Source organism: Paenibacillus sp. FSL R7-0026 (assembly GCF_038004485.1).
GTDB classification, from domain to species: Bacteria; Bacillota; Bacilli; order Paenibacillales; family Paenibacillaceae; genus Paenibacillus; species Paenibacillus xylanexedens_A.
In genome coordinates, this window is record NZ_JBBORG010000002.1 from 1 (window position 1) to 57,671 (window position 57,671).

A 57,671-nucleotide genomic window follows, 5' to 3' on the forward strand; every position below is an offset into this window, starting at 1 on the left:
CCTTACACTCTATTTCCAATCAACCTTTATTTTCACTGATCCGCCCTATCGCATGCTACCAGCAACGGATTAGTTTTTGTTGTTATTTCACTTCTACTTCAATCTATTTCCCCTTTTTCCTAATCCCGCTTCAAACCCTTCTGTCCTCATCTGTCCCAGTTCGTCTCTCTACTTACGCGGTGACACTTCACCACGTTCTTCCCGCTCCTTCATCTCCTTGCGTACCACAACTTCGAGCTTCTGCCGATTGGCAAGCAACCCGGGATCGTTGGGCAAATACTCACGGGCTTTGGTGTTATGCATGAGTGCCTGCTCCCAGTTGCCCAGATGGGCATAACAAAGGGATAAACGGGCATGTGGCAGCCAGGTGCGGCAGGCCACAGGCACCGGGCGCAGACCCGGATCGCGGCTGCTCACGTCCACCGCCTGCATATACCAGTAGATCGCCGAGACAGGTTCCTGCCGCTCATGGAAACAGGCCGCAATGGCACAGCAGAAGTCGGCATGTGGCAGATCATACTGGAATGACTGCAGCAATGCGCCGAGCTTACGGCCCGGCTCACCCAGTCGTTCATAACATTCTGCTAACCGCGCGCAGGCAATCAGGCGATCCTCGCGGTAACCGCTTGGCTGCTCCAGCAGCTTCGCGTACCCGCGTGCCGCCGCCGCATAACGCTGGCGGTCATAACATTCGCCTGCATAATAAAACAGCAGGCGACCTTGGGCTACTCCCTCTTCGGCGATCCATTTGCGCAGAATGCGCACGTTTCGCGCCGAATGATGTCCCGCTTCGCGGCGATGCGTGACGGCAATGTCTGCCGTAATGACTTCGCCTCGCGGGAAGCTGAGCTGCTCGTGCAGCCGGCCATGCCAGCGGCACCCGGCATCCCGCTTGACCAGGCGAAGGCGTCGGTCCGTCACAAGTGGACTTCCCTCCGCCCCCTCGGCCAGCGTGTAGCTCAAGATCACAGCTTCCGTCTTCCCCCCGGACGGAAGCTGCTGCTTCAACACCTCCAGCTTCGCCCGTTCCGCGGGCAGCAGCACATCATCCGCATCCAGCCACAGGATATACTCCTGAGTGGCCTTGGCGAATGACTCATTCCGCGCTGCGGCAAAGTCATCCTTCCATTCATACGTATAGACCTGGTCGGTATACTGCGCAGCGATATCCATCGTGCGATCCGATGAACCGGTATCCACAATGATGATCTCTTCCGCGATGCCGGCAACCGAATCCAGACAGCGCGCCAGCGTGCGTTCCTCGTTCTTCACTATCATGCACAGACTGATGGTGATCACGTTTTGAGCCCCTTCCTGTCGTACGCGTATTGCGAAATTTCATAACGGATTTGTTCTTTCGTTGGTTAAATACTTCGAACAAAGTACTATCGTAAGTTGAACTAAAAGATATTTATACTGGACACTCCGATGACAGAAACTTTCCGATCGTTGTTATCCCCATTTTTTTTAATTCCTTTTATAAAGGGTAAATCCGGGGATAAAGGCGAAGCATATGCTTCCGATACAGCTTTCATTCAGAACGCTTTTAGCTCCGCTTCTTGAGATTCTTTTTCTCTTCTCCGTTTCGTGTAAATGTTTATTCCAATTTGTTTGGTATGTGGTATTGGTCACGGAATTCATTTCATTTTCACCGTGGCTAACGAACTGAGGTGAAGCTATTTGGTGCATTTCAGCCAATTGGAAAATGTAACGAATCTGAGGCGCGCTATTCTCGCATTTTAAGCAACCATTCGTCGTTTATCGCAGCTTTCGGATGAAATAGCGTCGCTGAGATTCGTTACATTTTTTCCCTCTCCCAAATCACCAACATAAGACGTGTGAGATTCGTTAGAACATAGAATAGCTCTGTCGTCACACTAAACAACACCGCTACACTTCCCCACTCTCCTGTCGGCGAAGCCGTTTCACCTGCTCCACCGCACTGTCCAATGCCTTCTTCCGCTGCTTCATTACACGGAGGTGCTGATGTTCCACCTCGGCAAAATGCACATGATCCAGCTCCATCCACTCCATCAGTTGATCTAAAGTTGGCGACATATGCAGTTGTGTACTCCGCCGTTTGCGGGCCACGCAACATAGATATTTATGATGAACTTCGAGTTTCAAGACTTCAAAATACGGCATCAGGGTCATGGCCAGGCTTCCCGCATAGAAGGTCTGCTTGTGGTCATAGAACGGGTGATACCCATACGGCACAGTCACAACCAACGTCCCATCTTCTTGCAACAGCCGATAAATCTGGATCAACAACGTCTCCGGATGAGCAAAATGCTCCAGCACTTCTCCAAGCAGCACAGTATCAAAGGTAGACCTTACTTTCCATTGCGTAATATCCAGCATTCGAAAATCCACATTGTTCCTAACTGGCCGGGATTCTTTGGCAAGCTCAGCTTGCGCATACCGGACACTTTCTTCTTCCAAATCAATGCCTGTTACACGAAATCCTTCACGTGCCAGCAGAATGGACGTAATGCCCTGACTGCACCCGACATCCAGGATGCGTTTGCCTGTTGCCTCACGGCACATCCAGTGGATACGCGTTCTCGTCGCTTCATGAGAATCTTCCGAATTAATCTCGCCGTAATAGCGTTCGCTTACACGATCATGATTTGCCATGGGCATCTCCCTGATCCTCGTCGGGATCGATCGTAGCTTCACGACGAGTTACGGCGCCCTCGACTGCCACCTTGACTTCCTCTTTTTGCCCGGACCCTTCTACTCGTTCCTGTTGCTCGTAAACTCTCTTGGCCTCATGCCGTACAGGCTGACCCAGTACCACAATATTTCCCCCGTGGCATCCGGCCGTTGCATTGCGTGTATCAAAAATTAGCTTTGCATGATCTGCCATCTCTTGATAATCAAATCCCGAATGATCCGTGGTGATGATCACCAGATCAGCTCCTGTCCACAATTCTGGCACTGCTGGACTAGAATGCAGCACTGTACCATCATCCTTGCGGAAGACAGGCACCATTGGATCGGTGAAAACCACATCTGCACCTGCTGCGCTCAGCAGCCGAAAAACGTCCAATGCTGGCGATTCACGCAGGTCATCAATGTCTTTTTTATAAGCCATACCCGCCAGTACAACACGTGCTCCTCGCACAGATACACCATTCTGCTCCAGCAGCTCCGCGGCACGCTTCACCACTCTCTCTGGCATTTGCCGATTGGTTGCATCCGCCAGCTGGATGAACTGCAGTTCCGATCCCTGACGGTTTGCAGCCCAGGACAGATAGATCGGATCGATTGGGATACAGTGCCCGCCGATGCCGGGACCGGGATAGAATGGCATATAACCAAATGGCTTGGTTGCCGCCGCATTCAGTACTTCCCAGATGTTTACCCCCATCTGTTCACAGGCCGGGGTCAGCTCATTCACGAGTGCAATATTGACACTGCGAAATGTATTTTCGAACAGCTTTGCTGTCTCCGCTACCGTTGTTGAACTTACCGGAACAACTTCGTTGAGGAACGAGCTGTAGAACTGTTTACCATAATTCAGACAAGCGGGTGTGGAGCCACCAATAATCTTCGGGGTATTTTTCACACCATAATGCACACTGCCCGGATCTACCCGCTCTGGAGAATAACAGACGTAGAACTGTTCTCCAGCTCGCCAACCGTTTGACGCTTCAATCGGTTGTTTCACGCGTTCCTCCGTTGTGCCCGGATAGGTCGTGCTTTCCAATATAACCAGGCTGCCTTCCTGCAAATACGGAGTCATGCCATCCACCGCCGCCGAGATATATGAGATATCCGGTTGATGCTCAGGGGTCAGTGGGGTGGGCACACAGATTACAATGACATTGGCCTGTGCCACCGCAGCATAATCGGTGCTTGCCGTGAATAATCCAGCCTGCATAAGCGACTGCACAACATCATCTTCTATACCTATGACATACGAATTCCCGGCGTTCAGCTTGGCTACCTTCGAAGTATCGATATCAATCCCGTGGACTTGATAACCGGCCTGTGCCATCTCTACGGCCATGGGTAAACCAACATAACCGAGACCGATGACAACAGCTTTCAGGGAGCGGTCATTAATATGTTGTATTAGGGTACGTTGCTGTAACTCTTCATTTCCTTCGTGCTGCTCATGCTGATGATTCTCTTCCATTCCTTCCAACTCCAAATGCTCCGCCTCCCTTCGGCGGGCGTATCTGAAAACTCCGAAAAGAAGCTTTGAGACACACCCTAATCGATATAACCGCCTGCACGCAAAAAACGGGCAATCGCTGGTTTGTTCATCATGGCACTGTCCGAGCGATACTCGGAGAAGTTCACACGTGGCAGACTGCTGTACTGATCCGTCAGGCTCTTGTCCTTGTGCTCCGGCAGGATGACATAATACTGCGCATCGTATTGGTACGTACGCGGCGCTTCAAAGGGCGAGATTAACACTTCATGTAATTTCTCGCCTGGACGTATTCCCGTCACCTTATAATCGAAGGATGGACGACCTGCCTGTTCCAACATGACGGATGCAAGTTCCGTCATCTTGCAAGCTTTCATTTTCATCACAAAAGTCTCTCCGCCCACGGCCGCCTCAGCCGCTTTAAGCAGTAAATGTATAGCTTCGGTACGCGTCAGGAAAAAACGGGTCATGCCTTTGTCCGTAATGGTTGGGCTCTTGCCTTCATTAATCTGACGACGGAACAAGGGAACGACACTACCGCTGGTTCCAAGCACATTGCCGCCGCGGATGCAGACAAACCGGGTGCTTTCACTCAGCCAGTTGGCACGGATCATCATTTTTTCACCCAAAGCCTTTGTCATGCCATATACGTTAATCGGATCTACCGCCTTATCTGTGGACACATCGATGACTTTGGCAACCTGCATGCGTATCGCAGCCCGAATAATATTTTGGGTACCGATTACATTGGTCTTGAACGCTTCATCCGGCTGGTCCTCGCAGACCGGAACATGCTTCAGCGCAGCCAGATGGAAGAGCACATCCACACCTCTGCATGCATCTTCCACTGCCCGATAATCGCGGATATCCCCAATGATGAATCGCAGACGCGGATCATGGTTGAACTCTCGCTGCATCGCAATCTGGGCGTATTCATTACGTGACAGAAGGCGAATCTCAGCCGGGTCCTGCTCCAGCAGTACCTCAGTCAGCTTTTGACCCCAGGAGCCTGTTCCTCCGGTGATCAGAATCGTTTGTCCTTGAATCATGGATGAATCCCTCCCTGATCAGATCATGAATTCGCGTAGTACCTGTGCCATCTCATCCCGGCTTAACCGGTCTTTGGGCGGTACCTTTTTGGTTGAAGTATTGCTCGAATGCACGATGTTGACATAATTGCGCGGAGCAAGCAGCTCGTGCGGAAGTTCAATGACATTGCCATGTGTACCTCTGCCCGGAAGCTTGACCCGGTATCCTGCTGCGTATTCGGCTGTCTTATATAAGTAGACATAGAACTGTGGAGAACGGTGAAACGCTGGGGCCATCTCGTTATTCACACTGTCCCACAGATATCCGTTCTGGTTAATCAATGCCATCGTCTGCTGCTGTGGTTGAATATCGTAGAGCTGTTGAACAAAGGTTTTATGGTATAAATCATCCGAATCCAGACGGGCAATATAGAGTTGCTCCGAACCATTGGCAAACGCCAAAATGGCACGCACACTCTCGATATTGGTTCCAAAACGAATATTGGAAGGAAGCGGCTCCTGCCCCGCTAGAATCTCCTGCATTAATTCCCCGGATTCCTTGGACAACTTCATCACTGTGAGGAAATCCTGATTCGTCTGCGCCTTCAGGCAATGCAATGTGAACGTGCGGAAGATGCTCATCCGACGCTCCAGCCATTCCCGCGTTAATCGCTGCGGGTCCATCCCATAATTGTTGAAGTTAATCTCAATCACAACTTTCCTGGACATAACATTCCTCCTCATGAACGCTGCAAGTTCCGTTTGTCGGATACAGACTGTTTTCATAGTTTTGATGCCGTCTTCCTACGAAGACCATCCTCTATCTATCTGATCGCTTTCAAGCCACATCTCGCTTGTGAATCCAGCACTCTATATCGTATGAAACGTTGATAGAAGCGGTACCGACAGATGTACTAACTTTCATATAAATAGATTGATATACAACCAAAGATGGTGCCCTTTGGGTCGAACGTACATATCGTTACGGTAGTCGCAACATAGAATAGAACAGTTCAATTTTCAAAGGAGGCAACCCATCATATGAATTCGATCTATCTTGAAATGGAAGGTGTGCTTGATCAGCTCGAAGCGGCACTTCTGGAACACCGACCGCTGTCTCTTGTAAGAGTCGGTGATGGCGAGAATATCGTCATGTCTCAAGAAACCGTATGGCCCACGGAACAGGTCCTTCAGGAGCGTTGGGCCAAGAAAGCCAACTTAGGGCAAAAGGGACTTCGTCTTCCCAACCCGAAACTACGGGATGAAGTCGCCGCTTCCTTGCAACGTGCCGATATCGTGGGCATTCTTCCTCGTGGTGACAGCACCATTAATGCTCCCGATTATCTCAAAAGACCCCTGACCGACATGGTATTTGCACACTTTGGCATCTCTCCTCCGATGACTTGTCATGCCTGTGTCAATCGGGAACTGGCGCAGAATCCGCGTTTCTGGCAGATGCTTGCAGGCAAGCGTGTGTTACTCGTTACTCGTGAGATTGAGGCTCTGCGTGTCATGCTTGAACGTGAGCCGTATAATCTAAACATTGTGACTGCCCTGCCCTTCGACAGCTATGATCAAATGGATGAAACGCTGCATTGGATTCAGAATAATCAACATACCTTCGATGTCGCTCTCTTCTCCTGTGGCGTCAACGCGGTTATCCTTGCGGAGCGAACAGCTGCACTCGCAGGCAAAGTTGCCATCGACTTTGGCAAAGCCAACAACATCATTCTGAAAGGCCGTGCCAACTGATCCTCACGGGCACTTCCTTCAGATGAGTGAGCTACATTGAAATGTACAGATGCTTGTACGGCAAAAACCCCCGACTTCTTAAGCCGGGGGTTTCTTGCTGAGCGCTAGTCGTTACCTATCGCTGCATTGTCTTGCGTTTCTGGGGTATGAAGCGAACTCTGCCGTCAACAGAAGTGATGCCGAAGCACTCTGCCTGTTATATTTCGCCTTTCACTACTAACCGGTGGCTGCAATACCGTATAACATCTCCGGCCCGGTTCTTACTGCTGTGGACACGCCCGAGATGAACGAAGTATACACACTTTCCAATGCTGGTGGTGCAGACAGATCCTGAGCAGTGAACGAATGAAATTCGGCACCGCCATTCTGTCCAATTGTACCTTCAGCACGGTAGATCACATAGAAAGGATCATATAGGAATCCCCGTACCAGCTCTACAACAAAGGTATCTCCCAGTTCTCCCGTAACACCTACTGTCCCGTTCAAAGTAATAATGGGGTTCACCACACCTTGGGTCTGAAGACCAATTGCGCCGAATGCTTCCGGGGATGGACTTAGAGATAAACCGGGCTGTCCTACGGTTGCCGAGTTCATCGAAGTTCTCATATCGAGAAACACGCCCATGAGTAACACCTCCAATGCTATGGGATAACATATCCTATGAATCTCACAACTCTTCGGATTGGATGTATAGCAGATTCCATGAACCTATTTTTATTTGTCGACTGTTAGTGGTATATTGAACTGCATAACGAAATGAACGGATCGTATGCACACAAGCGGTACAGGCTGTTCAGAAGGAGATTATTATTCATGAATAAACGCAAACGTCCAACAGGCAAAACATCGGCATCGGCCAAGGGAAAAACATACGCAGGTTCATCTACAGCACGTTCCGGCAAGTCCAACTTCTCATCTGCCAAAACATCAGGTGTTTCCGCATCACGCAATACGGAGGAGAATAAGAAGCCAATAGCCGCGAAATCATCGGGTGCACCCAAGAAAGCTGGAGGTAACAAACCCAAAAATGCCAGCGCATCCAAACGACCAGGCAATTCCTACTATCGCAAGCAGGAACCACCACGCCAGTACAAAGTAACCGAACCGGACGAACTGTTGAACTTCCTGTTGCAGCATCTGAAATCAGGACGGAACGCGGTGAAGTCCATTCTGGGTCGTGGACAGGTATCCGTGGATCAGAAGGTCGTAACCAAGTTTAATGAAGCGCTGACGCCAGGTCAGATTGTATATATTAGAAAAGAAGGTGCAGTCGCTGCTCCGTCCTTGACGGGTATTAACATTTTGCATGAAGACGATGATATCATTGTGATCCGTAAGGAAGCCGGACTGTTGTCCATCGCCGCTGACAAGACGGATGACCTGACAGCTTATCGCCAACTGACAGAGCATGTACGCCGCACGAATCCGCTCAACCGGATCTTTGTTGTACATCGTCTGGATCGGGATACGTCAGGTGTCATGATGTTTGCCAAAAGTGAAGAGGTACAGCAGAAGCTGCAAAACAACTGGAAAGAAAATGTGCAGGACCGTGTCTACGTTGCCCTTGTTGAAGGTACAGTAGCCAAAGAAGAAGGCACCATCTCTTCCTGGTTGAAGGAAACCAAAACGCTGAAAATGTATTCCAGCTCTCGTCCGAATGATGGACAACATGCCATCACACATTACAAACGTCTGAAGTCGAACCGTGAGTTCTCCTTGCTGGAAGTGCGTCTGGAGACAGGGCGTAAAAATCAGATTCGTGTGCATATGGAAGATCTCGGACATCCGATTGCCGGTGACAGAAAATACGGCGCACGCACAAGAGACCTTGGCCGTCTCGGACTTCATGCACGTATACTCTCGTTTATCCATCCCACAACGGATGAGTTAATGTCATTCGAAACGGATATTCCAAAGCCATTCCTGTATCCGTTCCGTGCAGAAACTCCACCTGCGAAATAACTGCACCTCTAATGTGTGCATATATAGAAAATTCACTAATTGATTGATCATGCCTGAAAGGAGGAACGGACACTGAAAAACCTGTTAATCACCGGTTACCGGGCACATGAATTGCAGATTTTTGGACAGAAGCATGAAGGTATTCCTTTTATCAAAAAAGCCATCTCCTCCCGCCTCACTCCCCTTGTCGAAGAAGGTCTGGAATGGGTGCTGACGCCCGGACAATACGGTGTGGATCTGTGGGCCTGCGAAGTAGTGATTGATCTGAAGAAGACGTATCCACATCTGAAACTGTCGATCATCACTGCCTTTCAGAACCCGGAGGAGCAATGGAAAGAAGACAAGCAGGAGTATTACCGTTCCATCCTCTCGGGTGTGGACTATTACGGTGCGATTAGCAATCAACCTTATATCGGGCCGTGGCAGTTCACTGCACGGGATGACCTGTTGCTGCGTAAAAGCGACGGTCTTCTGCTCGTCTATGACGAAGATGCCGGAGAAGGCAGTCCCCGTTTTGTGAAGGAAAAAGCCGTGAAGAAACAGCAGAACGAGGACTATACAATCATCAGTGTCACTTCAGAGGATATCCAATCTGTAGCTGAGGATGAGCGCATGAATGATATTGCAGATTTCGACGATTCTTCATTCTGAAAAAATGTAGATCATCTGAAGTCCATTCATGCATAGCTGTCATCAGAGGGGAATCGTATTTTGAATGACGTACATATGTTTTTTTTCGTGGCAGGTTGGGTATAAGTAGTATTATAACTGCGATGATATGTCGTATGGGATAAGGGGAACTGCAACCATGACAATTACGCCAGAGCAGCGCATTCAACTGCATGGATTTAACAACCTGACCAAGTCGCTCAGCTTTAATATGTATGATATTTGTTATACCAAAACCAAAGACGAACGTGAAGCTTACATTGAATATATTGATGAACAGTATAACGCCGCCCGGTTGAGTAAAATTCTGAACAACGTCTCCGATATCATCGGAGCCCACGTGCTGAATGTTGCCCAGCAGGATTACGTGCCTCAAGGTGCGAGTGTTACGATGCTTGTCTCGGAAGGTCCAATTGTGGAGATCCCCGAAGAATCACTCGATGAATCTCCCGGCCCTCTGCCCGATAACGTTGTCATGCAGCTGGATAAAAGCCATATCACTGTGCACACCTACCCGGAGTTTCATCCTAGTGAAGGTATCAGTACCTTCCGTGCGGACATTGATGTCTCCACCTGTGGTGAGATCTCACCGCTTAAGGCACTGAATTATCTGATCCACTCATTTGATACGGACATTATGACGATGGATTACAGGGTACGTGGTTTTACACGGGATACGAGCGGACGCAAGCTGTTCATTGACCATGAGATCGGCTCGATTCAGAATTATATTCCGGATGAGATCAAGAGTAGCTTTGACATGATTGACGTGAACGTCTATCAGGAGAATATTTTTCACACCAAATGTAAACTGAGAGAATTTGATCTCGACAATTATCTGTTTGGGTACACCAAAGATAAGCTCAGCAAAAAGGAACAACAGGAGATTACAGAATGGCTGAAGCTGGAGATGGACGAGATCTATTACGGCAAAAATATTAATCGTCCCTCTTAAAGAGGTTGTTCAACGCTGATCCCATAAGGGCAAGGTCTAAGACAAGATTTCATGAAGGCAGGGTTCTTCTTTATGGGGGACCTCCGGCATGTGCTTGTCTTTTTCTTTGTTTTGTTGACAGTGTGCAACTTAATTTCTTATTATAGAAGTAACTGTACAATCTACAGTGAAGGAGACTGAGCCCGTGATCGAAACGAATACGACAAGACGTAACGAATCACTGTTACAAGCGCTTACTGCACAGCACAATGCCATTACCAATAACATTGCCAATGCAGACACGCCCAACTACAAAAAGAAAACGGTAGAGTTTCAGGAAGAGCTGAGACGTATCGTTGAAAATGGCAAAACAGATCAGCTCGCCATGAAGCGGACTCATGACAAACACTTTCCTATCAGTGATCCCAATTCTTCCATCGTACAGTACCGAATTGTCGAAAACAACGAAACAGCCATGAACAATAACAACAATAACGTTGACATTGACAAGGAAATGGCGAATCTTTCGGAGAATCAGCTCATGTATAACTACATGGTTGATCGGGTCAGTGGACATTACAAAAAAATGAAGAATTTATTGAATGATCTGAAATAATGAATGTACAAGCAGCCCGAAACGGCTGCTTTTTTTTATGATTTTACCCTGAGTGTAGCTCGTTTGGTTCCAATTTTCGGTATCCTCTCTTGTTCGTAGTATAATGGGGAGAAACGATTGATTTCATATCGAATAAAAGAGGTGCAACATGGCTCCACGTCATTTAAATGGTTTTCAAGGTTCCAAAGTCAGATTAGCGGCCCCATGCCCGGAAGATTGCATGCGTCTCTCCCGCTTTACAGACGATTATGAATATTTGCGCAACATGGATACCGATATCGCGATCCCGTTAACGCCGGATGAAACGGGTTCTTCGTCTGTCCGCCGCGACAACGGATTTGAATTTGCATTACGTACACTGGAGGGTAACCGATTCATTGGATTCACAGCCCTCTACCGGATTGAATGGAACAATCGGTCGGCTCGTCTGGCCATTGGCATCGGTGAAGAAAATGATCGGGGTAAAGGTTACGGAAGCGACGCTCTGGCTCTGATTCTTCGGTATGGCTTCCACGAATTGAACCTGAACCGGATTGCGCTGGAAGTCATTGAATACAATGAAGCCGCGAGACGTGCGTACCTAAAAGCCGGATTCCGGGAAGAGGGTCGCCAGCGTTCTGCAGTTTTGCGGGATGGCATGCATTATGACCTGATCTCGATGAGTATTCTTGCGGAAGAATGGTCGGCACAGTCTGGGCTTCCCTTATCATTCCGGTCTACTCACACTCCTCAATCTTGGGAAATGGATGCGGGTGGTTTTTCACAACGTAATGTGAACGAACAAGCTGCGCTGTCCCTGTCGGAATTAAGTTCTGTTCCAAAAGGGGAATCTGAAATTTCACCTCGCATTGGCGTAGGCGCAGTCATTCTGAATGAACGGGGCGAAGTGCTTCTCGCTTGGCGGAATCGTCAGCCCGAACAGCATACCTGGAGTATTCCCGGCGGGAAAGTCGATCCCTACGAATCACTGGAAACTGCCGTTATCCGTGAAATCAAGGAGGAAGTGAATCTGGATATCGCCATTGATAGTCTGCTCTGTACGGCGGAGACGATCCAGCCAGAGCAGAAGGAACATTGGATATCTGTTCTCTATTCCACCAAGGTGATTGGCGGTCATGCTCGTAACCTGGAAGAAGGCGGAGCCATCGGTGAGATCGGCTGGTTCCCATTGAATGATCTGCCCTCTCCACTCGCCTGCTTTGCCGTGCCTGGGCTGGAAGCTGCGAAGAAGTTGTATAACCAGAATTAAGCTTGGAGGTGCTTGCAAGTGTTGGAGATTCCTCTTCCTCGACCTGTACCCTTCATTCTGCATGAATCGAGTTCTCAATTCGATTGGAAAGGCAGCGGCTCGTTATCACTGAAAACATTCCGTAACGGAAAAACGCACTATGAAGCGGGGCGCGGTCACTTCGCAGTCAATAATGAGAACTATCTACTTCTGAATGAGGGTCAGGAATATAGTCTTCACATTGATTCATCTACTCCAGTTGAATCCTTCTGTATCTTCTTCCCTCCCGGTTATGTGGAAGAGATCGGCCGGAATCTAATTACCAGTGATCTTCGGCTACTTGATGAGCCGAATAGTTATTCACCCTCAAGCAAGATGGAATGGGTAGAACGTACATACGCGATGGATAATCGGCTTGGCGCAGCCCTGAATCATTTGCGGAATTTGTACAGTACAGACAACCTTGATTCCTGGGCAATAGCGGAGCAGCTTCATCAGCTTGTTGTTCACATGCTGGACCTACACCGTAACATTCAGCAAGAGATCAACGAACTGGATATGATCAGACGTTCAACCAGAGAAGAGTTGTATCGAAGAGTGTATATCGGGCATGAGTATATCTCCGCCTACTATGATCAACCTTTAACGCTAGAACAGACTGCAGCGGCTGCACAACTATCCGTGAATCATTTTCTACGCAGTTATAAAAAGTTGTTTGGTACTTCACCCCATCGTTATCTGACTGAATGCAGACTATTGGCTGCGAAGGGGCTTTTGCTAGATTCGGACAGGTCTGTCACCAATATCTGGTATGATGTGGGCTTCGAAAGCCTCGGTTCGTTCAGTTCATTATTCACTAGACGCTTCCAATCCTCTCCTTCTAAGCTAAGGGGAAAAAGGTGATTATGGAGAAGAATCTTTAAAGAGGAACGCCTATAATTGAATTATCTCATCAGATGGAGGTATTCCTTATGAATCATGCAGAACAGATTAATCAACTATTTCAGGCTGCACAGTCGGGAGATTTGGCCAACCTGCAATTATTGCTCGCTTCTCACCCGGAATTCACCAATACTGAAAATCAGGATGGGTTAACTCCGCTGGGATATGCCTCTCATTATGGACAAGCAGGAGCAGTTCGTCTTCTTCTGGAGCATGGAGCGGATGTTAACGCCCTTTCTCATTCCAAGATTTCCTTTATTCCATCCAATACTGCACTGCATGCCGCACTTGCCGGAGAACGTTCACCAGAAGTTATCCAACTTTTACTCGAACACGGGGCATCCACGAGTATTCTGGACAGCGATGGACAATATGCGTTGCACTCCGCAGCATTTCATACGGATCAGATCGAACTTATCGAGATGTTACTTCAGCATGGAGCTGATCCAAACGCGCTGAACTCAGCGGGCCAGACCGCACTGGATATTTCACTTGAGCGTGGCAACACATCTACAGCTTCATGTCTGCGAGCAGCCGTTACAGCGCATCAGCAATAATGATTGGATAACGTGAGCAATACTGTGAATAACCGTCAGGACTCTTTTTGGAGTACAAAGAGAAGGTCTGACGGTTATTTGTTGTTCGATTACATACCTCTATCGGTGAGAGGCTATATAAGTTGAGCTAAAGAATATTTACACTTGCCACTCCGATGACAGAACAACCTTCCGATCGCTGTTATCCCCAGATTTTTTAATTCACTTTTACAAAGGTGAAAATCTGGCGATAAAGGCGAACGCTCCGCTTCTTCAGGTTATTTCAGTCCTCTACGTTCTCGTGTAAATATAGTTCAACTTATATAGAAATCGCGATACATCATATTTTTTCCAGGGAGTAAGAACCGTTTGGTGCCTTACGCGGTCTAATACTCAACATATCCATGAAAGGAGGAGCCATGTGACCCCTATTCAGCTCACCATCGCCGCACAAAAAGGGGATGCCGAGGCTTTTGCAGCCTTAATGGAATTACATCAGAGCCAACTATACCGTATCGCCTATGCCTACCTGCATAACGAAGGTGATGCGCTCGAAGCGATTCAGGAATCAACCTTCAGGGCGTTCCGTCAACTCAAAAAATTAAAAGAGCCCTCCTACTTTGGCACTTGGCTCATCCGCATTCTGCTCAACTACTGTGCGGACGAACGCAAACGCAAAAGTCGGTTCCGTCCCGTCACCAAGATTCATGAATCCAGCAGCTGGGATCGTCCTGCGGACCCCGATCTTGCCGCCGCCGTCTCCACTCTTGACCGGGATTGCAAACAGATTATTATCCTCAGTTATTTCGAAGGTTTCTCCTTAACTGAAGTTGCCGATATTCTCGACATCCCGACCGGAACCGTAAAATCCCGATTACATCGGGCACTCGGACAGCTTCGTGATCAACTTGAAACGAAAGGAGATGCATCCTCATGACGGATGAACAAAACTCATTTGACGCATTGGAAGAACGGCTGAATGCTCGCAAGACGGAATACGAAACCATGCCTGTGCCCGATGCCGCCGCATATCAGGCTGTGCAGTCCGGAATCCGCCAGGCTGCCCGTAAGCGCAAGTCCCGACTGCGTTGGTATATGAGCTCCATCTCAGTAGCTGCCCTCATCCTGCTATTTACGGGATGTATCCGTGTCTCTCCCGCTTTTGCGTCCTTCGTGGAGCAATTGCCTGGCATGGAAGGCATTGTGAGCATGATTCGCCAGGACAAAGGATTAATGATGGCGATCGATAAGTCCCTCTTACAGAAAGTCGGGGTAACCGACGAGCATGATGGTGCTTCCTTGACCGTTGAAGGCATTATCACGGACGAGTCACGTATGGTCATTTTTTACACGATGAAGGGCATGAAATATCCGGAGAAAGGTGGATATGATATCGATTTGCTGGATGAGAACGGTAAAGATCTTCCGGTTGGATTTAGTTATTCCTCTCCTAAGCCGGCTTCAGAAAGTGGCGTTTACGAGGACAAAATCGATGTCTCATTCACAGAATCTTTACCGCCACAAGAGCTGACCGTTGTATTTAAGAAACGAGGTAAGGAACCGAATAATAAGTGGAAGGTTACCTTCCCCGTGGATCACAGCTTAACAAAAGGCATGAAAAAAAACATTCCCGTAAACCAAACTATGACCGTGGACGGACAGCGCATCCGTGTGAAACAGGCCGTTCTGTATCCCACTCGTCTTGTACTTGATATCGAATATGATCGGAACAACACCAAAAAAATCTTTAGCATTCGTGATCTGCACTTGGTAGATGAGCAAGGCCGAGCATGGAGAACGGATTCATCTTCCATCGGAGGCTCTGGAAGTTCTGTCTTTTTCGAAAGCATGTACTTCTCCACTCCGAAAAAACTGACTTTGCAAGGGTCTGGCCTTTCAGCGGTGGATAAGGATGAACTGGTTATCAGCATCGATCCCTCTTCAGGTGAAATACAAGGCGGCCCATCGAGTTTGAAATTGCTGCAAAGCACGGTCCAGGGCAAAAATCTGATCCTCGAGTTTTCAATTGCAGATGCTCAAAATGCTACTTCAGGGCTATCATTTACCAATATTGAGGACAGTAAAGGAAACCCTTTCGACATTAATGAAGTAAGCTGGAGCCCTTCCGTCTTTGAAGCAAGAGTTGTCATTAAAAATGGAGTCGCAGCCAAAGGAAATCTGACAATGGAAATATTCTCTTACCCTGATCAAATTCGTGCACCGTTCTCTATTGAAATTCCTGTGACTCCCTAAATATAATGTAACAGCCACAATCGTAAGCCACATGACGTAGTCATGCACTATAATGAAAATATTAAACAACTACATTAAATCGATATGTTCACAAGAAAGGGTGTTTCCACAATGAATAATCGTTCTATCCGTTATCCGCAACCACTCGCGCAAGGAGACATGATCGGTGTGGCAGCCCCCTCCAGCGGTGTAGGCGAGTCCCTATACCATTATCTTGAGGAGAGCAAACGCAATATGGAGCGCCTTGGTTTTGGCGTGCTGGAAAGCCCCTCTCTACGTCATAACACCAAATGTGTGAGTGCCTCCAAAGAGGAACGCGCCGAAGAGATGAATGAATTTTTCCGCAATCCAAATATTCAAGCCATTATCCCTCCATGGGGCGGGGAATTTCTGATGGATATCCTCCCCCTGCTGGATTGGGAAGCTTTGAAAACATTACCGCCCAAATGGGTCATGGGATACTCGGATATCAGTACGTTCCTGTTCGCCTATACCCTGATCACCGGAACAGCATCAGCACATGGCACCAACTATGTTGATCTAAGATCAAATACCCTCGACCCCGTGACTGCGCGCTGGATTGATGTGTTACAGACCAAATACGGCGGACAGATCACACAATCGTCTTCCACACATTATCAATCGGCATGGAAACCGGAATCTCCTGGATTTAACCTGGATACACCTTCGCGCTGGAAACAGCTCGGCCACTCGGAAGATGCAGATACAGATGTGGCGTTCTCCGGTCGGCTGATCGGCGGATGCATGGATACGATCTCCAGTCTGATTGGCACGCCGTATGCACCCGTCCAATCGTATTTGGATCAGTACTGTGCAGATGAAGGAACGATCTGGTATCTGGAAAGCTGTGAGATGAATGCGGGGGATATCTACCGTCATCTGTGGCAGATGAGACAGGCTGGCTGGTTTGCAGGCGTGAAAGGTTTCATGTTCGGCCGACCTGCGGGTTATTCCGATACAGCCGATTTCAATTTTACCGATGCCCTATCCTCTGCACTTGGGGATCTGGATGTCCCTGTACTGTACGATGTGGATCTCGGCCATGTTCCGCCCCAGCTCACCTTTGTGAATGGAGCATTAGGCAAAGTCGCTTATGAAAATGGACGCGGGAGCCTTGAGATGGCGTTTGTGTAATCACCTTTTATAGGCAGATGCATACCTTGAAGTAAGAACTTATTTTGAGGGAAGGGTTGTGCATCATGTCTGAATCCACATCCACGCCATCCACGCGTGTCGTGTATCAAGCCAATCAACCGATGCTTCAATCCGTGCAAAGTGTGCGGAATATGCTTCATCATACAGCCCGGCAGCATGTAGGCAAGAAGGTACAAGTCCAGAATATCGATGGGCAAGTGTGGGAAGGTGTCATCATCAGTGCAGACCGGGGAATTTTGTATCTCCAGGTTACCCCGATGCATGGATATCCTGAACCGCGCGCCTTGTTTGGACCAACGATTTTGCCGCTTGTGCTATATGAATTGTTGGTTATCACACTGTTGATGTAGTGGCACTGTACTTCTATATCCGAACCTGTTCCAAGAAGCTTCGCTCCTGAGATATTCAAGTCTTGGGAACGAAGCTTTTTTATGGTCTCGGCGATGGTGCGGTATGATTCCTTGCGAGCGTGTGAAATATGATACAATGGTGTCGCACCACCCCATATCTCATATGAAACGGAGCTTGATCCGGTTGGAATACATACGTCATGATTCATCACCCGTATCACAAGCCGAGACGGGTATGATTGGCAGCAACCCTACTGAACAATCCCGCGTGATTGCAATCTGTCTGCTCGCAGGCAAAATCATGCTGCAAAGCGGTGGTGAAACCTACCGTGTCGAAGATACGATGAAACGTATGGCGGCTGCGCTTGGGTTACCCCATTCGCATAGTTACGTTGTTCCGACAGGTATCTTCTTCTCTGTTGATGCAACCGAACCTGCCAAGCTGATTCGCATCTCCGAGCGTACGACGGATCTGGACAAGGTGTCCGAGGTTAATGCGGTCTCCCGCCGCATCGGACAAGGTGAGCTATCTGCTCAGGAAGCCCATGATCTGTTGGTACAGATCGAAGGCAAGCCTTCCTCCTATTCAACGGCTGTTCAGCTTACGGCCGCAGCGTTATCCAGTGGTTGTTTTACCATTATGTTTGGCGGAGGCTGGAGCGACTTTCTTCCGGCGCTAATCTGCGGTGGTATAGGTTATGCAGCCGTTATTGCCTTTCACCGATTGGTGCGGGTCAAATTCTTTGCCGAACTTACGGCATCCTTTGTTATTGGCTTACTCGCTTTTCTCCTGATCTATATAGGAGTGGGTCATGAACGGGACAAAATCATTATTGGTTCGGTTATGCCGCTGGTTCCGGGGCTGCTGATTACCAATGCTGTACGCGACCTGATGGCCGGGCATCTCGTATCCGGATTATCCAAGGGAGCCGAGGCATTTCTGACCGCCTTTGCCATAGGTACCGGCATTGCAGTTGTATTTTCACTTTTTATGTAAGACGGAGGAATGCAGGATATGCTCCATTTTATTGAACAAGCCTTAACCAGTTTTGTCGCTTCAGCCGCGTTTGGGATCATCTTCAACGCACCACGGCGCATGCTGCTCCACGGTGGATTTGTCGGCATGATCGGCTGGATTATCTATATCGTGCTTGAATATGCAGCGGATGCGGTTCCTGCTACACTTGCAGCGACCATAGCCGTAGGTGTCATCAGCCAGGTATTCTCTCGCATGTTTCGCGCACCCGTCATCATCTTCAGTGTCGCAGGCATCATTCCTCTCGTTCCTGGTGGACTGGCATATAATGCGATGCGAAGTTTTGTGCAAAATGACTACAGTGCCGCCATGGAGATGGCCGCCAAGGCACTCATGTTATCTGGTGCTATTGCCGTAGGCCTGGTGTTATCCGAGGTATTAAACCAGATGATACGCCGAATTCCCGCCTCACTTCGGGCAAAATCATCATCGAAATGATTATTCTTTTCACATATTCAGCACACGTAAGGCCCGTTAGCATACAGGATAAAATCTTGTATACCTACGGGCCTTACATATCGCTTTTTATAGAGCATTATAGAGCAGCATATCAATCAATATTCTATTTACTTCACAAACGTATTTTTCACACGAACCGACTTTAGGAAATACGGGATAAAGATACAACATGTCAGAAGCGATCGGATTGTTAAATTAAATGCTGATGTTGGATCGAGCACATGCTGCTCCCTCGGAATCTCAATTCGTGCGATCATGATCCATGTCATGACTCCAATGAATACATTTGCAATGTACAGAATAATCATCATGCGTGGAAACTGTTTCTTTTTCTTATACAGCAGTAGGAGGTTCACGATAACAATTATTAGTAAAATGACGCTGCTTATGACGCCGAACCAAAGGAGCGGGCGTATTCCTTTAGTATAAAGTTCCGGATCAACACCACGGACGCCTTCCCACCTTGCTGGATCCATAATGACATTTACCTGCGACATATCCGCGATCAGAAGCACCAGTGAGACCCAAAGCCCAATCTGTATTAAAATAAGCCATCCGCCTAATCCGGAGATGCCAGGACGTTCCGGTCTGATACCGGTTTTGGATTGCAGCGAGTTCATATCCGTATCTGTATCCGAGTTCCTATATTTATAGTTCATTTTAGCCTCCTTTTACGATAAATAAGACACATATTATACATTAGAAGCTATACTCTGTGTTATCCAAGAGAAGGAAAGAATCGTATGAACTATGGTCTCTCTCTCTTGCATTCTATTGGGTAGCACGTCTCATCACTGTTGCGAACAACTCCGCTGCAACACCACTTCCTGACTTCATATAATGTTTTGCATCCGTATGATCAAACCCCATCCAGACCGCCGCAGTCCAGTTGCTCGTATAGCCCACAAACCATAGATCCCGATTGGCCTCTCTTCCCACACCAGGTAATGCAGCCTGTGTTGTTCCCGTTTTCCCTGCTACCTTGTGCTGACCGAGTTGTGCCCGGCTTCCTGTTCCCTGACTGACTACATTTTGCAGCATTCTGGTCATGGCATTCGCCGTACTGGAGGAGATTACCTGCTTATTTTCCGACTTATGAGCAAATATTGTCCGTCCTTGTGAATCTGTAATCTCGCGTATCAGATGGGCTGTATTCAATTTGCCATGATTCGCAAACACCGTAAAGGCCTGCGCCATCTTCATTGGCGACACTCCCTGATGCACACCTCCCAAGGCAATTGAGAGGTTTAGATCTTCTTTCCCCAGTTCAATACCGAGCCGTGCCGCAAATTGATGTGCATAGTTCAGTCCGGTCTCATTAAGCAGCCATACAGTTGGGGCATTGATAGACTTTTGCAGGGCTTGGGACATGGCAATTGAACCACTGTAACGCCCACCGAGATTGGAAGGTTGATAGCTGCCATATTGCATGCGTTTACCCGGTAGTATACTCTCTGGCTTGAACTTCCCCGACTCCAACGCAGGGCCATATGCAATAATTGGTTTAAAAGAAGAACCTGGCTGCCTTGCATCCATAATTGCCCGGTTAATGCCCCCTTTTAAAGGATTACGTCCACCCATCATTGCTTTCACTTCACCGTTATGCTGGTCAATAATAACCATACTTGCCTGTACCAGCTCGTCTTGGCGATCATCAGGGAATCGGGTAGCGTCTGCAAATGTTTCTTCCATCGCCAGTTGTGCCTGTTCGTCTAGCCCAGTTTGAATAACCCAACCTGCCGATCGAATCTCTGCTTCTCTTTTACCTGTGAGCCGAGAAGCCTCCTGAATCACAGCATCCACGGCAGACACATATGCGGGCTTGCTCAAGCCCAGTGAAGTTGTTGCATTCAATACGGTTTCAGGCGGCGTGAAATGGACGTCACGGGCTTGGAGCATCTGCTTTCGTGTAATTAGTCCCTGTTCATGCATTAGTCCAAGGATAACGGCACGTCTTTGTTTGGAAAATTCAGGACGATCTACTGGATTGTATATGGATGGACCTTTGGGGATTCCGGCTAATGTAGCAATCTGCCATAGTTCCAACTGGTGCATATCCTTAATTCCGAAATACCGCCAGGCTGCCGCTTTTACACCATACTGCTGGCGTCCCATGTAGATCTGATTCAGATACATTTCCAGAATTTTATCCTTGCTATACTTCTTCTCCAGGGCCATCGCAATCGATATCTCATTCACCTTTCGACTCAACATTTTATCCCCGTTCAAGTATAGATTTCTTGCCAATTGCTGCGTGATGGAGCTTCCTCCCTGACTCAGATCCATATGTATGATGTCTTGCACGATGGCTCTCCCGAGTCCTATGAAATCCAGTCCATCATGGTTGTAGAACCGTCGATCTTCTGTAACCAGAAAAGCCATTTTCAATAAATCTGGCATGGCGTTCAGGTCAGCATATTCGGAATACCCTTTGGTCTGCGTATGTAACCTCGAAATTTCGGTCCCCTCTGCATTCGTAATAATGGTTGAGGAGGCCACCTGCATGGCCTCTGGACGATTACGAAGCACTCCTTCGCCATAAGTAATCAGATAGAGATAGAAGACGGTCAACATCAAAACGACAACCACTGCTCCATCAAATACGTAATACATCCATCGCTTGCCCCTGTGCTTCAACATTCAGGCTCCTTGTGTACCTGTTCTATTGAAACTCCGCGTTCCTGTCCATTCCGTTGTGTAATCTCCAGAGCATGTTGAAGCAGCAATGTCTGTTCATACGCCAACTTGACCCAATGCTGAACTTCCATCTCGTCCTGACACCGCCCTTGGATAATCTCATCCAGAGAAGATTGAATACCGTAGAGAGTAAGTTTTATCGGTAGGTCAACCTGTGTAGAAATAGTTTGAGTGTTCTCCTTGTCTTCTTCATTATGTTGCTGAAGGCCGGGTTGCTCATGCTGAATAGACGCTCCCTCTACCTCTCTTCTCTCATGTTTCGGTTCTAATCTGCTCAGCCCTTCCTCATGCAGGAGAAACGTAATTACATTCAGATTGGCAGCAATTTGTCGTAGTTCACCCCCACTTAGAACATCAATTCTTCCAGGATTGTGGCCCAATGCAAGTTCGGCTGTTCCGCATGCAAGTTGACTGAGATCTTCCGCAATCTTCTGGGATCGAATCCAGAAAAAGATCGCAAATACGGCTCCACCAATGAAGATGAAAAACGGCTTTGTTCCGATATGGTTGATTCCCCAGTTCATCATACGCGTTATCCATGCTGTATCAGGAAGGACGTGGTGATGCGCAAATCGTAGCACGTGATAAACGACAAAAAGGAGCGCTGCGCTCAGTAACGCGCTTGCTCCTCCAATGTATATGTATCTTAGTCTTACAGTACTGAATCGGGTCTTCATATTTGGTATCCTCCTCTATACAACAATAAGGTAATAGAGGTAGCATACCGAATATTTCTTAATGAGGAAGTAGTTAACTTCTTACCAAATTCTTAATTATTACTGCTCTTCGTAATTACTTGGCGGAGCAGCAGTTACAGGGAATCGGGTAACAAAATCCGTTCTGCCATTTTCACTGTAGGCAACGATACTTCCTCGATGTAATTCAATCATCGATTTGGCAATCGCCAGGCCGAGACCCGTACCTCCCGTTTCACGGGAACGCGATTTATCCACACGATAGAATCGATCAAACAGATGTGGCAGATCTTGTGCCGGAATCGGTTCACCATAATTACTGATGCGGACTACAGCCTCTTCACCTTCAAGGGCCAGCCCAATCTCCATTAGTTTACCCTGCGAACCATACCGAATGGCATTGCTGAACAGATTCTCATACGCCCTTACAAGCTCCCCCGGAGCAGCTTTTATCCATAGTGGCTCTTGCCCGCCGATGATTTTGTAGGTCATGCCAGCATCCTCCAGCATGGGAGCAAACTCTTCAGCCAGCTGCATCAGAAACGAATTCAGGTTCAACGCTTGCAAAGACAACGGAAGACTCCCGCCACTCACACGCGTATATTCGAATAAGTCATCAATCAGCTTGCGAAGGGTCAGGGATTTCTCATAGGCGATGCTAACGTAATAGCGCATCTCAATCTCATCCTGGTAGCGATCCTTCTCAATGTACTCCAGAAATCCCAGAATAGAAGTGAGCGGTGTTCTCAGATCATGTGATATCCCCGTAATCAGGTCGTTTTTGGCAGCAACTGCATTACGCTCTTCCTGAAGAGATAACTGCAATTGTTCAGCCATCTGATTAATGCTTGCAGCAACCACTCCGAATTCATCCGAGGTCTTCACTTCGATGCGATGGGATAACTCTCCTTTGGCAACCTCCTGAATTCCTGCCGTAATTTCATCCAGAACCCGCATCACCTTACGAGAAAACAGGAAAAAAAACAGCACAAAACTGAGCACGCCTACCACAATCATCAAAGGCACTGAACCAATATTATTCACCAACCACCTGATCCCCTGAGCCGGAATGGAATAATCCGGATACGTCTGAGCTTCCAGGATGGTCTGCCCCACCTGACTGCCCCCGTACAAAATAACTGCAGTTAATATTCCGCTCAGTAGAAATGCATAGATAAATTTCCATCGGACTGTATTAATCAGCTTTGAATTCATAGTAGGAACTCCCTGCCTGTGTTCATGTCACATGACATCCTGTGGATGTACAAGTTTATTGCGGTTTGATCATCTTATAACCAACACCCCATACGGTCTGAATGAACTTGGGATGTTTGCTATCGAGTTCAATCTTCTCACGAATCTTGCGAATATGCACCATGACGGTATTGTTCGACTCCATGAATTCTTCTTTCCAGACCTGACGATAGATCTGTTCCATACTAAGTACTGAACCTTGGTGACGAGCCAGTAGTTCAAGAACAGCAAATTCACGCGGAGTCAGACGAACCGGCTGCTCATCCACCCATACTTCATGTGTATCGGTATTAATGACCAGATCATCAATAACCCACTCGTGCTCTTTGTTCTCCCGACCTTCATTGAAGGTATGATACCTGCGCAGCTGGGATTTGGCCCGTGCCACAAGTTCAAGCGGGTTAAACGGCTTGGTCACATAATCATCAGCACCGATGCTTAGCCCTGTAATTTTATCCATATCCATACTTTTGGCGGACAGCATAATAATCGGCATTTTCTGCTCTTCCCGAATTTTCATACAAGCTTCGATTCCGTCCATATTTGGCATCATGACATCCAGAATAATGAGATCGATCGACTCTTTTTTCAATTGTTCCAACGCTTCAAGCCCATCATTCGCGGTGAGAATCCGATAACCCTCGTTGCCAAAATAAATTTCCATCAGTTTAATAATCTCCTGCTCATCATCCACAAGCAGAATAGTTGCTGGCTCTGCCACGGCATTATTCCTTTCCCTTCCATAATTCATGATCTGTTCAAAGTATACCACCGCGGGATGAAACTGCGAAAATCATCGTGATCTTCACGGACACGCTCGATCTTGGCCATCATCTCAAGCGTATCTTCAGGCTTCACCTGCTGAATCCACACCACAGAAGACACCAGCGCCATAGCCGTATACAGTGAATACAATCTCCAGAATAACTCATCCGGTTCATTGCCATCGCAATAGCCCTGAATTTGACCTATGGAATATGGAATACTGATCTCCGAAGCAAACAAACCCAGCTTCAAAAATTCATGAATGGGATCCCCTTGATCATAACGATTAAAATCAATCACTCCTGCGAGTTTATCCTGCTTAACGACAAGATTGCTCGGGTGAAAGTCATCATGCTGAAATCCATCTGGACGATTTTTCATCCAACCGAGATGGTCTGCAATAAACGTTAGAATGGCCTGATCCTCTTTCATCACGATCGGGCACTGTTTATAGCGCTCCACGTAACGTTGATGCTTGGTGCTCTTGCGTATGTACCATGATTCGATCTGTTCCTCCATCGGCAACTGGTGAATCAGCTGTAGCTGCGCTCCTGCTTCCAAACCAACCGCCCACTGCTGCTGTTCATTCAGCTTGGGCAATCTCTCGGAAGCATCTTCGCCTTCAATGTAGCTAAAAATCATATAACCATGCTTCTCATCCAATCTACCTGTGCCCAACGTTGCTGGACACAGTACGCCTAATTGTTGCATGCTTTGCAAACATTGATATTCCCTTTGTTTCATCCATTCCTCAGCAACATCATATACCCTCACTAGCACATGGCCTTGGCCAGGGACAAACATTTTGAATTTAGCATCCGCTGAATACCCCTTCATAACAGGTTCAATCCGTGTAGCCTGATCAAGTTCAGGAATCTGTTTTAACCTGTCAATCAACGTATTGTCCATCGATGCATTCCATGTATTATGTCGTTGCATACCAGAATCCTCCGTTATTTCACGTATAACGTGTAGTATCGTCGGTCTATTCCCACTTTAACCCATGATGTTTCCTATAACATGCTTATATGTATTCTATCTATTTCTATTTAAAAAGTACTGATTCGGGTTCTTTGCCCGTCAGGGTCAGCATCGTATACAATTGTCCTCTGTGATGATATACATGCCCCATAATCTCAAGTAACCACTCCAGCCGACTATAGGAAGCTCCCCAGTACGAATCCGTCACATGTAATAACTCTTCCGTGTTAAACTGCCTGTACCGTTGGTATAGATACATCTGGTTATCAATCAAAGCCTGCTTGATCTCACCGAGCGAATGCACCTGATTCTCTGCATAGAATTGAGCCATCTCTTCCTCCGATGCACCTTCGGAAATATAAACATCCGCTCGGCAGATCACAGACAGATGAGCTAGTAACTCTCCAACAGGCCGTTTACCTTCAATTGGAGTCAAAGCCAAGTCTTCTTCCGACAACTGATCACATATATCAATCAACGATGTTACGGCCACGTCAATATGTTTGAACGCAGATTGAATCAACAGATACACTTCCTTTTTATCCCATTATACAGAACATATGATCGGTTATCAACCAAGATATCCCTCCCTAATATATACCCCAAATCTATATAAATTGAACAAAACATTTACACAAAACGTAGAGGACAGAAAGGACCTGAAGAAGCGGAGCTAAAAGCTTTCTGCAAGAAAGCTACTTCGGAAGCATACACTTCGCCTACAAGCTTTCTGCAAGAAAGCTACATCGGAAGCATACGCTATCCCCGGATTTCCCCTTTATAAAAGGAATCAAAAAAATCTGGGGATAACAGCGATCGGAAGGTTGTTCTGTCATCAATTTATATAACAATTTACGAACAAAAAAAGTCCTTCCTCCTTCTTATAGACGGGATTCAGGACATTTTGTTGCCTATATGAGTTCAAATCTTTGCTCAACTTGAGTATAACGAACAATACGTTTGCTTGAATCGTCCAGCCTCCAAGTCAGACTTGCGAATGAAAAATTGCAGTTCCCCGCAATCCCACCATTGGAAACCAATAGCATCATGTGTATCTATCTTCAACAGCAGCAGCGTATCGGATAGTTCCTGCCATGTCCGATCCTCATCACCGCCGTAATGCTTGGTCAGCTTCTTCTCACACTCCTGCTCATTATAATCGTACTCTTCTCCCAATGCGATCTGTAACAAGGCCCGATGCTCGGCATCCGGATGCTGCCCGTCAGGATATCCAAACATTCCACCCCAATTCAGCGTACTTGGATGATTCCAGCTCGACTCGAATTCAAGGTATCGGTCATACAGACTCACTTCCGCTTCGGTCTCATCCGTCTCAAGCCGAGGCGGCGAGAGCTCATTCAGCGCGTTGGCGTCAATATATGCATATGTAGGAAACTCAAGATTAGGCAGTACGGTCACTGAATGTGCAACAAACGGTGCTCCATCCAGCGCGGTATCACCTTCTGGCTCTCGCCTTATCAGGTTATGAGAACTCGGCTCAAAGATCACACGATGTTCAATGGGACAAGCAGATTCATCCGTGCCAACGAAAAAGTATAACATTCCACGTTCAGGCAAAGTTCCGCGCCCATCATTCGGCGTATACGGCGACAAATCCACCAGGTTCAACTGGGCCAGGAAAGTCATCGGGACTCCTTCTTGTGTTACGGGCCATTCCATGCGACTCGGCAAATCCGGATGTCCGCCCACACGTGAGTTTCCTGTTCTGCGATATTCGTCCAGTGTGGATACATCGAGGCGAATTCCCCAGCGGCTTGAGGATAACAGCAGATCGGCAGCAACTCCCAAACCATATTCCTCAAGTGTTTTACGGGCTTTTCTGGTCAGACGTTCACATTGTTCTGGCTTAATCATATAGATCCTCCCCTTTTGACAATACACCTATGCTGAGACATATTCAGGTTCACACCTGTATATTCTTCCGCCCGGACGTCTTTCCCTGCTTCTAGCAAAAAAAGAGACTGACACTCCTTGTCAGTCTACTTCCTTATCCTATATTCCATTTAACGATTTGGATCAGAAGACTTTTCCTGATAAGCGCGCATATGCTCCTCACCATCCAGGAATTCATGGGCCTGATGGGCTGCCATCACACCATGATAGCTGATATCCAGACCCAGATCCTCCTCTTCTTCTGTCGAACGCACAGGCACAATTTTGCCAATCAGCTTTAACCCGATCCAGGTCATGGCGAATCCCCAGATGACCAGGGCTGTAAGGCCAAGTGCCTGAACACCCAGCAACCTCCAGCCGCCGCCCATGAATAGTCCACCATCCGTGGCAAACAGACCTACAGCAATCGTGCCCCACATTCCTGATGCGGCATGCACCGGGAAAGCACCAACTGGATCATCAATCTGCCGACGGTCCAGCCAGTTGGTGGCAGCCATCATCAACAAGCCAGATACTGCCCCAATGAATATCGCTGCTACATCACCAACAAAAGCACAGCCTGCCGTAATACCCACCAGTCCCGCAAGCGAACCGTTAATGACCGAGGGTGCATCTGAACGATTGAAGCGGAATAACGTATACAACAGCGTAACCGCCCCACCCGAAGCCGCAGATAACATCGTGACAATCGCAATGTGACCAATTCTTACATCCGTCGCGCTGAGTGTACTACCCGCATTGAAGCCAAACCAGCCGAACCATAACAGAAATGCACCTACAGATGCCAATGGCAGATTGCTCGGGAGTGCAATGGCACTTACGCCAAGTGGCGTGTACTTCCCTTTACGCGGACCAATGATAATCGCAGCAGCCAGTGCTGAGAATCCGCCGAGCGCATGGATGACAGCCGAACCGGCAAAGTCCTGCATCCCCAGCTGACTAAGCCAGCCGCCGCCCCATGCCCAGTGTCCACCAATTGGATAGATGATCGCCGTCATCAATATGATATACAGAAGATAAGCACGGAAGTTGATCCGCTCGGCTACCGCTCCTGAAACGATGGAAATAACGGCAATGGTAAAGGCCGCCTGGAACAACCAGAATGTCTCCAGAGATACCGGCACGTCCAGGTGAGACAAATCCCCACTCAGGAAAAATCCCGTTACTCCCGCAAAACCGCCTACGTCCGAACCATACATCAGTCCAAAACCGATCGCATAGAACAGCAACGTTCCAATCGTAATGTCAGCAAATACCTTCATAATAATGTTCACACTATTTTTATAACGCACAAAGCCAGCCTCGAGCAGGGCGAATCCACCCTCCATCAATAAAATCATCGCTGCACTCAGTACGACCCAGACCGTATCGATCCCGGTGCTTAACGTCTCCAAAGTCATGCTTGTACATCCTCCGTTTCACTAAGCTGTCTGAGCTCACGGATTGTATCGGGCGCAAGCTCAATCTCGTCCCGCTCAATGCTGTCCGGATGCTTAATTCGCTCTGCGATCTGATCCAATTCACGTATGCGTCTGCGAATCTGTTCCATCTTGCGAAAACGTTCCTTCACCTGAACCATATATTCCACCGCCTGATGATGGGATGCGGGGCGTCCCGCAAACCATTTGCGTACGGGCGACAACGATTGATAAGCGACCTCTTCCGCTCGACGCTTTTGTTCGAACTGTTCGATCTTCTGCTTGAGCGTTTGGATCTCACTTTCTTTTTTGACCTTCAGCCGTTCGATAAGGTACAATAAATCGGACGATGATATTTGCAATGCTGTATGGTGATACACCTCGTCGATTACTAACATATCATGTCAGGACTCCTTACATATCAAGTTACTTGTACCGATTATAGTTTGCCGGGGTCTGCCCGTCAATCTTTTTTTGGACTTGGGATGGATTTAAATGAACCGTTCATGGAGAACGGCTTTTTTTATTTGGCACAGATTACATCTAACAAAGGCTAATCTTGCCTAGGTTCGCATTCACTCTTTCCATTCTCAATGCTTATAGAATAAGCATCCACATTTGGGGTAATGAACATACACAGACTACTCGCATCATAGAACCTATATATAAGGAGAGGATTGCACAATGTTTACTCGTAATGACAATATACGCAACCAAATCTGGGAAGCAGTCTCTGGACTCGAAGAAGAACAATTGAACCAAAAACCTTCACCCCAACAATGGAGTATTATGCAAGTACTACGACATCTGAATCTGATGGAAGATGTCATTGGAAAACAAGCCCGCCTAGCCCTCGAGAAGGAACAGACGGTGTCTGTGGACAAAAAACCATATGAATTATCGTTGGACCGCAGCCGCTCCGTCGAGGCACCACCCCATCTTCAGCCTCCAGCAGCGCCTGAAGCACTTGCAGACGTACGCAATGATCTGGACGAATCTCACCAAGCGTTAAACAACTTTGCATTGGATCATGATCCTGACCTGCTGCGCAGCAAGTCCTTTCCTCATCCTGTATTTGGTGAGATGGATCTTACCCAATGGATTGACTTTACAAGTTATCATGAGGAACGTCATCTGGGACAGATCCAAGAGATTAAACAGCAGCTTGGCGTATAAACACAACCTCCTTTTTCACATAGCGAAGAATAGAGTCGAACGACAAAAAAACCTCCAATCCTATTAATTTAGATTGGAGGTTTTCAGTGTTCTTATGTTACGAATAAGAACGACACTTATATTTTTTTGCCCAAAATCGCCAGATCTCTATTCACACCATCCAACACGGCCACTTCGGGATAATAACCCCATTGTTCAAAACCATGCTTGCGCAATAACCCCAGACTCGGTTCGTTATGCCCGAAGACAAATCCCAGAATGGTCTTAATTCCAAGTGTAGGACATGCTGCAAATACCGTTTCGAGCAAACGTCCGCCAGCCCCAATTCCGCGGCATTGCTGATCCACGTATACACTGACTTCCACCGTTCCATTATACGCAGGGCGTCCATAGAACGAGCTGAGACTTGCCCAAGCTACCACCTGTCCTGCCTGCTTCATCACCCAAAGTGGACGATGTTCCGGTGTATGTTCCTCGAACCAAGGCAACCGTTGCTCCACCGTCACTGGCTCCAAATCCGCTGTTGCCATACGACCCTCAATAGTAGAATTATAAATCTCCACAATCCTCGGCAAGTCCTCCAGGCGCGCATGTTCAATCTGCACATCTTCCAGTTTCATCGCTACTCCTCCATCATTCCAGATCGTTCTATTATCATAGAGGATATTATAACGGAGAAGAGAAGTTTTCGTCACCTCTAACATTCTGACAGAGAAATCTGTATATGTTTAAGTAAATATTTACACTACAACGGAGAGGACAGAACCAATCAGAAGAAGCGAAGCTAAAAGCTTTCTGCAAGAAAGTTACTTCGGAAGCATACACTGTGCCTTTATCCCCGGATTTTCCCCTTTATACAAGGGAATCAATAAAATCTGGGGATAACAGCGATCGGAAGATGGTTCTGTCCGCGTAGTAGTTAAGTGTAAATTCAATGCTTTAACTTATATATAGAATTACTCTGGAAGTCCCTGTATTGTGTTCCCACGAGTTAACTGCTGAGTCTGGTCTGCCCAACGAATGTTAATTGAGCGAGATGTGAACAGATCCGGGCCGTCCGATACCTGGAAATGCAGATGAGCTTCACTGGAGTTCCCCGAATTACCAAGCTCACCGATAGGGTCTCCCTGCTTGAGCTTATCTCCTTTTTTGACCGAAACACTGCCTTCCTTGATGTGTCCTGTGATGCTGTATTCACTGTTGCCATGGTCGATTACCACATAGTTACCAGCCGGTTCTTCCGGATTCATGACACCCGGCACATTGTCCGGTATATCGTTCTTGATATCGACGACAGTACCATCGGCAGCTGCATAAAGCGGTTCACCAAAAGCATAATAGCTTTCGTTTGACGTTGCATCACCTTGATAACTGGATTGTTCTTTGGTCCGAACGATATCTAGCGCATACCGCTGCGTTTCGTGCTCATAATGATAGTTTGACAAGGCATCATTGCCTCCCCAAAATACGTACCATTCCCCCTTCATCGGCAATTGAAATTCCGTTTTGGTGAATTTGGCATCCGTGTCCTCATGAGCTTGCAGTGGTTGGATCGAGAGACCTTCAATTTGATTTTCTTCGGAAAAATAGGCTCGAATCCCTTTGGTCCCAGTCTGATCCTTCCAGGCCACCTCAGATATTTGATTCATTTTGGCGTCTACCACTTGCTCCCATGATTCAACACCCTCCAGAAAAGGATCAGCGGTCGTTTTGAACTGTTCAAGTGTTAACGTCCCCTTTAATTCCGGAGAGAACTGATTATAGATTGCATCCTTTGAACCGTTCATCAACGTATCTATGAAATTGTCCGGTGTAACCACCGCGCTCACCTCTGAACTTGAGTTCTGCTCCTGATTGGAGTTCTCGCTCGCTTCATTATTGGACGCCTGTTCGGCTGACTGCTGCTCCGCCTGGTCGGAAGTAATGGAGTTACTGTTGCCGCAAGCAGACAGTATTACGCAAGCTCCAAGGGTAATCGCAAGCACCTTCCAGCCCTTTTTATTCTGTAATTTTGAATGTGTATTTTGTTCTGATTTCAGATGACCTTCTCTGTTCATTCTCAACATCCCTTCTACTAATCGTTATACTTTCCAGTTAAGTGTACAGAATGAGTCTTATCCTTCGTCTAACCCCAACTTACCAGTAGTTAAACTCGTCATGCCCTCTAACGCTGCATAATTAAGATTCCGTTAAGATAGCTCGTACGCTATACAGCCCTCTTGAATGGTATGATTAGCAATACACACAACGGAAGGATCAGGAGGTCATTTTTAAACTATGGATAACGTCTCATTACTGCTTGTGGATGATGAACAGGCTATTCTGCATATGCTCAAAACCGTTCTGCTCAAAGAGCAGTTTCTCGATATTGATACCGTTACAACAGGCGAAGCTGCCATTGAGGCATGCAACAACAAGACGTATCATTGCATCGTGCTCGACATCATGCTTCCTGGCAAAAGCGGACTGGAAATCTGTCCTTTTCTACGACAGGTCACTGATGCGCCCATCCTGTTTCTGACGGCCAAAACAACCGATTATGACAAATTAACCGGATTCGCCGTTGGTGGCGACGATTATGTTGCCAAACCCTTTAATCCTCTGGAAGTCGTTGCTCGAATTAAATCATTACTGAAGCGTTATTTACCTTCTAAAACCGCAGCAATCTCGGATCACGTCCCATCTAACGTAAATACGTCATCTCTCAGCACATCGGAAGGCGTGTACGACTTTGGACGGTTTCAAGTGCTGGAGTGGGCTGGTGAACTTCGGGTTGAAGGTGAGTCCGTATCCTGTCCGGCACTTGTGTTTCAACTGTTACTCTTTTTCTGCAAACATCCCAATCGAATCTTCACCAAATCAGATCTATATGAACGTGTCTGGGGCTCTGAAGCCATTAGTGATGACAATACCGTGATGGTTCATATTCACCGCATTCGGGAGCGCATTGAAGCCGATCCTTCCAATCCGGTGTTTCTCGTGAACGTCCGGGGTCTGGGGTACAAACTGATTCAGCCTGAACATGTGTCACGCCCATGAGTATTCGTCGCAGGTTAATGACCCGGTTTATCGGGATGCTTGCCGGTGCAGTCGTTCTTATCATCCTGCTTGGGTCTGTAGCCACCTACTGGGTTGTGCAAAAGATAAATGAAGTGAATCTGGTGGATGATTTTGCTGTTAATGGTCTGGACCAATTGATTAATACAGCCGAGATTCTGCCAGATAATACGATCCGATATGACCCCGAATTGCTGAAACAAGTGGATAAAAATCAAGGCTGGCTCCAGGTTCTCGATGAACAAGGTTACGCCATTGATGAATATCACACACCTGCTGATGTTCCTACTCACTATAAACCGGGGGAATTGATTGCATACTGGGAAAGCCAGAAGCCGTTTCCTTATCAGATTGTCATGCTGATCCGGGAGAAAAACGGGAAGGACTTCACCTTGTTATATGGCGAGAGTAACCCGGCCAAGTCCTTAATGAATAACATTCGTTCAGATCTTGCTTTCACCAACGGGAAGCTTGATCTTCAGCCCGACCAACAGGAGGCGCTTCGTGCCGCTAATGCTTATCTTCAAGTATTGGACGCGTCAGGAAGCGAACTCTCCTCCTTTAACAAACCGGCCATGGGCGTACCAAGCGAATACACCATTCAGGAACTGGTTCTGCAAATTCGCTATCCGAGTCGATCAGGTATGTCTGTTGCCACGTGGTACGACGAACAGAATGAAACTACCTGGCTGATTAGCATACCTAGCGATCCATTGGCGACCGGAAACCAAAACCCCTACAATTTTATTCTGGAACCGGCATTGGTTGTATTGATCGTGTCCATCATCATTCTGCTCATTTTGCTTGCCTTCTGGTATGCCAACCGATTCGGTTCACCCATGCTGCATATGCTCCAATGGTTACAGCGTCTGGAACGAGGACATTACGAGGAACCTACCGGAGCCTTTGGGGTGCCTCGCAGTCAGCGTCGTAACGGAAAGTGGAAGCGAAAATACAACGTGTATGCTGAAGTGCTTCGCTCCATGCAGGCCCTGTCTCACACATTGAAGCAAGATGAAGAACTTCGGAAACAGACGGATTCTTTGCGGGAGGAGTGGATTGCTGGCATAACACATGATCTGAAGACCCCCCTCTCCTCCATTCAGGGATATGCTCATATGCTTGAGGCAGATAAGTATAGCTGGACCGCGGAAGAAGTCAGGGAATTCGCAGGTATAATGCTCGATAAGTCCATGTATATGGACAGACTTGTCAACGACCTTGCCATGACCTATCGATTACGCAGTGGAGGATATCAACCTGTGGTGGAAGAGACTGACGTAAATACGTTGCTCCGTGATCTGATCCAACGCGCTGAACGGAATCCGGCATATGGGGAAGGTCGCATCGTATTCCAACCTTCTGAAGTGCCTGTGTATGGACTTGTCCATATTCCGTCGTTTGAACGAATTGTGGATAATCTGACCGCCAATGCCCTTCTTCATAATCCGCCCGAGTCCATCCTGGTTGTCAGTGTGCATTCTGGTAAGCAGGCAGATGAATTCAGCATTCAGTTTGCCGATAATGGACGAGGCATGGACCCCGAGACGGTATGGAAGTTATTTGAACGATACTATCGCGGTACAGATACAGGTACATCGGACGTTGGATCAGGGCTGGGCATGGCGGTAACCAAAGGTTTGATCGAAGCCATGAATGGTCGTATTGAGGTACAGTCCACCCCTGGTGAAGGAACGATCATTCGCTTAATATGGGATGGGCCGTCCGAAACCAATTAAAATGTTCCGCTTGACCTTTCCATTTTCAGTCTATATAATCGACACTCAATAACACCTGTTCCAATATATTGATATTGAATGCAACACATTTCAGGATAACTTTAATGAGTTGATCTAACATATTTGGCGATGACCAGAGACATGATTTCGTTTGCGTGCTGCCCAGAGAGAGAGGGGATTGGTGAAACCTTCTTCAGCGAACGGACCGGAATTACCCCTCTGCAGCCGTGACCTCGAACCTCAGCATTTCGGACCTCCTCCGGGTGTTCGGCTTGTTGCCAGTAGAGTTCACCGCCTGATCCCCGATAACGGATTCCAATGAGGGTTATGATGTTTCCTGTTCCGGCGGCTGGCCGAGAGCAGGGTGCACCATAACCAAATTAGGGTGGAACCACGAGCCAAGCGCACTCGTCCCTTTTCCGGGACGGGTGTTTTTTGCGCTTTCATTTTAAGAAATGGAGAGTGGTTCACATGAGCAAACAAGAAAACAGTAACTCAGCAAGCAACAAATCAGGTAACGAAATAAACAATCAAGCAAATGATCTTCAACCATCCAGTCATTCCATTGAGGTCCGTCTGCAAGGTGGCGCGGTACGTTCTTACGAAGCAGGTATCACTGTAGGTGCGGTTGCCTCATCTATCAGCACAAGCCTGGGAAAACAGGCTATTGGCGGTATTGTAGATGGTCAAAATGTCGATCTCGATTGGGTGCTCAAGCAAGATTGCGAACTTGTTATCGTTACTTTGGACAGTGCGGAAGGTCTGTATCGTTATCGTCACAGCGCAGCACATGTGCTCGCACAGGCGCTCAAACGCATCTACGGTGCAGAACAAGTGAAACTGGGTATCGGCCCAGTCATTGAAGATGGATTCTATTACGATGTTGATCTGGAGCATGCCTTGTCCATTAGCGATCTGGCTGCCATCGAGCGGGAAATGAACAAAATCATTCAGGAGAATCATAAGATCAGTCGCCGGGTCGTTAACCGGGAGGAAGCCCTCCGTATCTTCGGAGAAATCCAGGACCCCTACAAGCTTGAACTCATTCAGGATCTGCCAGAGGATGCCGAACTTTCGATCTATGATCAAGGTGAGTTCTTCGATCTGTGTCGTGGTCCCCATCTCCCATCCACTGGTCGAATCAAAGCGTTCAAGTTATTAAATGTCGCTGGTGCGTACTGGCGGGGTAACTCGGATAATAAGATGCTGCAACGCATTTACGGCACTGCTTTCCCGAACAAAGCCCAACTGGATGAACATCTGCACATGCTCGAAGAAGCAAAGAAACGGGATCATCGTAAACTTGGCAAAGAGCTTGAACTGTTCATGTTCTCCGAAGAAGCGCCCGGCATGCCCTTCTATCTGCCCAAAGGTATGACTGTTCGCACTGAACTGGAGCAGTTCTCCCGTGAGTTGCAATTGCAGGAAGGGTATCAGGAAGTTCGGACTCCTCTCATGATGAACAATCGTCTGTGGGAGCAATCCGGTCACTGGGAGCATTACAAGGACAACATGTATTTCTCTGAAGTAGACGATGCCACTTTTGCACTGAAACCGATGAACTGTCCTGGGCACATGCTGATCTTCAAAAACACACTTCATTCCTACCGCGAATTGCCCATTCGCATGATGGAATTTGGTCAGGTTCACCGTCATGAATTCTCAGGTGCCCTGAACGGCATGATGCGTGTGCGGACATTCTGCCAGGATGATGCTCATCTCTACGTCATGCCAGAGCAAATCGAGGACGAGATTAATCAGGCGATCTCACTGATCGGACGTATGTACGATATCTTTGGATTCGAATATAAGATTGAATTGTCCACTCGCCCGGAAGATTCCATGGGATCGGAAGAGCTGTGGGATCAAGCCGAAAGAGCATTGCAAAATGTACTGGATCGCCGCGGCGTGGAGTATCGCGTTAACGAAGGAGACGGTGCCTTTTATGGACCGAAAATTGACTTTCATATCCTCGATGCGCTGAAGCGCAGCTGGCAGTGCGGAACAATCCAGCTTGATTTTCAAATGCCGGAGAAGTTCGACCTCACTTACATTGGCGAGGATAGCCTGAAACACCGTCCGGTCGTGATCCATCGTGCCATCTATGGTTCCATTGATCGTTTCATCGGCATTCTGACTGAGCACTATGCAGGAGCGTTCCCACTCTGGCTCGCGCCTGTGCAAGTGAAGCTGCTGCCTGTATCAGATCATTACGCAGACTATGCACTCCAGGTACAGAGCCAACTCCGGGCTGCGGGCATTCGGGTAGAAACAGATCTGCGCAGCGAGAAGCTCGGGTACAAAATCCGTGAAGCCCAGATGGAAAAAGTGCCTTATTCGCTCGTGCTTGGTGAGAATGAGAAAAATGCCTCATCCGCTTCTGTCCGTGCATACGGTCAGGGAGATCAAGGCATCCAACGTATTGAAGCTGTTATTGAAATGATCCAACAAGCTGTGAAGGCAAAAGTCTGAACCTCATCCGCATTACAACTTCTCGTCAGGCTTCAGCCCCACCTGTTCTTCGCTCCACGTCCAGAAACGCTCAGCTGAAGCATCATCAACGGCATGTGCCTTCAGCTGCTGCTCTTTCTGTTGATAGAAGTAACGACCGGTGATGCCGACGACTTCAGGACTTGTGGCCAGATAAACAGCCGTTCGCGCCCCTTCTTCAGGGGACAGAAAGAATGGAAGTTTACCTGCAAACGCCATAATGCGTGTGCCAAATCCAGTATTGCGATCTACGCCAATACTCGTTCCCACCGCACCAGGGTGTAGACAGTTCACTGTGACAGACGTACCTGACAGTTTGCGAGCTAGTGCACGAGTGAACAGCACGTTCGCCAATTTGGATTGAGCATAACTTTTGATCGGATTATAACCTTTGTGCAGATGTGGATCTTCGAAATGGATTTTGCCGGCCTTGTAAGCACCTGACGAAACGTTCACAACCCGTCCCTGCTTCGCGGCTTTCAGAGGCTCTGTCAAAAGTAAGGTCAGCAGGAAATGCCCCAGATGGTTAATGCCGATACTCTGTTCGAACCCGTCTGAGGTTTCCTTCCGCTTGACCATCACCACCCCCGCATTATTAACCAGAACGTCAAGGCGATCATGACGCTCGCGGAATGCGCGGGCAAACTGGCGTATACTTTCGAGTGAACCCAGGTCACACAGCATCAATTCAATCGCAGAAGAACCGGACTGACGCACAGCTTCCTGAAGAGCCTCCTGTCCGCGCTTCTCACTGCGGCATGCCATGATTACGTGATATCCTTGTCTTGCAAGTTCAACGGTGGTTGCCAACCCCATACCTGAGTTAGCTCCTGTTACAATTGCTGTCTGATTGGACATGAGGTACTTCCCTTCTGAACCTGAGGTTCCGAAATTAGAGGCGCAACGACGGACAATATGAGATAATGATAGGATCACATCTCGGTTTCCATGGGAGGACAAGTATGCTGACCAAAGAAGATTTTAAAAAAGTTAAAAAACAAGCCAAACTTGAAATCGCAATACTCGAACAGGAATATCAGGAAATCTTGCAGAACGTTGATTCTACGCTGTATGAAAAATACGGTATTTTGGACAAAGAAGAAACACGTGAGCTCACCCGAAAACGCAAAAACCGAAGATATGCTTCACTGGTCATCGAACTATGCGCCATTACTGAACAAATGTTACATCAACTGTACAGAGACGTATATCAGAAAAAGTTTAATTCGACCCAGCTGATGAAAACTCCTGCCTACCGTGCACGCTCCAATATGGAGATTATTCAGGCCGAACTGAGTAAAGAGTTCATTGCTCTGGAATCCGAAAAAGAACACTTTGCTGAAGCCCTTAGCCTGGTGTTTCAGACGAGGAACAAACTTGTCCATGATAATTTCTCATTTGTCACTATCGTTAAGGATGGCAGTAATGAAGAAGAAACGTTCGAAGCGCTGCTCCATACGGTAAAAAAATATAGAAAACACTTAAAATATAATCGCCCTGAATAACAACAATCATTGCTAAAAAAGAAAAGGAGGTGTACCGGACTACGGTCCGGATAACCATGAGCCATCCAACAACTTCGATTACTGTGCTAAATCTTCAGATTCCCACACCTTCCGGGAACAGCCCCATATTCCCCGTCATGCTTCGTGATGTAGATGGCGTTACCTTGGTGGATACGGGCATGATTGGACAATTTTCCGAACTTCAATCTGCATTGGAACAAGAGGGCGTACAACTCTCGGACGTCAAACGTGTGATTATTACCCATCAGGACATCGATCATATCGGTAATCTGGGCGCTCTGCTTGATGCTATTCCCGATCTGGAAATCTGGGCACATGCCGATGAGATTCCATATCTAACCGGTGAGAAGCCTTTGATCAAATTCACGCCTGAACGTCGTGCTCTGCTGCCCGCGCCCGTTTTGGCACTGGCAGACCAACTGCTCTTGCAGCTGCCTGAAGTGAACATTAGTAAAACTCTGGCGGACGGAGACTTGTTACCCCTTCAAGGTGGTACACAGGTCATTCATACACCGGGACATACGCCAGGTCATATCTGCCTGTATTTCGGAGAGCAACAGTTCCTGCTCGCTGCCGATGAACTTCGTGTGGTTGATGATGAACTGGTTGGCCCTGCACCACAAGCGACACCGGACATGCCTGAAGCGCTGCGAAGCCTGAAGAAACTGACCAACCTTAAGCTCAATAAGGTTCTCTGTTATCACGGTGGAGAGTACACGAATGATCCGACTCAGCGCATTGCCACACTTGCGGAGAGCGCAGAGTAAGTAAAGAACGCGGACTTGTGAGTGCTTTTGAATGACACAAGCATCCTATTAACGCTGTTTCTCTTCGTGCGGCATTGTGCGTTGTAGCTCATTCAAGATTAGGATGACACATACATTACAATCAAGGAGCTGTCCCAATGTCATGAACTTGACAGGGACAGCTCCTTTAATTAATTAACCACTCACTTCTACTACTCTACTGCACTGGTGTTGACCGTACGGTAGCACCTATTGCGCACACTATTCATACAGAAATGCACGCAGTATCTTATATTGCACCACGGCATGTGCACAGTATCTTTCCCCTGCCCGTTTGGCAAAACAATTCACCGGAAAATCCGTAACGTAAGTGTCTACTTTCTTCACAGAGTTTCACCTTTAATGAATTAGGCACAGTCTAAACGCTATAGTTGTTTTGTAACGAATCTCAGACACCCTATACGCAGTATTTTGAGTATCAAGTTTTTCTAACGAACTCCAGACACCCTAGTTACTCATTTCATTCGTTTTTCGGCAGGTTTCTAGTGAATTTTGGCGATATAGCGCGGCTGAGGTTCGTTAAATTCTACGACCGCCACCAAACCTCTATTTAAGGTGCGTCATGTTCGTTAGAAAAATTTTATTTAGATCGATTCAGATTCAGATTCAGGGCACTTCAGTCAGGGCTTTGGTTCAAGATAAGCGGCAACCGTTCGTTTTAAACTCACTCCATTCGCTACCTTACGGCGAGACCAATTCGGTGCGACGCTGTCCTGCAACACTGACTTTATCTCCATTGACCCCGACTCAGCTCTCCGGAGTTAGTACAATCAGCTTGTCATCTCCATCACGTGGCGATCCTCGTCCATCCCGATTGTTCGTAAGCACATATAACTTCCCGTCCTCACCAGCACTCACATTACGAATCCGGCCCCATTCATCTTCGAAGATGGGTTCCACCTTCTCCACCTGTGTGCCATCTTCCGAAAGAGTGACCTTCAGCAGCTGCTCTCCACGCAGATTTGCAGCAATCAGTGATCCAGCCCAAGGTCCTTCTTCTACAAAAGCTACACCAGACGGCGCCCATGTATCGTTCCCACTATGTGCAAGCGGAGCCTGATATGCGCCATTGTCATCGTCGTCTCCTTCTACCTCGGGCCAGCCATAATTCTCCCCGGCCACAATCCGGTTGATCTCATCATGATTACGCTGACCATGCTCCGTGGAATAGAGGTAACCGTTGTCCGGATTCCATGCCAGTCCCTGTGCGTTGCGGTGTCCCATACTGTATACAGGTGAATTCGGCCATGGGTTGTCTACCGGGATCGATCCGTCGAGACCTATCCGCAATATTTTACCTCCAAGGCTATCTTCGTTCTGTGACAATTCCGGTTCATAGCGCTCACCTGTCGTGATATAGAGCAACTTGTCCGGGCCAATTTTGATCCGCCCACCATTATGATTTGTTCCACCTGGAATGTTACCAAGCAACTCTTGATCTATGACGGCTTTGCCATCATTCACCTTGAGGCGTAACACTCGATTGGCAATGTCATCGCCTTCCAGATAGGAGTGGTAAGCATACAAGTAACCGTTCTCCTCAAAGTCCGGATCTGCTGCAAGCCCCAACAGACCTCCCTCACCTTCTTCATTAAACGGGGCTGAGAATTCAATCAGTGGTTCAGGGGCTAGTTTTCCATCTTCAATGACCCGAATCGCACCAGGGCGTTCCGTTACAAACATCCGACCATCAGGCACACTCACAATCTCCCATGGTGCATTCAATCCTTCAACCAGAACGGAAGCCTGATACGGAATAACCGTCTCTCCCTGCGCTCCACTCTCGTTTCCACTTGCACCGGTATTACCTCCATTGGCTGTCTGTCCCTGACCGGTTCCCTGCCCCTGAGACGTTTGCCCTCCCCCTCCCGTTGAGGGTTCACCTGAAGAACATGACGCTGTTAACAGTGCCACACTTAATAATGAAGCATACAGCGGAACGGTTACTCGATTATTCATGATTACATCTCCCTTCGTATATCGTTCTTTTGTATAAAATAAACAAGTCAAGCTTCAACGTATTGTTAATGTATTGTTCGCTATAGTTGTGGTGTTATTATTCATCTGTATAGCGGTTTCGCCCTGTATTACCCTTCATATCAGCCGCTTAAACCGAGAATTCAAAGGATTCCGAGGATATGAAATCACTGCGGTTTGGAATTCCATCATAATCTTTTATAATAGAAGAATAGTATGAATGGAAAGGTGGACAACTACACTTATGAATCAAAACCCTTTATCTCGTCTTGAAGCCGATCTGTCCGGGCAAGGATTGGACGCCATGCTGATCACAGATCCAAAACATATCTACTATTTAACTGGATTTGCGAGCAATCCGCATGAACGCTTCCTCGGTCTGGTTCTGGCACGTGGCGAAGAACCCTTGTTGATCGTACCTGCGCTTGATGCTGAAGCTGCCACAGCCGCTTCCTCGGTATCCAACATTGCCACTCACACGGATACGGATAATCCCTACGCTTTATTTGATCGTTATCAGGGGCGCTTGGGCCGGGTAGGTCTCGAAAAAGAATACGTGACGGTCGCACGTTATGAACAACTGACCGCCGCGCTAGGTGCTGCCAGCTTTGAAGATGTTGGCCCCCTGCTTCGCACATTACGTGTGAAAAAAACACCTGATGAGGTAGCACGCATTCGCCACGCCATTTATCTGATTGAAGAAACATTGCGTCAAGGACTCTCTCATGTTCGCACAGGTGTAACCGAGATCGAACTTGTCGCCGAGATGGAGTATCAGATGAAAAAGCTGGGTGCCGATGGCCCTTCCTTTGATACCATGGTGCTCACGGGACCCAAAACAGGTCTGCCACACGGTACACCGGGTGAACGGAAACTGCAACATGGTGACCTGTTGATGTTTGACATGGGTGTGTATGCTGGAGGGTATGCCTCGGATATCACGCGTACATTCGCTTTTGGTGATATCTCACCTGAACTCAAAACTATCTATAACACTGTGCTCGCAGCGAACGAAGCTGCTATCCAAATCGTGAAACCAGGCATTACCTGCGCCGAAGTGGATCGTGCAGCACGCCAGGTCACGGAAGAAGCGGGATACGGCGAGCGTTTTATGCATAGAGTAGGCCATGGATTGGGTATCGACGTACATGAGTATCCTTCTCTCCATGCAGAGAATATGGACATCCTGAATGAAGGTACCGTATTCACGATTGAACCGGGCATCTATACCGCAGCAGGCGGCGTCCGTATCGAAGATGATGTACTTGTGACCGAGACGGGTGTGGAAGTTCTGACAACATATCCAAAAGAACTGCAAATCCTTACTGACTAATCCAATTGGATGTATGTCAAAAACAGACCATATACATCAATGCTCAGCCGATATTATGCATCATGAACTAAACTGCACGAGCCTGTGCTGAACTATATCTTCAAAATAATATACTCTTTTCGCGTACGCCTCAGGCCTGTATACAGAAAAAGTAGCACGTACACACGCGAACGAAAAAATCCCGCAAATCCATGAATATCATGGGTTGCGGGATTTTAATTAATACAAAGCATATCCTAAATTACTCCGTCTGCTTTCTACGTAATTTTATTCCTGCTCACTCATTTACCATTAGTCAAACTCATGCGTGATATCTTGCCAAGACTCCAGCTGTGGCAGCTGTTGCTTCCCCCAGTAATCTAGAAACCATTGAATAATCCCAGTCGTATCTGTTGTTCTGCAGCTGTAATGTCGGAAACCGCCCTCGCCTTCCTGCAAACGAATCTCCGCCACCATTTGCCCCGGTTCCTCAAGCGCAGCAGCCTGCATATACATACTTCCCTCCACCAGCTCGGAAGGTACAAGTACTACGAATTCCTGCAATTCCAGATTGGAGATCAACTCCACCAATAACGAGGCATTAATGCTATCATTCTCGTAGGTTGTGCCATTGCTTTCCAGTGTATAACGCAGTGTAGAGTACATGTGCGATTCCCCTTTGTATGAAAATCATCTTTCCTAATGATACACGCTTATAACGACAGGTCGTTTATATTATAACTTTTTCATAAAAATGTAAAAAGGATTTTTCTTGTTTCGGGTCTTTTCTATGAAAAAAAACCCTTGCAGAGTCCGAATTACAATTGACTGCGCAGAGTTTTTTTTTAAGTGATACTCTTTGAATACTGTCTAAGCTTCATCCTTAAACTTAAAGCTACGTGCCGCATACAGAAACGGCGTTCCAACCGCAGTTAATACAAATTTGATAATATACGTTGTCAGGAAGATTTCCAGCCAAACATCCCAAGGGTAGATGAACGCAAACGCGATCGTGCAGAACACCAGTGTATCTACAAATGAACTGATGATCGAACTACCGTTGGTGCGAATCCACAACTGATTGCGCCCTGGAGCCACCTTGCGTAGCCAAGAGTACAATCGAACATCCAGGAACTGACTGATAAAATAAGCTGTCAGACTTCCGAGTGCCAGACGTGGCAGCAGACCAAATAATGCTTTCATCGAATCCTGTGCAAAGTCCGTCGGTGCCGGTTCAAAGAACAATACCATCTGCATCAGAACCGTCGTCATGATAAGCGTGAAAAATCCAAACCATACGGCTTTGCGTGCCTCACCTGGTCCATATTTCTCATTGAGAAGGTCACTGGTCAGGTACATGCTGACATACATCGTGTTGCCTAACGTCAGTACGATTCCCATGATATCTATCGTTTTGGTCACCTGAATGTTGGCTATAACCGTAGCCACACCAATCCAGGCATAGAGACCTTTTTTACCGAACAAGCGGTAACACAGCAGGAAAAATCCATAAGTTACGAGAACAAAAACTGCTCCCCACCCTAAGTTAAACATAAATACATACACTGCCTTCCTAGTTTTGATTACGCGGGATGGTTACGAACCGCGGTTTGGCTCAGGGCCAAAACATGAATACTCTATCACATTTCTCGTCCCATGAACAGAACTAAATAACTCCAAGTGTGCCTGAGTGAATACGATCCCTGCTATATTCCTCCCATGTCCTCTCGACCATACGACTGTTTTTGTATCTCCTTGCCTTGCACCATGTATCGAAAAAGAAGACTGCATCACACACCGTGTAAAGTATAATTTGATTGCCACAAAAAACCGCCCTCCGGATTCCTCCGAAGGACGGCTTTTCTCACTAGATTTGTAGACGGCTCTAGCTATCTTAATGTGAGCTTCTATCTAATCCATTCTGTATTAAGCCTGAGCCGCAGAATCCAGCTCACGACTCTGATCGTTAAACGTGTCCCGATCGTTTTCCTTCAAAATTCTGCTCGTTACGAGTCCTGATGTCATCGACCCGTTCACGTTAAGCGCTGTACGACCCATGTCGATCAGCGGCTCCACGGAAATGAGTAGTCCAACCAGAGCCACAGGCAGATTCATGGTGGACAATACGATAAGGGAAGCGAAGGTTGCCCCGCCGCCAACGCCAGCCACACCAAACGAACTGATCATGACTACGAGGATCAAAGTCACAATGAAGTCCCAGCTCAGCGGGTCGATGCCGACCGTCGGAGCAATCATAACCGCCAGCATGGCCGGATAGATCCCGGCGCAGCCGTTTTGCCCAATTGTAGCCCCAAAGCTTGCAGACAGGTTCGCAATGCCGTCCGATACGCCGAGTTTCTTCGTCTGTGTCTCCACATTCAGCGGGATCGCCGCTGCACTTGAACGGGACGTAAAGGCAAATACCAGTGTTGGCAGCACCTTCTTCAAATACGTAATCGGGTTGAAGCCGGACAGAGAGATAATGATCAGATGAATAATAAACATCACGATGAGGGCCACGTAGGACGCAATGACGAATTTGATGAGCTTTAATATCTCTTCCGCATTGGTTGTCGCCGTTACCTTTGTAATCAGTGCTAGAATCCCGTAAGGCGTAAGCCTCAGCACCAGCGTAACAATTCGCATAACCACCGCATATACCGCATTAACCATACCGCGGAACGTCTCCGCCTGCTGAGGTTTTTTGCGATCCAGTCCAAGTACGGCTACACCGATGAACGCGGAGAAGATAACCACCGCCAGTGTGGATGTACGACGTTCTCCTGTCATATCTGCAAATGGATTCGAAGGAATGAATTCCAGCACTTGTTGCGGGATGGTCTGATCCTTCACATCAACAAGCCGTTCCTCCACCTTCTGAATCTGCGCATTCTCCCGGTCTCCTCCTTGAATCTCAATGGAAGTCAGGTTAAAGCCAAGGCTCGTTACAATGCTGACACCTGCGGCAATCGCTGTGGTGATCAACAGAATGGCAATAATGGAAACACTCATCTTGCCGAGATTTTGTTTGCCCTTCAGATTCATAATGGCCGAGATGATGGACACCATGATCAATGGGATCACGACCATTTGTAACAAACGAACATATCCTGAACCGACCAGATTGAACCAATCGACTGATTTCGTAACTACATCAGAACCTGATGTGTACACCAATTGAAGAATAACCCCGTACACAACCCCCAGTCCCAAACCCGCAAATACGCGTTTTGTAAAGGAGATATGCTTTTTCTGCATCCAGTAGAGGATGCCAAGTAAGGCAAGCATAACCACTACATTCAATATGACTAGAAAAGTATCCATTTCTTTTAAATCCTCCTCAGGTATGTGTGTAACCGGAAAATATCCGATTTTCTCTTTTATCTTTTGTACTTCCGACAAAGACATTTTACAATATAACATATAACAAACTATTCTGGTAGGTATTAATTGATATTATGTAATATGCATGTAACAGATTCATCTATTTCTGAAAAAAATACACCAAATCGTGAAAATTGTGCTATTCAACCTCCGGTTAATTTTGTAATATAGGTATATCCGCTTATTCCCAAGTTTTCTCAACGTTTAATTTAGGTCTTTCTTCATTGGTAGATAGGTCTTATGATTACGGAAAAGCGACAATGTTAATGAACTTGACGTGAAAGGATGATCATATGTTTCGTAATCGCACCGTTGCCGGTAAAATCAGAGGCACCTTGTTCCTCGTTCTGCTGGTTGCTTCCCTGTTGTTCAGTATCAGTTTTTATGCCGTATCGATGAATATTATTCAAAGCTATGTGCTGCCGCAGTTTGACAAAGTCCTAAACACGTCCATTCAGGATATATACAAGAATACTTCAGCATCCAAAATCCTACAGGTACAGAGTGGCGGAGCCGGTTCTGAAGGTGCTGCCATGACCGTGGAATCGTATCTGGCAGATAAAGCAAAAGAACATAATTTGGATGCGGCTTACGTTGTTGCTATTCAAGATGGCACAGCCAAAGTGGTTGTTGCCAACTCTTCCTCAGGCATGAAAGCCCAGGATGAGATCAGTGTAGAACCCGCAATGAATGCAGCTATTGAAAACAAAGAAATGGTAATCAGCGAGGTCTACTCCGATTCCTTTGGTGTACATAAAGCAGCCTTTATCCCCATTGCAGGAAGTAACATGATTATGGCTGTGAGCATGGATGCCCAGTTCATTCAAGACAAGATTACTCAAATTTTCTGGTTGTGTCTTGGGATTACAGCATTAGTGTTTGTGCTCGGCTGGCTTATCTCCACTAGTATGATCAAAAGAGTTACCAAACCAATCATCAAGCTTGTCCAACATAGCAAACAAATATCCCAGGGTGATCTGACCGCTGAACTAGAGATCAAAGGTAAAGATGAAATTGCCCAGCTTGCCGCAAGCTTCCAGACGATGACGCATAACCTGAAAGAAATGATTAGCCGTGCCTTGTCCACGTCCAATGAAGTTGTATCAGGCTCCAATGACCTGCTTCAGCGGGTTGAATCGATGTCCGGTATGGTTCGAAACTCCAGCCGCTCCGCAGAAGATGCAGAAAAAGGCAGCATCAGCATTGCGTCAAGCGCATCCGAGAACGCCAGAGCCATGGAAGAAATTACGCAAGGTATCATGCATATTGCTTCTTCTTCCGCTGAAGTGTCTGACCAGATTGGTGAAGCAGCCAACGAGGCAGTTAACGGTAACCGACTGGCTCAGAATGCCATTGAGCAGATGGAGCGTGTAGGCCAGACAGCAAGCGAATCGTTGCGTTATGTGGAAACTATGAATGAACGTTCGGTAGCTATCGGCACCATTGTTGCTTCCATTTTTGAAATCACCAAACAGATTAACATGCTGTCACTCAATGCCTCCATTGAAGCAGCACGTGCCGGAGAGCATGGCCGCGGATTCGCTGTTGTTGCTGGAGAAGTTCGCAAACTTGCCGAGCAATCCAAGACAGCCACCGAAGAAATTTCGGATTATCTGGGTACCATTCGTGAAGACGCTGAACGCTCGGTTGACGCCATGAACCGTGTAACCCAGGAGATTGGTTCAGGCACAACGGTCGTTCAACAAGCAGGCTCAGCCTTCCAGCAATTGAATGAATTGATTCAGAACGTGAATCTGACCATTCAGACCGTCTCTGCTTCTACACAACAGGTATCTGCTGGTGCTGAAGAAGTGAGTGCATCCGTTGAAGAAACGGCACAGATTACGACCAAATCCCGTGAAAGTATGTTACAGATTGCTTCAACAGCAGATCTTCAGCTCAGCGAGATGGATTCACATTCGAATACAGTTCGTCATCTGCATGAACAAGCTGTAGAGCTGCAATCCGCTATGAAAAATTTCAAAATAAACTAACAGGTTAACCATTAACCTATCATCACCTGTTTTAAACCTCATTTAATCATAGGATATACAATACCCCCATGCCGCTAACATTCCGTTTCTAGAGAACGGTTTGTCGGACATGGGGGTATTGTTGTTTCACTCGGGTGCCTGAACACCCATAATCTCGTAAACGCGCTTCATATCCAATGCCGAACGCAACGATTCGGCTACCCGATCAAACTCCATCTCCTTACGCTCATGTACACTATATGTCTCCTGAAGTGGAGCCAGTCCCTTTCCTGCACGCAAGGCATTCAGCCACGAACGTCGGAATTGATCACTTTCAAACAAACCATGCAGGTAGGTTCCCCACACGCTGCCATCTACTGAGCCCCAGCCTTCTTGGAAAGGTTGGCCACCTGGATGCGAGATTTCAAACAACGCGGTTACACGTTCAGGCTCGTGGCACTCCGTAACACCCATATGAATCTCATATCCATTAACAAGTAATGAAGCATCTGTTACATCTTGCTCACCATACAGACGAATCGGGTGATCAGGCTGCACCCGTCCGGAAGCTCTGACGGTCTGCTTTTCCTGAAGAAACGTTGTCGACAGCGGGAGCCAGCCAAGCCCTTTCGCTTCCTGGATCTGATTCGCCTCCACAGCAAAGGGGTCCTTCAGATGACGTCCCAGCATCTGGTATCCGCCACATATCCCTACAAGCTGAACATGCTCACGCTCGGTCTGACTGGCAATCGCCTGCTCCAGCCCAGACTCACGCAGAAATGCCAGGTCACCTATGGTATCCTTCGTACCCGGTAGAAGAATGGCATCCGGACTGCCCAATTCCTCTGGCGAGGTCACGTAACGCACATTCACATCCGGTTCACGGGAAAGTGCATCAAAGTCTGTAAAGTTGGAAATTCGTGGATATCGGATCACCGCCAGATCCAGCTCGGTTTTGCCGGATTTCCCATGACGCATGGAGTCCAGTACCACTGAATCCTCTGCTTCAATCTGAATATCTCTTATGTAAGGCAATACACCTAGTACTGGAATGCCTGTCCGTTCTTCGAGCCAGTCGAGTCCTGGTTGCAACAGGGACAGATCACCGCGGAACTTGTTGATAATGAATCCTTTGACACGCGCCGCCTCATGGGGTTCCAGCAGCTCTAGCGTACCTACAATGGAAGCAAACACTCCGCCCCGATCAATATCGGAGATCAGAATCACCGGCGCATCGGCCCAGCCTGCCAGATTCATGTTGACGATATCCCGGTCCTTCAGATTGATCTCGGCCGGACTGCCCGCTCCTTCCATCAGCACCACATCATAGGTGTCCCGCAATCGGTTCAGCGCATCCATCACCGTCTGCTTTGCTTCAGGCAGGAACTTCTGGCGATAATCTGATGCACTCATCTGGGCAAAAGGTACACCTTGTACCACGATCTGAGAATGCATGTCCCGCACAGGCTTGATCAGGATCGGATTCATATCCGTCGTGGCTTCAATACCGCAGGCTTCGGCCTGCGCGCCTTGGGCACGGCCAATCTCCTTACCGTCTTCTGTTACGTAGGAATTCAGTGCCATATTCTGTGACTTGAACGGGGCTGGCTTGAAGCCGTCCTGCTTAAATATACGGCACAGCGCCGTTGTGATGACACTTTTGCCTACATCGGAAGCCGTTCCTTGCAGCATCAGTACCGCCGCTGGTTGTGATGGCCTATCTTCCACGCTCTCTCCCCCTGTCTCCGTGTTATATCCAGATCACCTTGCTACCAACCTCATGCATAACACTTTCCATACTGCTTCTTACTTCAAAAGTTACAGCCAGAACAGTCCTTGAAGCACGCTCAGCACGGTCAACAAAGCCGCCTCCAGCAGCTCATTCATGGCACCATACGTATCCCCGGTTAAACCACCGAGCCGTTCACTGATCCGGGCAGCCACGAATCGGCCGATATAATAACACGCCACAGGCAGTACAATAACCGCCGTCACCGGGTATAGCCACCATGGCAGTGTTCCCAGCCCACTCACCATCGCATCTGCAATCCCCATATCCGGCTTGAAAAGCCACACCGCGGCAAACGTAAGTGCCCCTGCGACCAAGGTTAGGCCTACAGCTGAACTGCGTGCACGCTGGACCTCCTTCCGCTCACCCAGACCTTTAAACAATACGGCAAGTCCATCATCTTCGCGCGCATTCGGCCAGGCCGACATCGCATACACCATGAACCAGCGGCTCCAGATCATGGGCAGGATCAGCAACGCACCGTACATCCAGTGGCCCCGGGCAATAAAATCGGCGATCAGCGCAGCCTTCATCATCAGAAGCAACACGCAGGCGATCACTCCCATGGCTCCTACACGACTGTCCTTCATAATCTCCAGCATCCGCTCACGGGTACGATAACTGAGCAAACCATCCGCCGTATCCATCCATCCGTCAAGATGGAGCCCTCCGGTGAGCCATACCCATAACGTCAAGGTTAGGACGGCAGCCGGAAAGGCGGGAAGCACTGCACCACTTAAGGCTCCCAAGAGCCAGACACACAGACCAATTGCTGCACCGACCAGCGGGTAAAAGACAACACTTTCCCGCAGCAGCGGCGGGACAAAATCGATTTGCATTTTGACAGGGAAACGGGACAAAAATTGAAAAGCGGCTGCCGCCGCATATTTACGCTGAGGAGCAGGCGTGCCATCCTTCATAAGCGGTACTCCTTGCTTTTTAGTTCAATCGCAATGCCTACGGTCACCAGAAACACTTCACCACATATCGCCGCAATGCGCTGATTCAGTACACCGGCCAAATCCCGATATTTCCTGCCAAGGGCATATTCCGGTACGATCCCGTCCCCCACTTCATTTGTAACCAGAACAAGTAAACCCGGATAGGTGCGAATCGCTTCAACCAGCGCGTCCAAATGTCCCTGTAACACCTGCTTCTCGTCATGCTCATGCGCTAACAAAACATTCGTCAGCCATAGCGTCAGGCAATCCACCAGAATGGTGGGTGCAGAAGTTCCTGTATGCCCTTCACCCATGCGGCTTATCAAAGCAGGCAGATGTATCGGCTCTTCCGTTGTATGCCACAGATACCCCGATGCCTCGCGTTGCTGCTGATGCATGGCGATACGCTCACGCATTTCATCATCGTACGCCTGAGCTGTCGCCACATACCACGCCTCCGAGGAACGCTGCATGCAGAGACGCTCGGCAAAGGAGCTTTTGCCACTGCGTGCGCCGCCTGTCACCAGTACACTCATCGGGAACTCTCTCCTTGCAGGGATGAATCAACCGACGCTGCGGAGTCCGAAGCATGGCTTGCCCCGTCTGAGACACCCGCACTTGCAAAGGTTGCCATCTCGTTCAGAATGAGACATGCTGCGTCAATCAGATGAAGACTAAGCACACCGCCTGTGCCTTCACCCAGACGCATATCCAGATCCAGCATCGCTTTCAGGTCCAGTTCACGCAGCAGCGCTCCATGTCCATTTTCGTGTGAAGTATGAGAAGCGATCATATAAGCTGTGCTCAGAGGTGCAAGTTGTCTCGCAACCAGCGCTGCGGCGGTAGAGATGAACCCATCTACAACGACTGGGCAACGATGAGCTGCTGCTGCGAGGATAACCCCGGTGAGTCCGGCAATCTCCAGTCCACCCACCTTGCACAGAACATCCAGTGCATCTTCCGGGTTCGGTGCGTTTACGCTAAGCGCCCGGCTGACTACAGCAGCCTTGCGTTGCAAGCCTGCATCATCAATGCCGGTTCCTCGCCCCACGGCGGCAGCTGGTGCAACTCCGGTTAACGCGCTCATTACAGCAGCACTTGCGGTAGTATTTCCAATTCCCATCTCCCCGGTGACAAACAGCTGTGTTCCCTTCGCCACCTCTGCCGCTACAACTTCGGCTCCTGCAAGGATAGCCCGAACTGCCTCATCCCGGGTCATCGCTGCCCCTCGGGCCATGTTGGCCGTGCCTTTGCGAATTTTACGGGAAAGCAGGTCCGGATGTTCAAGATCGGCATTCACACCGATATCCACACAGATCACACCAGCTCCGGCGTGACGGGCAAGCACATTCACCGCAGCGCCTCCAGCGAGGAAATTCAGGACCATCTGCGGAGTCACTTCGGCAGGAAAAGCACTGATGCCCTCTTCCACTACGCCGTGATCTGCGGCCATGACAATGACCGCTCTGTGATCAAAACGCGGACGTGCATTGCCCGTCATTCCTGCCAGGCGGATCACCAACTCTTCCAATTTGCCCAGACTCCCCGGCGGCTTCGTCAACGAATCCACATGTGCAGAGGTTTCTGCCGCCACTTCCTGGTCAGGAGCAGTAATCTTTTTCGTTAATTGCTCCAACACCTGTTCATTATTCATACAACCAGCACCTCCTTCATCAAAATATGGGTTGCCCCGCTTCATTTAATCGATGTCCCGCCGCAACAGCAGTTGAGGTATGGCATGGTCGGGATGAGAGACAATCGCGGGTTTGACGCGAAATATATCCTGGATATTCTCATCGTTGATCAACGTATGAGGCGTTCCCTTTCCAACCGCCATGCCCTCACGCAGCGCCAGAATGTGATCGCAAAATAACGCGGCCAGATTCAGATCATGCAGCACAGCCACAATCGTAATGTTATTTCTCTGTCGCCATGCCGATAACAATTCCATGAATTGCAATTGATATTTAATATCCAGAAACGTGGTCGGCTCGTCCAGCAGCAGTAACCTCGGCTCCTGAGCCATAACTTTGGCTAGTGCGACCCGTTGCCGTTGCCCGCCGCTGAGTGCATCCAGCGGTCTGTCCGCCAGCTCTGTCAATCCAAGGTCTTCAAGCACCTTGTCCACTACAAGTGCCCCATCGCCCACTTCCCGCCCCAGCCAGTTCTGGTATGGATAGCGTCCCATCTCCACCACGTCTCGTACAGGATAGGAGATGGCTGGCAAGCCATCCTGTTGCAATACAGCGATCATGCGCGACAGGTCCTTACGGCTGTAAGAGCCGATGTCTCGACCATCGATACGAATCTGACCTTCGTTTAACTGTTCCGTTCCGGCAATAAGCTGGATCAGGGTGGACTTGCCACTGCCGTTTGGTCCGACAACTCCCCACCAGTCACCTTCGCCAACATGCCAGTCTACATTGCGCAATGCCTGATGATTGCCATATGACTTCCCTGCTCCCTTAATGGAGATAAGGGAAGTCGGGTTGGAACTGGTACTGGAATTCATGGCATCATCCCCTTCTGCAACTTTTTGTTCCGGTGCAGCAGGTAAGCAAAGAACGGCGCACCAACAAAGGCGGTGACAACACCGAGCGGAATTTCAGTTGGCGCCAGCAACGACCTTGCTATGGTATCTGCCCACACCATGAAGATCGCTCCACCAATGGCAGACAAAGGTACCAGCAGTCGGTAATCCGGTCCCACCAGCAGCCGCAACATATGCGGGATCACCAATCCAACGAATCCGATGACACCCGATACCGAGACAGCCCCAGCAGTCAGCAGTGTGCCAACTGCCAGCACGGACAGCTTGAGTCTGTCCACTCCGATCCCGATATGTGCCGCTTGACGTTCTCCCAGTGCAAGCACATTCAACGAGCGTGCGCGACTCCAGAGAAAGACCAGCCCTAACAGAAAATACGGGAAAAGGATGGCCGTATACGACCACCCACGCAGAGCCAGACTTCCCATCGTCCAGTATATAATTTCATTAATCGTCTGTTTCGACATGGTCGACAGGAAGGAAACAACTGCGCCCAGGAAACTTTGCATGACCACACCAGCCAGAATGAGGCTGTGTGTTGGTATTTTACGCCCTTCACGAGCCAGTGCCATAACGAACCACAACGTGATTACACCCGTCAAAAACGCCACCAGTGGCAACGTCCAGATTCCGATCAGTGCATACTGCAATCCGAAGAAAATCAGAAAGGCTGCACCCACCGAAGCACCGGATGATACGCCCAGGGTGAACGGGTCTGCCAGCGGATTACGCAGCACACCCTGAAAGCCCGCACCCGCAATGGCTAGTGAAGCACCCACGAGCACAGCAAGCAGTACGCGTGGAAAACGGACTTTCCAGATAATCTGTTCGGCTGCCTTATTCCAATCCGGTGTAATCCAATCTCCCACCCAGGGGATTTTGTGAATCAGGATGCCTGCAATATCCCGGATTGGCAACGCTACTGAACCAATGCCCGTGCAGATGAGCACGGTGAGCACCAGCAGCACCATGCCCGTCGTTCCGAACAGGATCAGCTTTTTACTCATTGGAACAAGTCAGGGTAGATCGCTTTGGCTACTTCTTTCAACCCTTGAGTTACCCGTGGACCCGGACGGCTCAGCAGGTTGGCATCCAGGCCAATAACCGCGTCATTTTTCACAGCCGTAATTTGATCCCAGCCGCTGCGCGCCTTGATGATCTGATCCAGTGTTTTGGAGTTTTCGTCAATTACATCGTTGGCGTACAAGATCACATCCGGGTTGGAGGCAATCACGTTTTCTTCATTAATTTCATACCAGCCCTCTTTGTCCGATGCAATGTTGCTACCACCAGCTACAGTGATGAGTTCATCCATGAATTCGCCTTTACCCACAGTCCAGCCTGGGGAGAACTCAACGTATACTTTTTTCTTCTCTTCCGGTTTAACTGCTTTCACCGCTTCCGTTACATCCGTCACGTCCTGTTTCATCTGGGTGATGATTTCTTGTGCTTTTTCCTGATGATCCGTGATTTTACCGAATGTTTCGATATTGTTCATCACATCGTCAATGGATTTAGGATCCGTTTTGAAAATGGTAATGCCCAGTTCGCGCAGCTTTTTCACCGCATCCTCACTCATCGAGATACCTGTGAAGACAATGTCGGCTTCAGCGGCAATAATGGACTCTTCATTGGGCTTGGTAATACCGCCCATTTTAGCTTTGGTTTTTGCCGCTTCCGGATAATCGTCATAGTCGGATACACCCACGATCTGCTCGTCCAATCCAAGAGCAAACAGGGATTCTGTCTCAGCCGGAGACACGGATACGATTTTGGCCGGTGCCTTTTCAAAGGTGAACGATTCACCCGTTGCATCCGTAACGGTAAGTGGATATTGTGTTTTGAGGTCCGTCTGCGCCTGGCCTTGGGACTGCTCCTGTGCCGGTTGCTGTGAAGTACCTGTACCCTCGTTTGTTGTTGCATTGCCACATCCGGCCAAAGCCAGTGCGAGTGCCGCTGCACTTAGCAGGGACGCTACGTTTTTCCAATTCTTGAAATTCATTCTGTTATTCTCCCCTTCTCTATTTGTACTATTTTCTTGCATCGTGCTCGAACTCTTATTCCCCATGTCTTGGTGTTCCTGTGTAAGGTTTGAACTGCAACATTTACACGCTAACGGAGAGTGCAGAACCAATCTGAAGAAACGAAGTGTTCGCCTTTATCACCGGATTTTCCATTTCAAAAAGGGAATCAAAAAATCTGGGGATAACAGCGATCGGAAGATGGTACTGCAATCGGAGTGACCTCGTGTAAAATTGGTCTCGGTTCATCTTACATGAACAATAAAAAATCCCCAATCCTTGGACAAGGATCAGGGATGACGTCTCGCATATGGCGATCTGTACATGTTCAACCAAGGGTTGTCCATGCGCATAGAATAGCCCGAAACGCTGTCCTTTCCTCGAAGGAACACCGGTTTGTACGTCCAGGGCAGGTAACCTGACTTACAGGAATCATCCTGTTTTACAGTGGCGGGACCGTGCCGGATTTGCACCGGCTTCCCCATTTCACCCTTGTGTGTTTCGTGTTTCGTGACTCGTACTAATCTGCCATGAAAACAGCCTTCACACGCGGGACCCTTGGTCGCTGATATGGTAAACCATTGTCGTGTAATTTCTGCATGTTGCATACTCGTTCAGGCTTCACAACCTGAAGCGTATCTGTACCACGCTGAAGTCACACTTCTGTTGTGATTATAGGGTATATTGTACATCCTTACAACCCGATTGGCGGAAAAGTCATTCTGCTGCCAAACCACTCATTCCCCTGTTGTTCAAGCTGAACCTGAATCGCCTGTCCCGGTACGACATGTGTATCCCAGAACCCAAGCCCGGCAATCAGACGGGACAAGGCATATCGGATGACACCACCATGCGTAACCACAACCATGGTTGGCACTTGCCCCTCATCAACGTGCATCGAAGGACGATCCTCCAACAACATCTCTTGGAGGAAGGAATCCAACCGTCCGGTAAAATCCTGCCACGATTCCCCCTCAGGCGGAGTGACCTCCTGCGGGGCATCTATCCAGTTTCGGTACACAGGGTTATCCTTGAGCTGCTCATACGTCAGCCCTTCCCACTCTCCAAAATCATTCTCACGCAGACGCGAGTCGAACTTCACCTGTCCGATGGCATCAGGAAGAATCTGTTCCAGCGTCTGCCGGCAGCGAAGCAGATCACTGCAATATACCTCGTGCCACAAAACACCGCTCAATTGTTCATGAAGCGGAGCCAGTTCTTCTTTGGCATTTGGCAGCAGACCGATGTCGGTATGCCCCAGATATTTTTTTTCCACATTCCACAACGTTGTCCCATGACGGACCCACAGAATATTTCGTTTCAGCGGCCCAGGCTGATTCGTATGTACTTCATTGCCTGCATTTATGACCATAACAGCGTCCCTCCTGCCAGCCACACGCCCAGCGTTATGAACACGCATAGTACCACAAAAGCCCCTGCCGACCAAAACATCAGGCGTGACGTTTGCACAATATCCTCGGCTCCCATTGGCCGTGTAGCCTCGCCCATGTAGGCACGAAATGAAGCAACGCCGTGATACACGTTATGTCCGCCAAGCCGGATGCCCAGTGCTCCAGCCACCGCAGATTCGGGAAAACCGCTATTCGGACTTGGATGTAGTCTTGCATCCCGTGCGACCATGCGTGCTGCTCCTTTGGCATCCATCTTCATGACCCAGGCACCAACGATTAACAGAACCGCGGTCAGCCGGGCAGGTATCCAGTTCGCCACATCATCCAGACGGGCCGAGGCCCAGCCAAGATGCAGATACTTGTCATTTTTATATCCGACCATGGAATCCAGCGTGTTGACGGCCCGATAAGCCATAGCTAGTGGAGCGCCTCCAATGAGTGCATAGAATAACGGCGATACAATGGCATCAACGATATTTTCGGCAACTGTCTCTACCGTTCCCCGCACAACCTCCGGTTCATCCAGATGCGCTGTATCACGTCCAACAATCATGCCCAGTGAACGTCTGGCCGCCGGCCAATCCTGCTGCTTCAGATGACGATACACCTCCATACCTGCATCCTTCAGCCCTTTTGAAGCAATGGTCGTTGCAATGAGTACCACTTCAGCTACCGCTGCAATGACAGGATGAA

55 protein-coding genes, 1 pseudogene and 1 riboswitch (1 of these 57 running past the window's edge) are annotated in these 57,671 nt (G+C 48.2%); of the genes and pseudogenes, 23 read left to right on the plus strand and 33 right to left on the minus strand.

The genetic code is table 11. From position 1 onward, the window contains the following. Nucleotides 1–168: 168 nt before the first annotated feature. The 5 genes from MKY44_RS28905 to MKY44_RS28925 form a co-directional block, all read right to left on the minus strand. A complete protein-coding gene (locus MKY44_RS28905; protein WP_341009987.1) occupies nucleotides 169–1,299 on the minus strand; it encodes a glycosyltransferase family 2 protein in 1,131 nt (376 codons plus the stop codon). Between the two features lie 591 nt (nucleotides 1,300–1,890). Beyond that, a complete protein-coding gene (locus tag MKY44_RS28910; protein ID WP_341009989.1) occupies nucleotides 1,891–2,637 on the minus strand; it encodes a class I SAM-dependent methyltransferase in 747 nt (248 codons plus the stop codon). Further along, nucleotides 2,624–4,159: a nucleotide sugar dehydrogenase gene (locus MKY44_RS28915; RefSeq protein WP_341009991.1), complete on the minus strand. Its 1,536-nt coding sequence runs from the start codon at nucleotides 4,157–4,159 to the stop codon at nucleotides 2,624–2,626. Before MKY44_RS28915 ends, MKY44_RS28910 begins: the two co-directional genes overlap by 14 nt. 62 nt (nucleotides 4,160–4,221) lie before the next feature. Next, a complete protein-coding gene (locus MKY44_RS28920; RefSeq protein ID WP_341009992.1) occupies nucleotides 4,222–5,211 on the minus strand; it encodes an SDR family NAD(P)-dependent oxidoreductase in 990 nt (329 codons plus the stop codon). Nucleotides 5,212–5,229: 18 nt separating this feature from the next. After that, complete coding sequence (locus tag MKY44_RS28925; protein ID WP_341009994.1) at nucleotides 5,230–5,919, minus strand: glycosyltransferase; 690 nt, start codon at nucleotides 5,917–5,919, stop codon at nucleotides 5,230–5,232. Nucleotides 5,920–6,231: 312 nt separating this feature from the next. Between MKY44_RS28925 and MKY44_RS28930 the strand changes: the two genes are divergently transcribed. Further along, on the plus strand, nucleotides 6,232–6,942 hold the full coding sequence (locus MKY44_RS28930; protein WP_341009995.1) for a GT-D fold domain-containing glycosyltransferase: 711 nt from the start codon (nucleotides 6,232–6,234) through the stop codon (nucleotides 6,940–6,942). A 216-nt stretch (nucleotides 6,943–7,158) separates the two neighbouring features. On the opposite strand, the gene MKY44_RS28935 is transcribed toward MKY44_RS28930, so the two are convergent. After that, nucleotides 7,159–7,566, minus strand: coding sequence for a hypothetical protein (locus MKY44_RS28935; protein WP_074094052.1), 408 nt, complete (start codon nucleotides 7,564–7,566; stop codon nucleotides 7,159–7,161). Nucleotides 7,567–7,755: 189 nt separating this feature from the next. Here MKY44_RS28935 and MKY44_RS28940 point away from each other — a divergent pair, with 189 nt between their 5' ends. The 14 genes and pseudogenes from MKY44_RS28940 to MKY44_RS29005 all read left to right on the plus strand — a co-directional run bounded on the left by MKY44_RS28940 (nucleotide 7,756) and on the right by MKY44_RS29005 (nucleotide 19,082). Next, on the plus strand, nucleotides 7,756–8,904 hold the full coding sequence (locus MKY44_RS28940; RefSeq protein ID WP_341009997.1) for an RluA family pseudouridine synthase: 1,149 nt from the start codon (nucleotides 7,756–7,758) through the stop codon (nucleotides 8,902–8,904). Between the two features lie 72 nt (nucleotides 8,905–8,976). Then, on the plus strand, nucleotides 8,977–9,555 hold the full coding sequence (locus MKY44_RS28945; RefSeq protein WP_340017330.1) for a DUF1273 domain-containing protein: 579 nt from the start codon (nucleotides 8,977–8,979) through the stop codon (nucleotides 9,553–9,555). A gap of 157 nt (nucleotides 9,556–9,712) precedes the next feature. After that, nucleotides 9,713–10,528, plus strand: a complete 816-nt coding sequence (gene speD, locus MKY44_RS28950; protein WP_036610662.1) for an adenosylmethionine decarboxylase — start codon at nucleotides 9,713–9,715, stop codon at nucleotides 10,526–10,528. 184 nt (nucleotides 10,529–10,712) lie between these two features. Continuing rightward, nucleotides 10,713–11,123, plus strand: a complete 411-nt coding sequence (flgB, locus tag MKY44_RS28955; RefSeq protein ID WP_036610664.1) for a flagellar basal body rod protein FlgB — start codon at nucleotides 10,713–10,715, stop codon at nucleotides 11,121–11,123. Between the two features lie 148 nt (nucleotides 11,124–11,271). Beyond that, nucleotides 11,272–11,760: pseudogene (locus MKY44_RS28960) on the plus strand (GNAT family N-acetyltransferase); the annotation flags it as partial. Between the two features lie 210 nt (nucleotides 11,761–11,970). Continuing rightward, nucleotides 11,971–12,372 carry an NUDIX domain-containing protein gene (locus MKY44_RS28965; RefSeq protein ID WP_341010296.1) on the plus strand — a complete coding sequence of 134 codons (402 nt, stop codon included), beginning with the start codon at nucleotides 11,971–11,973 and terminating at the stop codon, nucleotides 12,370–12,372. Between the two features lie 18 nt (nucleotides 12,373–12,390). Next, nucleotides 12,391–13,254: a helix-turn-helix transcriptional regulator gene (locus tag MKY44_RS28970; protein WP_341009999.1), complete on the plus strand. Its 864-nt coding sequence runs from the start codon at nucleotides 12,391–12,393 to the stop codon at nucleotides 13,252–13,254. A gap of 68 nt (nucleotides 13,255–13,322) precedes the next feature. Next, on the plus strand, nucleotides 13,323–13,850 hold the full coding sequence (locus MKY44_RS28975; protein ID WP_341010000.1) for an ankyrin repeat domain-containing protein: 528 nt from the start codon (nucleotides 13,323–13,325) through the stop codon (nucleotides 13,848–13,850). A 400-nt stretch (nucleotides 13,851–14,250) separates the two neighbouring features. Then, on the plus strand, nucleotides 14,251–14,766 hold the full coding sequence (locus tag MKY44_RS28980) for a sigma-70 family RNA polymerase sigma factor (protein ID WP_341010001.1): 516 nt from the start codon (nucleotides 14,251–14,253) through the stop codon (nucleotides 14,764–14,766). Beyond that, the gene (locus tag MKY44_RS28985) at nucleotides 14,763–16,082 is read left to right on the plus strand and encodes a DUF4179 domain-containing protein (protein WP_341010002.1); all 1,320 of its coding nucleotides are present in this window, start codon (nucleotides 14,763–14,765) and stop codon (nucleotides 16,080–16,082) included. Before MKY44_RS28980 ends, MKY44_RS28985 begins: the two co-directional genes overlap by 4 nt. 111 nt (nucleotides 16,083–16,193) lie before the next feature. After that, nucleotides 16,194–17,237, plus strand: a complete 1,044-nt coding sequence (locus MKY44_RS28990) for a S66 family peptidase (protein ID WP_341010003.1) — start codon at nucleotides 16,194–16,196, stop codon at nucleotides 17,235–17,237. Nucleotides 17,238–17,302: 65 nt separating this feature from the next. Further along, nucleotides 17,303–17,608, plus strand: a complete 306-nt coding sequence (locus tag MKY44_RS28995; RefSeq protein ID WP_047842070.1) for a hypothetical protein — start codon at nucleotides 17,303–17,305, stop codon at nucleotides 17,606–17,608. A gap of 235 nt (nucleotides 17,609–17,843) precedes the next feature. Next, nucleotides 17,844–18,605, plus strand: a complete 762-nt coding sequence (locus tag MKY44_RS29000) for a threonine/serine exporter family protein (protein ID WP_341010298.1) — start codon at nucleotides 17,844–17,846, stop codon at nucleotides 18,603–18,605. A gap of 18 nt (nucleotides 18,606–18,623) precedes the next feature. Further along, nucleotides 18,624–19,082 (plus strand): threonine/serine exporter family protein, encoded by a 459-nt coding sequence (locus MKY44_RS29005; RefSeq protein ID WP_036610676.1) that lies wholly within the window; start codon nucleotides 18,624–18,626, stop codon nucleotides 19,080–19,082. A gap of 128 nt (nucleotides 19,083–19,210) precedes the next feature. Here the strand turns inward: MKY44_RS29005 and MKY44_RS29010 are convergent, their stop codons facing one another. The 10 genes from MKY44_RS29010 to MKY44_RS29055 all read right to left on the minus strand — a co-directional run bounded on the left by MKY44_RS29010 (nucleotide 19,211) and on the right by MKY44_RS29055 (nucleotide 29,225). Beyond that, the gene (locus MKY44_RS29010) at nucleotides 19,211–19,762 is read right to left on the minus strand and encodes a DUF2569 domain-containing protein (RefSeq protein WP_341010005.1); all 552 of its coding nucleotides are present in this window, start codon (nucleotides 19,760–19,762) and stop codon (nucleotides 19,211–19,213) included. Nucleotides 19,763–19,874: 112 nt separating this feature from the next. After that, nucleotides 19,875–21,716, minus strand: a complete 1,842-nt coding sequence (locus tag MKY44_RS29015; RefSeq protein ID WP_341010007.1) for a transglycosylase domain-containing protein — start codon at nucleotides 21,714–21,716, stop codon at nucleotides 19,875–19,877. Between the two features lie 20 nt (nucleotides 21,717–21,736). Continuing rightward, the gene (locus MKY44_RS29020) at nucleotides 21,737–22,477 is read right to left on the minus strand and encodes a hypothetical protein (RefSeq protein WP_341010008.1); all 741 of its coding nucleotides are present in this window, start codon (nucleotides 22,475–22,477) and stop codon (nucleotides 21,737–21,739) included. Nucleotides 22,478–22,576: 99 nt separating this feature from the next. Beyond that, complete coding sequence (locus MKY44_RS29025; RefSeq protein ID WP_341010010.1) at nucleotides 22,577–23,710, minus strand: sensor histidine kinase; 1,134 nt, start codon at nucleotides 23,708–23,710, stop codon at nucleotides 22,577–22,579. Nucleotides 23,711–23,765: 55 nt separating this feature from the next. Beyond that, the gene (locus MKY44_RS29030; protein WP_341010300.1) at nucleotides 23,766–24,500 is read right to left on the minus strand and encodes a response regulator transcription factor; all 735 of its coding nucleotides are present in this window, start codon (nucleotides 24,498–24,500) and stop codon (nucleotides 23,766–23,768) included. Continuing rightward, nucleotides 24,497–25,453, minus strand: coding sequence for an aminoglycoside phosphotransferase family protein (locus MKY44_RS29035; RefSeq protein ID WP_341010012.1), 957 nt, complete (start codon nucleotides 25,451–25,453; stop codon nucleotides 24,497–24,499). The genes MKY44_RS29030 and MKY44_RS29035 overlap by 4 nt, the downstream gene beginning before the upstream one ends. 106 nt (nucleotides 25,454–25,559) lie before the next feature. Further along, nucleotides 25,560–26,018 carry a DinB family protein gene (locus tag MKY44_RS29040; RefSeq protein WP_051449640.1) on the minus strand — a complete coding sequence of 153 codons (459 nt, stop codon included), beginning with the start codon at nucleotides 26,016–26,018 and terminating at the stop codon, nucleotides 25,560–25,562. Nucleotides 26,019–26,428: 410 nt separating this feature from the next. Then, nucleotides 26,429–27,370 carry a YwqG family protein gene (locus MKY44_RS29045; RefSeq protein ID WP_341010013.1) on the minus strand — a complete coding sequence of 314 codons (942 nt, stop codon included), beginning with the start codon at nucleotides 27,368–27,370 and terminating at the stop codon, nucleotides 26,429–26,431. A 149-nt stretch (nucleotides 27,371–27,519) separates the two neighbouring features. Continuing rightward, nucleotides 27,520–28,809 (minus strand): ammonium transporter, encoded by a 1,290-nt coding sequence (locus MKY44_RS29050; RefSeq protein ID WP_341010014.1) that lies wholly within the window; start codon nucleotides 28,807–28,809, stop codon nucleotides 27,520–27,522. Next, on the minus strand, nucleotides 28,806–29,225 hold the full coding sequence (locus tag MKY44_RS29055) for a hypothetical protein (RefSeq protein WP_341010015.1): 420 nt from the start codon (nucleotides 29,223–29,225) through the stop codon (nucleotides 28,806–28,808). The genes MKY44_RS29050 and MKY44_RS29055 overlap by 4 nt, the downstream gene beginning before the upstream one ends. 286 nt (nucleotides 29,226–29,511) lie before the next feature. On the opposite strand from MKY44_RS29055, the gene MKY44_RS29060 reads away from it, so the two are divergent. Next, complete coding sequence (locus MKY44_RS29060) at nucleotides 29,512–30,003, plus strand: DinB family protein (RefSeq protein ID WP_341010017.1); 492 nt, start codon at nucleotides 29,512–29,514, stop codon at nucleotides 30,001–30,003. 116 nt (nucleotides 30,004–30,119) lie between these two features. On the opposite strand, the gene MKY44_RS29065 is transcribed toward MKY44_RS29060, so the two are convergent. Then, nucleotides 30,120–30,623 (minus strand): GNAT family N-acetyltransferase, encoded by a 504-nt coding sequence (locus tag MKY44_RS29065; protein WP_341010018.1) that lies wholly within the window; start codon nucleotides 30,621–30,623, stop codon nucleotides 30,120–30,122. Between the two features lie 336 nt (nucleotides 30,624–30,959). Next, on the minus strand, nucleotides 30,960–32,060 hold the full coding sequence (locus MKY44_RS29070; RefSeq protein ID WP_341010019.1) for a peptidoglycan DD-metalloendopeptidase family protein: 1,101 nt from the start codon (nucleotides 32,058–32,060) through the stop codon (nucleotides 30,960–30,962). A 220-nt stretch (nucleotides 32,061–32,280) separates the two neighbouring features. On the opposite strand from MKY44_RS29070, the gene MKY44_RS29075 reads away from it, so the two are divergent. The 3 genes from MKY44_RS29075 (at nucleotide 32,281) to thrS (ending at nucleotide 37,271) form a co-directional block, all read left to right on the plus strand. Then, nucleotides 32,281–33,042, plus strand: a complete 762-nt coding sequence (locus MKY44_RS29075) for a response regulator transcription factor (protein WP_341010020.1) — start codon at nucleotides 32,281–32,283, stop codon at nucleotides 33,040–33,042. Beyond that, on the plus strand, nucleotides 33,039–34,799 hold the full coding sequence (locus tag MKY44_RS29080; protein ID WP_341010021.1) for a sensor histidine kinase: 1,761 nt from the start codon (nucleotides 33,039–33,041) through the stop codon (nucleotides 34,797–34,799). Before MKY44_RS29075 ends, MKY44_RS29080 begins: the two co-directional genes overlap by 4 nt. Before the next feature lie 471 nt (nucleotides 34,800–35,270). Beyond that, entirely contained in the window at nucleotides 35,271–37,271 is a 2,001-nt protein-coding gene (gene thrS / locus MKY44_RS29085; protein ID WP_341010023.1) for a threonine--tRNA ligase, read from the plus strand. A 12-nt stretch (nucleotides 37,272–37,283) separates the two neighbouring features. Here thrS and MKY44_RS29090 read toward each other — a convergent pair whose 3' ends face one another. Beyond that, the gene (locus MKY44_RS29090; RefSeq protein WP_341010024.1) at nucleotides 37,284–38,147 is read right to left on the minus strand and encodes an SDR family oxidoreductase; all 864 of its coding nucleotides are present in this window, start codon (nucleotides 38,145–38,147) and stop codon (nucleotides 37,284–37,286) included. A gap of 104 nt (nucleotides 38,148–38,251) precedes the next feature. Here MKY44_RS29090 and MKY44_RS29095 point away from each other — a divergent pair, with 104 nt between their 5' ends. Continuing rightward, nucleotides 38,252–38,794: a hypothetical protein gene (locus tag MKY44_RS29095; protein WP_341010025.1), complete on the plus strand. Its 543-nt coding sequence runs from the start codon at nucleotides 38,252–38,254 to the stop codon at nucleotides 38,792–38,794. A gap of 56 nt (nucleotides 38,795–38,850) precedes the next feature. Next, on the plus strand, nucleotides 38,851–39,582 hold the full coding sequence (locus MKY44_RS29100; RefSeq protein WP_341010026.1) for an MBL fold metallo-hydrolase: 732 nt from the start codon (nucleotides 38,851–38,853) through the stop codon (nucleotides 39,580–39,582). Nucleotides 39,583–39,822: 240 nt separating this feature from the next. Here the strand turns inward: MKY44_RS29100 and MKY44_RS29105 are convergent, their stop codons facing one another. Further along, nucleotides 39,823–39,948 carry a hypothetical protein gene (locus tag MKY44_RS29105; RefSeq protein ID WP_341010028.1) on the minus strand — a complete coding sequence of 42 codons (126 nt, stop codon included), beginning with the start codon at nucleotides 39,946–39,948 and terminating at the stop codon, nucleotides 39,823–39,825. A 420-nt stretch (nucleotides 39,949–40,368) separates the two neighbouring features. Continuing rightward, nucleotides 40,369–41,580, minus strand: coding sequence for a PQQ-dependent sugar dehydrogenase (locus MKY44_RS29110; RefSeq protein WP_341010029.1), 1,212 nt, complete (start codon nucleotides 41,578–41,580; stop codon nucleotides 40,369–40,371). A 262-nt stretch (nucleotides 41,581–41,842) separates the two neighbouring features. Between MKY44_RS29110 and MKY44_RS29115 the strand changes: the two genes are divergently transcribed. Further along, the gene (locus tag MKY44_RS29115) at nucleotides 41,843–42,931 is read left to right on the plus strand and encodes a M24 family metallopeptidase (protein ID WP_341010030.1); all 1,089 of its coding nucleotides are present in this window, start codon (nucleotides 41,843–41,845) and stop codon (nucleotides 42,929–42,931) included. Nucleotides 42,932–43,222: 291 nt separating this feature from the next. Here the strand turns inward: MKY44_RS29115 and MKY44_RS29120 are convergent, their stop codons facing one another. The 3 genes from MKY44_RS29120 to MKY44_RS29130 form a co-directional block, all read right to left on the minus strand. Beyond that, nucleotides 43,223–43,576 (minus strand): hypothetical protein, encoded by a 354-nt coding sequence (locus tag MKY44_RS29120; RefSeq protein ID WP_341010032.1) that lies wholly within the window; start codon nucleotides 43,574–43,576, stop codon nucleotides 43,223–43,225. Between the two features lie 204 nt (nucleotides 43,577–43,780). Continuing rightward, the gene (locus MKY44_RS29125; protein ID WP_341010033.1) at nucleotides 43,781–44,464 is read right to left on the minus strand and encodes a queuosine precursor transporter; all 684 of its coding nucleotides are present in this window, start codon (nucleotides 44,462–44,464) and stop codon (nucleotides 43,781–43,783) included. A 372-nt stretch (nucleotides 44,465–44,836) separates the two neighbouring features. Then, complete coding sequence (locus MKY44_RS29130; RefSeq protein ID WP_341010034.1) at nucleotides 44,837–46,234, minus strand: L-cystine transporter; 1,398 nt, start codon at nucleotides 46,232–46,234, stop codon at nucleotides 44,837–44,839. 353 nt (nucleotides 46,235–46,587) lie between these two features. On the opposite strand from MKY44_RS29130, the gene MKY44_RS29135 reads away from it, so the two are divergent. Continuing rightward, complete coding sequence (locus MKY44_RS29135) at nucleotides 46,588–48,288, plus strand: methyl-accepting chemotaxis protein (protein ID WP_100527909.1); 1,701 nt, start codon at nucleotides 46,588–46,590, stop codon at nucleotides 48,286–48,288. A 126-nt stretch (nucleotides 48,289–48,414) separates the two neighbouring features. On the opposite strand, the gene MKY44_RS29140 is transcribed toward MKY44_RS29135, so the two are convergent. The 9 genes from MKY44_RS29140 to cbiB form a co-directional block, all read right to left on the minus strand. Next, the gene (locus MKY44_RS29140) at nucleotides 48,415–49,959 is read right to left on the minus strand and encodes a cobyric acid synthase (protein ID WP_341010302.1); all 1,545 of its coding nucleotides are present in this window, start codon (nucleotides 49,957–49,959) and stop codon (nucleotides 48,415–48,417) included. A 126-nt stretch (nucleotides 49,960–50,085) separates the two neighbouring features. Then, entirely contained in the window at nucleotides 50,086–50,976 is an 891-nt protein-coding gene (gene cobS, locus MKY44_RS29145; RefSeq protein ID WP_341010035.1) for an adenosylcobinamide-GDP ribazoletransferase, read from the minus strand. Next, a complete protein-coding gene (gene cobU, locus MKY44_RS29150; RefSeq protein ID WP_341010036.1) occupies nucleotides 50,973–51,533 on the minus strand; it encodes a bifunctional adenosylcobinamide kinase/adenosylcobinamide-phosphate guanylyltransferase in 561 nt (186 codons plus the stop codon). The genes cobS and cobU overlap by 4 nt, the downstream gene beginning before the upstream one ends. Continuing rightward, the gene (cobT, locus tag MKY44_RS29155) at nucleotides 51,530–52,651 is read right to left on the minus strand and encodes a nicotinate-nucleotide--dimethylbenzimidazole phosphoribosyltransferase (RefSeq protein WP_341010037.1); all 1,122 of its coding nucleotides are present in this window, start codon (nucleotides 52,649–52,651) and stop codon (nucleotides 51,530–51,532) included. The genes cobU and cobT overlap by 4 nt, the downstream gene beginning before the upstream one ends. Before the next feature lie 45 nt (nucleotides 52,652–52,696). Next, entirely contained in the window at nucleotides 52,697–53,509 is an 813-nt protein-coding gene (locus MKY44_RS29160; protein WP_341010038.1) for an ABC transporter ATP-binding protein, read from the minus strand. Further along, entirely contained in the window at nucleotides 53,506–54,552 is a 1,047-nt protein-coding gene (locus MKY44_RS29165) for a FecCD family ABC transporter permease (RefSeq protein WP_074094020.1), read from the minus strand. Before MKY44_RS29165 ends, MKY44_RS29160 begins: the two co-directional genes overlap by 4 nt. Continuing rightward, nucleotides 54,549–55,547 (minus strand): ABC transporter substrate-binding protein, encoded by a 999-nt coding sequence (locus tag MKY44_RS29170; protein ID WP_341010039.1) that lies wholly within the window; start codon nucleotides 55,545–55,547, stop codon nucleotides 54,549–54,551. Before MKY44_RS29170 ends, MKY44_RS29165 begins: the two co-directional genes overlap by 4 nt. A gap of 410 nt (nucleotides 55,548–55,957) precedes the next feature. Further along, nucleotides 55,958–56,114, minus strand: a riboswitch (cobalamin riboswitch). A 146-nt stretch (nucleotides 56,115–56,260) separates the two neighbouring features. Then, nucleotides 56,261–56,938 carry a histidine phosphatase family protein gene (locus MKY44_RS29175; RefSeq protein ID WP_341010040.1) on the minus strand — a complete coding sequence of 226 codons (678 nt, stop codon included), beginning with the start codon at nucleotides 56,936–56,938 and terminating at the stop codon, nucleotides 56,261–56,263. Next, on the minus strand, nucleotides 56,929–57,671 hold the 3' portion of the coding sequence (gene cbiB / locus MKY44_RS29180; RefSeq protein ID WP_341010304.1) for an adenosylcobinamide-phosphate synthase CbiB. It continues 238 nt past the right edge of the window; only the last 743 of its 981 coding nucleotides appear in the window; its start codon lies beyond the right edge, outside the window — the gene reads right to left on this strand; its stop codon occupies nucleotides 56,929–56,931. The genes MKY44_RS29175 and cbiB overlap by 10 nt, the downstream gene beginning before the upstream one ends.

Excerpts from the sequence above, each read along its gene's own strand:
- MKY44_RS28910 (WP_341009989.1), bottom strand. The coding sequence starts at position 2,637 with ATGGCAAATCATGATCGTGTAAGCGAACGCTATTACGGCGAGATTAAT.
- MKY44_RS28920 (WP_341009992.1), bottom strand. The coding sequence starts at position 5,211 with ATGATTCAAGGACAAACGATTCTGATCACCGGAGGAACAGGCTCCTGG.
- MKY44_RS28925 (WP_341009994.1), bottom strand. The coding sequence starts at position 5,919 with ATGTCCAGGAAAGTTGTGATTGAGATTAACTTCAACAATTATGGGATG.
- MKY44_RS28930 (WP_341009995.1), top strand. The coding sequence starts at position 6,232 with ATGAATTCGATCTATCTTGAAATGGAAGGTGTGCTTGATCAGCTCGAA.
- MKY44_RS28935 (WP_074094052.1), bottom strand. The coding sequence starts at position 7,566 with ATGGGCGTGTTTCTCGATATGAGAACTTCGATGAACTCGGCAACCGTA.
- MKY44_RS28940 (WP_341009997.1), top strand. The coding sequence starts at position 7,756 with ATGAATAAACGCAAACGTCCAACAGGCAAAACATCGGCATCGGCCAAG.
- speD (WP_036610662.1), top strand. The coding sequence starts at position 9,713 with ATGACAATTACGCCAGAGCAGCGCATTCAACTGCATGGATTTAACAAC.
- MKY44_RS28975 (WP_341010000.1), top strand. The coding sequence starts at position 13,323 with ATGAATCATGCAGAACAGATTAATCAACTATTTCAGGCTGCACAGTCG.
- MKY44_RS28985 (WP_341010002.1), top strand. The coding sequence starts at position 14,763 with ATGACGGATGAACAAAACTCATTTGACGCATTGGAAGAACGGCTGAAT.
- MKY44_RS28990 (WP_341010003.1), top strand. The coding sequence starts at position 16,194 with ATGAATAATCGTTCTATCCGTTATCCGCAACCACTCGCGCAAGGAGAC.
- MKY44_RS28995 (WP_047842070.1), top strand. The coding sequence starts at position 17,303 with ATGTCTGAATCCACATCCACGCCATCCACGCGTGTCGTGTATCAAGCC.
- MKY44_RS29000 (WP_341010298.1), top strand. The coding sequence starts at position 17,844 with ATGATTGGCAGCAACCCTACTGAACAATCCCGCGTGATTGCAATCTGT.
- MKY44_RS29005 (WP_036610676.1), top strand. The coding sequence starts at position 18,624 with ATGCTCCATTTTATTGAACAAGCCTTAACCAGTTTTGTCGCTTCAGCC.
- MKY44_RS29010 (WP_341010005.1), bottom strand. The coding sequence starts at position 19,762 with ATGAACTATAAATATAGGAACTCGGATACAGATACGGATATGAACTCG.
- MKY44_RS29015 (WP_341010007.1), bottom strand. The coding sequence starts at position 21,716 with ATGTATTACGTATTTGATGGAGCAGTGGTTGTCGTTTTGATGTTGACC.
- MKY44_RS29020 (WP_341010008.1), bottom strand. The coding sequence starts at position 22,477 with ATGAAGACCCGATTCAGTACTGTAAGACTAAGATACATATACATTGGA.
- MKY44_RS29025 (WP_341010010.1), bottom strand. The coding sequence starts at position 23,710 with ATGAATTCAAAGCTGATTAATACAGTCCGATGGAAATTTATCTATGCA.
- MKY44_RS29030 (WP_341010300.1), bottom strand. The coding sequence starts at position 24,500 with ATGAATTATGGAAGGGAAAGGAATAATGCCGTGGCAGAGCCAGCAACT.
- MKY44_RS29035 (WP_341010012.1), bottom strand. The coding sequence starts at position 25,453 with ATGCAACGACATAATACATGGAATGCATCGATGGACAATACGTTGATT.
- MKY44_RS29045 (WP_341010013.1), bottom strand. The coding sequence starts at position 27,370 with ATGATTAAGCCAGAACAATGTGAACGTCTGACCAGAAAAGCCCGTAAA.
- MKY44_RS29050 (WP_341010014.1), bottom strand. The coding sequence starts at position 28,809 with ATGACTTTGGAGACGTTAAGCACCGGGATCGATACGGTCTGGGTCGTA.
- MKY44_RS29055 (WP_341010015.1), bottom strand. The coding sequence starts at position 29,225 with ATGTTAGTAATCGACGAGGTGTATCACCATACAGCATTGCAAATATCA.
- MKY44_RS29060 (WP_341010017.1), top strand. The coding sequence starts at position 29,512 with ATGTTTACTCGTAATGACAATATACGCAACCAAATCTGGGAAGCAGTC.
- MKY44_RS29065 (WP_341010018.1), bottom strand. The coding sequence starts at position 30,623 with ATGAAACTGGAAGATGTGCAGATTGAACATGCGCGCCTGGAGGACTTG.
- MKY44_RS29070 (WP_341010019.1), bottom strand. The coding sequence starts at position 32,060 with ATGAACAGAGAAGGTCATCTGAAATCAGAACAAAATACACATTCAAAA.
- MKY44_RS29075 (WP_341010020.1), top strand. The coding sequence starts at position 32,281 with ATGGATAACGTCTCATTACTGCTTGTGGATGATGAACAGGCTATTCTG.
- MKY44_RS29080 (WP_341010021.1), top strand. The coding sequence starts at position 33,039 with ATGAGTATTCGTCGCAGGTTAATGACCCGGTTTATCGGGATGCTTGCC.
- thrS (WP_341010023.1), top strand. The coding sequence starts at position 35,271 with ATGAGCAAACAAGAAAACAGTAACTCAGCAAGCAACAAATCAGGTAAC.
- MKY44_RS29090 (WP_341010024.1), bottom strand. The coding sequence starts at position 38,147 with ATGTCCAATCAGACAGCAATTGTAACAGGAGCTAACTCAGGTATGGGG.
- MKY44_RS29095 (WP_341010025.1), top strand. The coding sequence starts at position 38,252 with ATGCTGACCAAAGAAGATTTTAAAAAAGTTAAAAAACAAGCCAAACTT.
- MKY44_RS29100 (WP_341010026.1), top strand. The coding sequence starts at position 38,851 with ATGAGCCATCCAACAACTTCGATTACTGTGCTAAATCTTCAGATTCCC.
- MKY44_RS29110 (WP_341010029.1), bottom strand. The coding sequence starts at position 41,580 with ATGAATAATCGAGTAACCGTTCCGCTGTATGCTTCATTATTAAGTGTG.
- MKY44_RS29115 (WP_341010030.1), top strand. The coding sequence starts at position 41,843 with ATGAATCAAAACCCTTTATCTCGTCTTGAAGCCGATCTGTCCGGGCAA.
- MKY44_RS29120 (WP_341010032.1), bottom strand. The coding sequence starts at position 43,576 with ATGTACTCTACACTGCGTTATACACTGGAAAGCAATGGCACAACCTAC.
- MKY44_RS29125 (WP_341010033.1), bottom strand. The coding sequence starts at position 44,464 with ATGTTTAACTTAGGGTGGGGAGCAGTTTTTGTTCTCGTAACTTATGGA.
- MKY44_RS29130 (WP_341010034.1), bottom strand. The coding sequence starts at position 46,234 with ATGGATACTTTTCTAGTCATATTGAATGTAGTGGTTATGCTTGCCTTA.
- MKY44_RS29135 (WP_100527909.1), top strand. The coding sequence starts at position 46,588 with ATGTTTCGTAATCGCACCGTTGCCGGTAAAATCAGAGGCACCTTGTTC.
- MKY44_RS29140 (WP_341010302.1), bottom strand. The coding sequence starts at position 49,959 with ATGCTGCAAGGAACGGCTTCCGATGTAGGCAAAAGTGTCATCACAACG.
- cobS (WP_341010035.1), bottom strand. The coding sequence starts at position 50,976 with ATGAAGGATGGCACGCCTGCTCCTCAGCGTAAATATGCGGCGGCAGCC.
- cobU (WP_341010036.1), bottom strand. The coding sequence starts at position 51,533 with ATGAGTGTACTGGTGACAGGCGGCGCACGCAGTGGCAAAAGCTCCTTT.
- cobT (WP_341010037.1), bottom strand. The coding sequence starts at position 52,651 with ATGAATAATGAACAGGTGTTGGAGCAATTAACGAAAAAGATTACTGCT.
- MKY44_RS29160 (WP_341010038.1), bottom strand. The coding sequence starts at position 53,509 with ATGAATTCCAGTACCAGTTCCAACCCGACTTCCCTTATCTCCATTAAG.
- MKY44_RS29165 (WP_074094020.1), bottom strand. The coding sequence starts at position 54,552 with ATGAGTAAAAAGCTGATCCTGTTCGGAACGACGGGCATGGTGCTGCTG.
- MKY44_RS29170 (WP_341010039.1), bottom strand. The coding sequence starts at position 55,547 with ATGAATTTCAAGAATTGGAAAAACGTAGCGTCCCTGCTAAGTGCAGCG.
- MKY44_RS29175 (WP_341010040.1), bottom strand. The coding sequence starts at position 56,938 with ATGGTCATAAATGCAGGCAATGAAGTACATACGAATCAGCCTGGGCCG.